This is a genomic window from Aequorivita marina, assembly GCF_031631895.2.
Classification (GTDB): domain Bacteria; phylum Bacteroidota; class Bacteroidia; order Flavobacteriales; family Flavobacteriaceae; genus Aequorivita; species Aequorivita marina.
In genome coordinates, this window is the sequence record NZ_JAVMBW020000001.1 from 403,189 (window position 1) to 460,859 (window position 57,671).

Sequence of the window (57,671 nt, forward strand, 5' to 3'; positions counted from 1 at the left end):
ACAGATATCAAAGAAGAGGACGCCAAACTTCTTCCCAGAACATCGTTACTGTTGGTAAGGCTGGCTCCCGTTTGCTCCACATCGCGACGGTTGCCGCCAAAAACCGTTAAACGCGACCTGCGGTCTAAAAGCCATTTTCCAGAGATTCCGTACTTAAAGCGATCGTCCTTAAAACCATAAGCCCCAAAACCTTCGATACGCCATGGATCGTTTTGGCCAAAATAAGTACGACCTCCCAAGCGAATGCGCATTCCTTCGGCCTCGTTAAAGCCGAAAATTGAAAATACGGGCCCAACATCAAAGTTATTTATCTCGTAATACCCGCTTGCTAGGGTTGCTCCCAGATTGTATAGCGCTTTAAACCTGCCCACGGTTTTTAAGGTATCAAGCATTTTATAGACGCCCTTTTCGTCTTTGCTCAATTGTTCCATCCGGTTTTTATCCCAGAAATCATCAGGCCGGTTATACACCTCATAATTATATGGATCTACTTGCTGGTTATAGAATTTTTTGCCCTTGGGACGGTCAAAAACATAGTTATTATATAAAGTGGTGCGCTTGCCATAAATTCCTTTTGCCGCTTCTTTTTTCCGAAAGCTAAAATCGCTCATAAAATAATCGCGGGTAATTAAAAAGATTGAATCGTTCAAGACATCAAATTCCTGTTCAATATATACGTCGCGAACCCAGTTAAGGTTAGCACTTTTTGAGGCTTGCAGGTTTATTTCTTTGATTGCCCACGTAGTATCGTTCACCCAAAAATCACCTTTAAAAGTGAGTTCGTTCTTACGGCGCGGATAGTAAACAATATTATAGCACCATTTATTATCCCGATACGCACTATCGCGAAGCACATAGTTATACACGTCTATCCCCGTACGCGACAAGGGACTTGTAAAAGCCTTGTCAAAAAACTTCAGGTAATTGTCATAGACATCGTACTCGTTATAAAGATCTTTTAGAAAAGCGATAAGGGTCTGGTTGTTATCAAAGCCAGAGTTTTTGTTACCCTGCAATATCTCTTTTTCTTTATTTAAGGAATTGTCTCCATATACTTTTGAAGCGGCTTCATTAATAAATATAGGCAAATAGGTGTTTCCGGTAACATTTGAGGTGTCTGTTTGGTCAAAAATAAACTCCATGCCCTCAAATACTCTATTTTTGATAAGCGCACTATCAATGGTGTTCAGGTCAAACTCCAGTTTTTCATATTTATCGTATTCGTATTGCCGAAACTTCTTGACCCCATTTTCGCGCCGATTTTCCCAAATTTTTCGAAGTATATCGATCGCTGGATTATTTTTTTTCGAAGTTTTTCCGGAGTAAACCACCACCTCATCCAAGGCATCGGCACTTTCTTCTAGAACCACTTCCATGTTATAAGTAGTACGGCCTTCGAGCTCAATTTCCTTGGTCTGAAATCCTAAAAAAGAAAAGATTAATGTTTTGTAGGTTTTATCGCTTTCCAGATAAAAGCGACCGTTTTCATCTGAAATAGTTCCTTCCTGCGAATCTTTAAAGAGTACATTGGCAAAAGCCACGGGGTAGCCCGTTTCATCTTTAATGAGTCCGCTTACCTTGGTCTGTGAAAATACCGAAACCCCAATTATTAAAAAGAATACGATTAAAAAATGCTTCATATAATTTAACTCTGGGAATATAATATTTTTATGCAAGGAGGATTAAAAATCAAATAACAAGCATCATCCCGATAGCAATTATTAATGAAGGACCGCAAATGATTTACCAAAACGGTCAACCCTATTTAGGGAAATACATTCATTGACTACTAGCTACTGACTACCGATAACTGACTACTGACTACTGATTACTGATTACTGATTACTGACTACTGACTACTGAAAACTAATCCTTATAGAGCACTTTTTTTACGGCCTTCACAACGTCTTCGTTATTTGGCAACCATTCTTTAAACAAAACGGGAGAATAGGGTGCGGGAGTATCTGCAGTATTAATTTTAACGATTGGCGCATCCAGATAGTCAAAAGCATTGTTTTGCACTTGATAGGTTATTTCAGTAGCAACGTTGCCAAAAGGCCAAGCTTCTTCTAAAATTACGAGGCGGTTTGTTTTCTTTACCGATTCATAAATGGTTTTATAATCTAACGGACGAACGGTTCGCAGGTCGATTACTTCACATTCAATACCGTCTTCAGCCAAGGTTTCTGCGGCTTTATAGGCTTCTTTGATGATTTTTCCGAAAGAGACAATCGTTACATCAGTTCCTTTCCGCTTAATATCGGCAACACCAAGAGGGATCAAATATTCGCCCTCAGGCACTTCGCCTTTATCGCCATACATTTGTTCACTTTCCATAAAAATAACAGGATCGTCATCGCGGATGGCAGCTTTTAGGAGTCCTTTAGCATCGGCCGGATTGCTTGGCACTACTACTTTTAAACCCGGGCAGTTGGCATACCAGCTTTCAAAAGCCTGGCTATGGGTTGCTGCAAGCTGACCTGCTGAGGCTGTTGGCCCACGAAAAACAATAGGAATATTAAATTGCCCGCCACTCATCTGGCGCATTTTTGCCGCGTTGTTTATAATTTGGTCAATGGCCACCAAAGAGAAGTTAAAAGTCATAAACTCAATAATGGGCCTGTTGCCGTTCATCGCAGAACCAACGCCAATTCCGGAAAATCCATTTTCTGAAATCGGAGTATCGATAATACGCTTGGCGCCAAACTCATCTAGCATACCTTTACTGGCTTTGTAGGCTCCGTTATACTCGGCTACTTCCTCACCCATTAAATATATTGTTTCGTCACGACGCATTTCTTCGCTCATCGCTTCGGCAATTGCCTCTCTAAATTGTAGTGTTTTCATACTTCTTATGTTGTTTATCCTGAGCCTTTCGAAGGGCTCGATAACCGATACGGATAATTTTGATTACTCTTTATTTTTAACTCCCTGTAATAACTTTAACAAAGTTTTAAAACTTTGTCAAAGTTATAATTTATCGCCAAGATCTATCAATTTAATTTTTGACGGGGAACAAAAATAAAACTAATTATTGAGTTGGACGAAGTTTTGTTGCAAAAGCATATTTAGCGCCATGTTAAGATTACAGAAACCTAAATAATTATAGTGGGCATACCTATTTCTGTATTACTATAAACCTTTTCTAACAACTAAAGTTCGGGAATGTAAATAAAGCTGATCATTTTTTTCATTGCCAAAAAAACCAACAACAGGACTATCTTCAAAAAGAAAATCAAAAAAGACCACGCACTCTGCATCAATTCAAAGTAAGCACCATTTCAAATTGATATTTTACACTTACCAACTGGGTGTTAATTTTTCCTGGTCTAAATGTTGGGAGCGACTTCAAAACCCTAATAAATTCTTTTTCAACTTGATTTGAGGAAGTGCCAATGTGTATGTTGCGAATAACGCCCTTGTCTGAAATAATGAATTTGATTATCACCTTATGCGCTCCTATAGCTAGGCCTTGACGACTTAAAGCTTGTTTATCTAAGTTTACATTTATAAAATTAATTATAGAATCGAACGTACAATTTGCCAAAAACCTTCCCGAAAGCCCTTCACAACCCAATGCCATTGGTGGCACATCTGCCATTTCGGGCCAATAAGCCTCCTCAATAGTTTCGTCAAGTTCGGAGTCTGTAATATTTTCAGGCGTTTCATTGCTATCTTCAACAGAATCGAGGCTTACTTCCTCAACGCGCTCTAATTCTTTTTCCTTCTTAATCAACAGTATTTCTTCTATCAATTTTTGTTCTGCCTCATCTTTTTCATCTCCTTCCACTACATTCCCATTAGCGTAAAAAATTCGGGCCTCAACTTTTCCGTTTTTGTTAAATAGCGTATGCTCGCCATATTCAGTACCATTTTTAAAATGCCCTGTATATTTTAAATTACCATTCTCGTGATATTCAATTTTTTTTCCATTTAAATAACCTTCAAGATATGTAGCTTCAAGTAAACACCTACAGGTATTCTTTGCGTTTGGCGCATCTTGATAGAGCGTTCCCGTTAATGGCCGTCCATTTTTATAAACCACATCACTAATAACATCAACCTCATCTGTTGTTGCATCAATCTGCGCTTTGGTTCCGTGAGACAAAAAGAAAAGCATGAAAAAAAGTAATACTCTCATTTTAATTTTTTTTAAGCACTCTATCAAATATGTTATTTTGCATATCGTCCATTACTATTCTAGTATTAGAATGCGATCTAACCTGCCATACAAACACGGGACCCTCAACCATTTTTATATTTAAAAAAAGTCCGGCTATAGTCCAATTAAACGCCTTGTTCTTTCCCCTACTATTTGTGTAATTACCTGTTCTATCAGATTTAAAAACGTAATTGGCATTTTCATTCTCTACGCTCCAAGCACCAAATAATAGGGGTTCAACAAACTCCTCTTCAGACAATTCCTTTTCATCAAGATCAGTATTGACTATTTCAGTTTCGAGCGATTTGGTGTTTTTTAATTCAGCCTTCTTTATGGGTGTTATTTTAATAGGATTCTCCTTTTTCTTTACTGAAACCCCAACCTCTCTTTCTTTATTCACACTATCAATTTTATTCTTTATACTAGTTCTAAGATCAGTTATGTAAGCAATCGAATCATAATCTGAGGACTTTATTAGACTATCTGCAATTTTATAATTTTTGTTCTTAAAGGTTTTTTTAGCTACATAGTATGTTCTTAAATTATTCATAGTTGCTTTTTCTAGCGGAAGAAATTTCCCCTCGCCCACAAGTGCGTTTTCACCTTCCAAAATCATAAATTCCATTTCAATACTGGGAAATTTTGTCAGTAAAGCTTCCAGCTTTCCCTCATCTCCGGGAGTATAATTTGTAAAACTTGAAGTAGTAAGATGTGGTTGTAGAATAGTTTTTATTCTTTCCTTTTCGAAGGAATCGCTTTTAAGTTGTATCTCGCGTAGCTTTGAATCAATGTCTCCCGTACGGGGTTCTATTTGTTGATAAAGCTGAAACCCTTTTTTATAATCACCTCTATTGTAGGCTTCCTCAGCAACTTTAACCCGAACATCTTCATTGTCATCTGCATTGAATGTTTCCTTATTTGTATTGAATATGTCATCTTTATTTAAAAAGAAATAGGTGCCGCCAGCTAGAAGCAAACCAACCAGTATTATAAGCATCCAGGTTGCCAAGCTACTGGAAGAAGATTTGTTTTTATTCGGTTTTTCTAAAACTTCCGTATCAGAATCTTCCATTTTTGTTGAAGGAATGGTCGGTTTTGCTCTTTGAACTATATTTTCATTTAAACACAATTCATTTTTAAACTCCAAACAACTTTTATAGCGCGCAACAGGAAGTTTAGCAGTAGCTGTATCTATAACATCCTGTGCCCGATTACAATTTGTTATTTTAAAATCTCTAAGCCTCGGCAAAGGCTGCTTAACAATCTTGTTATAGATTTCAAACTCCGTGGTGGTTTCTATATCATAAATTGGCTCCCCGGTTAACATTTCATGATACACAACTCCTAACGAATAAATATCGCTTCTTAAGTCCACTTCACCATTGGTAACCTGCTCTGGGCTCATATAAAGCGGGCTTCCCATTCGTGAACCGGTTTGGGTAATACTCATTGCATCATTAGCGAGGGTTGCAATACCAAAGTCCATTATTTTAATCTCCCCGTTCGGAGAAATCATGATGTTTGCAGCTTTTAAATCGCGGTGCACCACACCTTTATTATGAGCATAACCTACGGCTTCAAGAATTTTCGTCATGTAAAGGTTGGCCTCCTTTTCTGATAAGGCACCTTTTGTTTTAAAGAGATAATCGCTCAAAGTTTCGCCTTCAACATATTCCAAAATAATAAAAAGACCTTGATCGTTATTTACAAAGTCAATGACCTTAGTAATATTTGGGTGATTTAAAACCGCTTGTGTACGCGCTTCTTTTAAAATGTGTTTCTTGATATTTTCTTCTTTCACCAAATGAGGGTGTAACATTTTAATGGCCACCTTGGTGTTAATATTAATATTTTCGGCCAAATACACCGTACTCATACCACCAGCACCAATTTCCTTTAATACTTTATAATTGCCTATAATTTTGTTGGTCATTCTTACTGGTTATTTTATAAAAACACATTGAATTTCTAAATTCAACAAAGCCTTCCTCTTAAACGAATTAACTAAATCTTGAAAATTAACATTTTTTATACTTTTAACTGTAAAATCAAGTCATTTTTTGAAAATAAAAAGAGTAAAAATGAAAATATAGCCCATTTACCTGAAAATTCACATGCTTTTTTAACCAGAAAAATGTAATTGTTATCAATTCTTCTAAAAATTATCGGCTTTAAGCGTTCAACTTTAACCAATATTTATTATGCATGCATAGCAAATAAACGCCAAAATATTCTTAACTTCGCACCTAAGGATTCCGAAGCTTAAAAAGCTAAGGATTAAGCAAGCAAACCTTTCAGTATTACATTGATATAGTTTGCTATATTTTACAATCTAAAAAATAGTATAAAATGAAAATATTAGTCTGTATAAGTCACGTACCGGACACTACTTCAAAGATTAATTTTACGGATGACAACACCAAGTTTGACACAAACGGGGTGCAGTTTGTAATTAATCCTAACGATGAATTTGGTCTAACACGTGCCATGTGGTTTAAGGAAAAACAAGGTGCAACCGTGCATGTAATTAATGTTGGTGGTCCAGAAACCGAACCTACACTTAGAAAAGCCCTTGCCATTGGTGCCGATGAAGCCATAAGAATAAATACGCCAGCGACCGATGGTTTTTCAGTAGCCAAGCAACTTGCAAACGTTGCAAAAGAAGGAGGCTACGATTTAATTCTAGGAGGTCGCGAATCTATTGATTACAACGGCGGAATGGTTCCTGGCATGCTTGCAAAACTTATTGATGCAAACTTCGTAAACACCTGCATTAGTCTTGAGGTAGAAGGCGATAAAGCCACTGCAATCCGTGAGATTGACGGCGGAAAAGAAACTCTTAAAACCTCGCTTCCACTAGTTATTGGTGGTCAAAAAGGAATTGTAGAGGAAAGTGATCTTCGCATCCCAAATATGCGTGGTATTATGCAAGCGCGTAAAAAACCCTTGACCGTAAAAGAACCTGTTGACGCCAATGCGGAAACCAGTACGGTAGCATTTGAAAAACCAGCGCCAAAAGGCGATGTAAAATTGGTTGATAACGTTGACGAATTAATAGACTTACTTCATAATGAAGCGAAAGTCATATAAACCTTCCGTACCTTCTCCCCTCGGGGGAGATCCGCCTAAGCAGAGAGGGGACAATGAAGCAAAAGTAATCTAGATTTGTGATTAAAGACGTGAGATTTTGAGACAGATCCACGTTCTCTCAAACTAGTTTATCAACCGCAACGTCAAAAAATCTAATATCTAAAATCTAACATCTAATGTCTATAATAGTATATACAGAATCAGAAGAAGGAAAGTTTAAAAAAATAGCTTTGGAAGCCGTTTCGTATGCAAAAGGAATTGCAGACCAAATGGACACTACGGTTACCGCCGTTAGCATAAATGCCGATGACACCTCCGAATTGTCAAAATACGGCGCATCTAAGGTACTTGAAGTTTCCGACGATAAATTAAAGAAGTTTAACGGCGAAGCCTATGCCGATGTTATAGGTCAGGCAGCGAAAAGTGAAGATGCAAAAGTTATTGTGGTATCTTCAAGTGCCAACAGCAAGTTTTTAGCGCCTACCTTGGCAGCAAACCTTGAGGCTGGCTTTGTACCTAACGTTATTAGCCTTCCTGAAAGCACTTCTCCATTTAAAGTTAAGCACAGTGTGTTTACAAATAAGGCCTTCGCAATCACAGAAATCAATACCGATGTTAAAGTTATCGGGATTGGTAAAAACGCTTTTGGAGTAAAAGAAAATGAAACTTCTGCTACAACCGAAGCTTTTACACCAAATCTTGACGCTCATGATTTTGACATGGAAATAGTTTCAGTTGATAAAGCCACTGATAAAATAAACATTGCCGATGCCGAAATTGTAGTTTCTGGCGGACGCGGACTAAAAGGCCCTGAAAACTGGGGAATGATAGAAGACCTAGCCGGTACTTTGGGTGCGGCAACAGCCTGTTCTAAACCAGTTAGCGATATGGGCTGGCGTCCACATAGCGAACATGTGGGGCAGACTGGAAAACCAGTTGCTTCAAACCTGTATATTGCAATAGGAATTTCAGGAGCTATCCAACATTTGGCTGGAATTAATGCTTCCAAAGTAAAAGTTGTTATCAATAACGACCCAGAAGCACCTTTCTTTAAAGCCGCAGACTACGGCATTGTAGGCGATGCTTTTGAAGTAGTGCCGCAACTCACAGAAAAATTAAAGGAATTCAAGGCGCAGAACAGTTAATTTTTGTTTAATTTGTGCCTCGAAAAAGGCTGTTTAAATTCGGAAACACCCTAATTTAAACGGCTTTTTTTTATTTTTAATAGATTCGTTATTTTTAGCAGTTATTGTGAAAACGAACCCCAGCCCTCAAGGCAGCAATAACCACTCCCATTAGGGATTGGGGGTAAAGTTGACAGAGAAAATGAGTTTAGTAAAACTTACCATTAAAGGAATATCATACAGCCAAACGCAGAATGGAGCTTACGCCCTTATTTTGAATGAAGTTGATGGCGAACGAAAACTCCCCATTGTTATCGGTGCCTTTGAAGCACAATCAATCGCCATTGCATTGGAAAAGGAAATAACGCCGCCCCGACCATTGACGCACGATCTTTTTAAGAATTTTGCCGACAGATTTAAAATTGTGGTGAAACAAGTAATTATCCACAAATTGGTAGATGGCGTTTTTTACTCCAGCATTATTTGCGAACGCGACAATACCGAAGAAATAATAGATGCCAGAACCAGTGATGCCATTGCGCTTGCACTTCGCTTTAACGCACCAATTTTTACCTATAAAAACATTCTAGATAAAGCTGGAATATATTTAAAAACTACCACCTCAAAGAAATCGCTTTCAAAACAAGAAGAGGCAGTTATCGAAGACCTAATTTTAGGCGAAGACAAGGAGTCTGTAAAACCAGCAAAGGAAGATTATAGCAAGTTTAGTTTGAGCGATTTGAACAAAATGCTTGACGAAGCCGTAAAAAATGAAAACTATGAAAAAGCGGCCAGCGTACGGGATGAAATCTCAAAAAGAAAGTAGATGTCAGTTGGCAGCAATAAAAAGTAACAGTGTTCAGTTTTGAAATTTGGAATTTATCCCGATAGCTATCGGAATTGAGATTTATAATTTATGCATAAATTTATACTAGTAGCCATTGCGCTAATCTTCTTCGGAAATGGATTTAGCCAAAGCATTGAAAAAACATGGCAATTTTCAGCGGTTAAAGACCAAAACGGGCTCGCTATTCTCAATGTAAACCCTGAAAGCGATTATTTAAAGCTAGAAGAGGGTTCCTTTGAATATCAAATGGCTGCTAATGACAGCTTAAAATCGAGTGGAGATTATATTTTTCACAACAATCTTTTGGTTCTCTTCTTTAACCAACCCAACGACAGCATTAGAAGGTTTCGAGTTTCCAAAGTTACTGACAGCACACTTTCCCTTTCAGAAAACAATCTTCGTTTTCATTTAAAAACGCCCACCGCCCCAACTGCAAACGCCCTTCAACCCGTTGTAGACTCACCCCAAATAACGCCTAGCCAAGGCTTTTCATTAAACAGCCTTTGGCGCGGAATACTCGGTATGATTTCCTTAATTATTATTGCAGTTCTTTTTAGTTCCAACAGAAAGGCAATCAACTGGAAAACTGTTGGTCTTGGTCTAGCTTTTCAGCTGTTGATTGCAATTGGCGTACTTAAAGTAGGCTTTATAAAAGCTGGGTTTGAAGCCATAGGTCAAGTTTTTGTAAACGTACTGGAATACACCAAAGCAGGAAGCGAATTTTTATTTGGCGGCATGTTAGATATCAATTCCTTTGGGTTCATTTTCGCCTTTCAGGTATTACCTACCATAATCTTTTTCTCAGCCTTAACTTCGGTTCTTTTTTACTTCGGAATCATTCAAATTGTAGTAAAAGGAATGGGCTGGTTACTCACTAAAGTACTTCATATTTCGGGCGCTGAAAGTCTCAGTGTAGCCGGAAACATATTTTTAGGTCAGACCGAAGCGCCACTACTTATAAAGGCGTATTTGGAAAAAATGAACAAATCTGAAATCCTCTTGGTAATGATTGGCGGTATGGCCACCGTTGCCGGAGCGGTTCTTGCCGCATACATAGGCTTCTTGGGCGGCGATGATCCCGCGCTACGCCTTACCTTTGCAAAACACCTTTTGGCAGCATCGGTTATGGCCGCTCCTGGGGCAATCGTGATTTCAAAAATACTCTACCCTCAAACCGAGGCTATTGATAAAGACGTGCATGTTTCCTCAGAAAAAATCGGATCTAATTTTTTAGATGCCATTGCTAACGGAACCACTGAAGGATTAAAGCTAGCTGTAAACGTAGGCGCCATGCTTTTGGTTTTTGTAGCATTTATTGCCATGCTAAACGGCATCTTAGGATGGGTTGGGGAAGTTACTACACTTAATCAATGGGTGGCTACACATTCGGCATACGATAGCCTTTCACTAGAGGCAATTCTCGGGACTATTTTCGGACCGCTTATGTGGCTTATAGGAGTTGCAAAAGAAGATATGATGATGATGGGCCAGCTTTTGGGAATTAAATTGGCTGCGAGCGAATTTGTAGGCTATATTCAGTTGGCCGACCTTAAAAACGTCTCAAATGAGCTCCATCTCAATTACGAGAAAAGTATCATTATGGCAACCTATATGCTTTGTGGATTTGCAAATTTTGCTTCCATAGGCATTCAAATTGGCGGAATAGGATCCTTGGCGCCCGGACAACGTAAAACACTGTCTAAATTTGGAATGAAAGCCCTAATTGGCGGAACAATCGCCTCATTAATTTCCGCTACCATTGCGGGAATGATTATTGGCTAAAAAAATTCATGCGAAGCCAGGGGCCTTCAGGGTAATTGTTAGTAACTTTTTATATCCAACAAATTAGGTGCTAACAAACTAGCTACATTTTAATTATTTTCGTTTTTTATAAAATTTTTCTATAACATCAACACTTATAATTAATTAGGTGTAAAAAGAGATATCCGCGTTCGCGGGCATTACTATGAAACAATATCACGATTTACTTAAACACGTTCTAGAAAACGGCACAGAAAAGCAAGATAGAACCGGCACAGGTACTAAAAGCGTTTTTGGACATCAAATGCGTTTTGACCTCAGCGAAGGCTTCCCGATGGTTACCACCAAAAAATTGCATTTAAAATCGATAATCTATGAGCTGTTGTGGTTTTTAAATGGCGATACCAATATAAAATACCTTCAGGAAAACGGCGTTCGCATTTGGAATGAATGGGCAGATGAAAATGGCGACCTAGGCCCAGTTTATGGGCATCAATGGCGAAACTGGAACAGCGAAGAAATAGACCAGATTTCAGATATAATACACACCCTTAAAACCAATCCAGATAGCCGAAGAATGTTGGTAAGCGCTTGGAACCCCAGTGTAATGCCAAATACCGCTAAGCCTTTTTCAGAAAATGTTGCCAACGGAAAAGCGGCACTCCCACCTTGCCATGCGTTCTTTCAATTTTACGTAGCTGATGGAAAATTGTCTTGCCAACTCTATCAAAGAAGTGCAGATATTTTTCTTGGCGTTCCATTTAACATTGCCTCTTATGCCCTACTCACCATGATGGTTGCACAGGTTTGTGGGTATCAAGCAGGAGATTTTGTTCACACCTTTGGCGATGCCCATATTTACAGCAATCACCTAGAACAAGTTGAGCTTCAACTCTCCCGAGAACCAAGACCTTTACCAAAAATGTTGCTCAATCCAGACATTAAAGATATTTTTGGCTTCACTTTTGATGACTTTAGTCTAGTGGATTACAATCCACATCCGCATATTAAAGGCGCTGTTGCCGTTTAAATTAAAAAATTTATACATGAAAAACGTACTAATTATACTTTGCATCCTTGTTTCAACCACTGTTTTTTCCCAAGAGGAATGGGGCGATGTAAATAAAAACAAAGTAACCCTTAAAGAAATTGGCCCTGTGTGGCCCGGCTGCGAAAACGGCAGTGCTGCAGAGCGTGACAATTGCTTTAATCAAAAATTAGCTACACATATTTCAAAAAATTTTAAGTACCCGCCAGAAGCTTATAAAAATAACGTCGAAGGAAGGGTGATTGTCAACTTTATCATAAACGAAAAAGGCTTGGTTGAAGTGCAAAGTACTTCGGGCGGAACAAAAGCTTTACAAAAGGAAGCAAAACGAAACATTATGGCAATGCCAAAAATGGCCAAGCCGGGAATGATGGCAGGAAAGCCACGCGCTATTAAATTCACGGTTCCCTTCACATTTAAAACCGGCAAATAAATGCTTCAAAAAATATTCTTCTTCGTTGCTATAACCTGCCACCTTGTTTCTTTCGCACAAGAACCAGAGACCAAAAGAGCGGATGTGCCTTTTGCCGTGATAGAAAATGTACCGGTATATCCAGGCTGTACGGAAAATACCAATGAAGAGTTAAAGAATTGCATGTCTGATAAGATTTCAGCTTTTGTAGACCTTCATTTTAATATGAACAAGATAGCGGCTTTAAACTTACCTCCAAAAATTTATAGAACCGCGGTACAATTTAAGATTGACAAACAAGGTGAGGTTAGTGATATTAGTGTCCGTGCAGATCATCCTGAAATTGAAAAGGAAGCTATGCGTGTGGTGCGTAACCTACCCCAAATGATACCGGGAAAACACAGAGGCAAAAATGTAGGTGTACTGTATGCTCTTCCTATAATTTTTAAGATTGAACCGCCTACTAAAAAGAAGCAGAAAAAGAAGTATAAAAACAAGCGAAAAAGCTAAAAACACTGGTTTAACAAGTGTTTAACGAGCTTAGAATCGCCTTAAACAATTATAATAATTATATTTAAAGTGTTTTATAATTTACCGCATTTCCGGAAAAGCACTTTTATATGATTGCAACAGATACGCTAGCTAAGTTTTTTACCGAAACTCGCCAACATACCGAAGACATTTGCAAACCCTTAGAGATTGAAGACTATGTGGTCCAGCCCATTGTAGATGTTTCCCCTCCCAAATGGCACTTGGGCCATACTTCTTGGTTTTTTGAGGAGTTTATTTTAAAACCTCATAAAGCCAACTACAAACTATTTCACGAAGATTTCGCTTTTGTTTTTAACAGTTATTACGAAAACGTAGGTAAGCGCGTTATCCGCAACGACCGTGGAAACTTATCACGTCCTGGAGTGGCTAAGGTTTACGATTATCGGCATTACGTTACCAATGAGATGAAGGATTTTCTGTCTGATGATATTTCATCTGAAATAAAAGAAGTCCTTTTAATAGGAATCCATCACGAAAAACAACATCAAGAATTACTTACCACCGATATAAAGTACATTTTAGGAAACAATCCGCTACTGCCTAAATACAACGATTCATTTTTAGAAAACCCGCACCAAGAATTTAAGCAAGACTGGATTGATATGGAAGAAGGCGTCTATGAAATAGGGCATAACGATACCGAAGAATTCTGTTATGACAATGAATTAGAACCTCATAAAGTTTACCTACAAGCGTATAAAATATCAAACAAGCTCGTTACCAATTCGGAATATTTAGAGTTTATAAACGCAGGAGGCTATAAGGATTTTAACCTATGGCATGCTGAAGGTTTAGATTGGATCAAACAAAATGATATCTCAAAACCAATGTACTGGCATCATATTGATGGGGAATGGTATCAATACACCTTGCAAGGTTTGCAAAAGTTAGATGTTAAGGCTCCGCTTTCACATATTTCCTATTATGAAGCTTTTGCGTATGCGCAATGGAAGGGCTGCCGGCTACCCACAGAATTTGAATGGGAGGCCGCACAGGAATACTTTAAATGGGGCAGCCGTTGGGAATGGACCGCAAGTGCTTACCTACCCTACCCAGGATACACCAAGGCTCCCGGGGCCATTGGCGAGTATAACGGTAAATTTATGGTAAACCAAAAGGTGCTGCGTGGCGGTTCTGTAGCAACTTCTCCTCAACACACCAGGTACACCTATCGCAATTTTTTTCAAACGAATCTGCGGTGGCAATTTACAGGCTTAAGGCTAGCCAAATAAACCAGTTAAAAATTATGGACAGCAAAGTAGAATCTCATAGAAACAAGGCTTTTAAGGACGAGGTACTTAAAGGCCTTTCAAGTTTCCCAAAACAGCTCTCCTCAAAATACTTTTACGACAAAAAAGGCGATAAGCTCTTTCAGGATATTATGGCTATGCCCGAATACTACCTAACAGGCTGCGAATTTGAGATTATTAAAACAAACACCGAGGCCATTGGAGCGCTCTTTCGGGATAAGGAAAACGGTTTAGATTTAATTGAATTGGGAGCTGGCGACGGTAAAAAGACCAAAGTTCTTCTAAAGTATATGACTGAAAATAATTTCAATTTCACCTATAAACCCATTGACATTAGTGAAAATGCTGTTGAAATGCTTTCAAATAATCTCGCGCAAGAAATGCCTATATTAAATGTTGAGGCTGAAGTTGGTGAATATTTTGAAGTCTTGGAAAGGTTAAAAGGTTTTACCAAACGAAAAAAAGTAATTATGGTTTTAGGTAGTAATATTGGCAATCTAAAACACCCCAACGCAATCGATTTCCTTACAAAGCTTCAAGACGCCATGCTCCCTGACGATTTGCTGTTTATGGGGTTCGATCAAAAAAAGAACCCACAAACCATTTTAGACGCCTATAATGACGAGGCAGGAATAACCGAAGCTTTTAATAGAAATATTTTAACTCGGATAAACAGGGAGTTCGACGGTGATTTTCAAGTTGAAAAGTTTAAACATTGGGAAGCATACAATCCTGAAACAGGCACGGCAAAAAGCTTTTTAGTTGCTACCGAAGCTATGGAAGTACGGATTGAAAAACTCCAATTAAAAATAAATTTTGACCAATGGGAGTCTATCCATACCGAAATATCTCAGAAATACGACGATAAAATTGTGCAATGGCTCGCCCAAGAATCCGGACTTAAGATTGAAGCTTCCTTTACCGATGAAAAGCAATATTATAAAAATTATGCCTTCACAAAAGCTTGATGATGGCACAGTGGTTTGTGGGCCATTACCGTGTACTGGTTTACTGCTAACTGATTACCTAACCACAATCTATTTACTATAATTAGCAAGAAGTTTTTCCAGATCGGCTTCGGTGTTATAATAATGGAAACTTACCCTAATTCCGTCACCGCGAAGAGCACAAACAATCTTATTATCTCTAAGTTTTTTATAAAGTGTCTTATCACCTTTTAAGTTAAAAATAGAACTGTGTTTATCTCGCAACAAGGTATCTTGCTGAAGTAAGCCTTTTTCGGCAAAACGTTCTTTTGCTAGTGCAGAAAGCGATTCAATCTGCTTGTATAACTTCCCAAGGCCTAGACTCTGTTGAAATACTATTGCCTGCTCCAAACTTCCATAATTAAGTGTGTCTTGATGCCCAGGTTCAAAATGCTTCATAAACTTTGTATCGGCGGATAAACTCTCAAAACTTGCCGCAGAATTAAAGCCAATAGTTTTGGGGAAAATCCGTTCTCGAGCAGCTTCTTTCACCATGATAAAACCATTTCCGTATCCCGCTGCCAGCCATTTATAGGCGCTTGTTCCCAAGACATCAATCCCACTTTCGTTAAAGCTAAAACGCTCTGTTCCCAAATATTGCGTTCCGTCTGCAATAAGCAGTAAATTTGGGTGGTTGGCTTTCAATTGTTTTAAAAATTCAAAGTCAATTTTTATTCCGTTTAACCATTGCACAAGGCTAAAAATAAAGACATCTGGCTTCTGTTTTATAACAGCTTCTTCTATATTTTGCTCTAAATTTTCATCAATTTTGGCATAACACACGTTAAAATCACGAGTTTCTACCGGCCAATTTACCGATGGATAATCATTTTTAAGTAGCAGTATTTTTTGATCTTTTGGCAAGCCTTCCAATACCGTGTTCATTCCAAAAGATAAATTGGGAATAAGTGCCGTTTCTTCCGCAGAAGCGTCAAAAAAATCAGCAAGCCTGCTTTTAACCCGCTCAAGTAGTAAATTATGGGTATCTCGAAAAATATGGCCTTGGTTCAACAACTCAAAATCGTGTTCCCGCCGCCAATCAATTACTGGTTTAGCGACCAATCCGTTTGCAGCAGTATTTAGGTAGGTACAGGTGGGCAATACGGGAAAGTGTTTTATTAAATCTTCCATAAGTGAGGCTTCAAAACGGCTAAATTTAGGTATTTTTACATGACCAACTTGTTAACCTATTATCGTTAACGAAAATAACCAACTATGTTTTCAAAAGCTAAAAAATCTGAAAGAATCGATGCCGAGCAACGGGAGCAATATGAATATGCCCGTCAACGCATAAAGCAGAAAAAAAACCTAATGCGCCACTTTATTCTGTTTTTGGTTGGTTCGGTTTTACTCATTATTATCAACCCAGTGTTGGGCTATGGCAATGATATCCTTTTTAAAGATTGGTTTATTTGGGCTATTTTAATTTGGACGTTTATTTTTCTGGTACATCTTTTTAATGTTTTTGTTATGAATAAGTTCATGAGCAAGGAATGGGAAGATCGGCAATTGGAAAAACTCAAAGCCCGCCAAGCAGAACGAATTGCGGAGCTTCAGAAAAAAGTTGATTCGGAACTACAATTACCAAACTCACCCGAAGAAACTCCAAAAAAAAAGGAATTAAACAACCCTTTACCTCCAGACGTACAATGATTACAATGATTGCCGCAGCCGGCGAAAACAACGAACTGGGAAAAGACAACAATTTGCTATGGCATCTGTCTGATGACTTTAAGCGTTTTAAAAAGCTTACCACTGGGCATTATATTATTATGGGCAGAAAAACCTTTGAGTCTTTCAAGAAACCGCTTCCCAATAGAACGCATTTGGTAATTACCCGAAACAAGGATTACAAAAAAGAAGGCGCCATTACGGTCCACAGCATGGAAGAAGCCTTAAAGATTTCTGCCGAAGAACACGAGGTTTTTATAATTGGCGGGGGTGAAATTTACAAAATGGGGCTTCCGCTTGCCGATAAAATTGAACTTACGCGCGTACACGGCAGCTTTGATGATGCCGATACTTTTTTCCCAGAATTTTCAAAGGAGCATTGGAAGCTTTCTTCTCAAGTTGAACACGAAAAAGATGAAAAGCACAAGTATTCCTTTACCTATGAAACCTGGGTACGCAAATAATTTAAAAAAATCGGCTTGACCAATCTACGCTTGTAACAATAAACTCCACAGATCTCCAATACAACAGGCATGTCGCACTTACTTCAAAAAATAGCGGAACAAAATAAGTTCAGCTTGATTGACTTCAAACCGCTTTCGGGTGGCGACATCAATGAGGTATTTCTACTAAAATGCCGAGAAGGGCGTTTTGTGGCAAAACTTAATCAGGTATCTAAGTTTCCGGGTATGTTTGCTGCCGAGGCGCGAGGGCTTGAAAGATTACGCCAGACAGCAAGCTTTAAAATCCCAAGTATCCGTGCGAATGGTGAAATAGAAAACACATCGTATTTATTGATGGATTACATACCCAATGGTCATCCCGATTCAAATTTTTGGGAAGTTTTCGGAACCAATTTAGCAGCCTTGCACAAAACTACAAGCCAGAAATTTGGCTTGGACCACAACAATTACATTGGTAGCCTCCCTCAATACAATGATTTTCGAGAAACTGCTTCGGAGTTTTACATCAGTCAACGATTAGCGCCACAATTGGAACTGGCTTCAGCAAATGGATTTCAGTTTAAAGGCTTGAGTAAATTTTACACAAGCATTTCCGAAGAAATCCCCAAAGAGCAGCCATCACTGATTCACGGCGATTTGTGGAGCGGCAATTATATGGTTTCTGAAAAAGGGCAGCCAGTTTTAATAGATCCTGCAATAGGCTTTGCACCTCGCGAAATGGATTTGGCGATGATGAAGTTGTTCGGCGGTTTTCCAGATAAAGTTTTCACTACTTATAATTCATCTTTTCCACTAGAGCCCAGTTGGAAAGATAGAGTTCCGTTGTGGCAGTTGTATTATCTATTGGTGCATCTTAATTTATTTGGAGCAGGGTATTTATCACGTGTAAAGTCCATTATAACTAAATATACTTAACATTCTCTTCGGCATTCTTTAGTAATTCTTTGGCCACCAATTGGGTGCATATTGCTTAACTTGAATAAAAACAATTGAGTTATGAGCAAGGAAAATTTATCAGAAGTAGAAGCAAAACAAAAGTTTAGAGAAATGGTGGATTCCATAAAAATTGCTATGTTCGCCACAAACCTGAGTAAGAAGCCGTTGAGTGTTGCTCCCATGTACACCAAACGTGTAGATGAGGCGGGCAATTTATGGTTTTTAAGCAGTGCAAACAGCAACCATAATGAAGATATATTGCGCGATGCCGATTGTCAATTACTCTATAGTGATGGCAGTTCAGATTTTCTGAGTGTTTATGGGGTTTCTGAAATAATAAATGATCGAGACACTATTGATTCACTTTATAATAAGACGGACAACGCATATTTTAATGGGGCAGACGATCCACAAATACGAGCGATAAAATTTATACCTGAGGAAGCCGCGTATTGGAGCGCAGACGGCGGTAAACTGGTAAGTCTTTTTAAAATGGGAGTAGCAGCAGTAACAGGAAAAGATCAAGATGTAGGAACTTCTGGAAAGATGGATTTATAAGAAAATTCATCCTAAAAACGGATGATACCCTTTACTAAAGTAACAAAGGGATTTTTTTTCTATTTTTACAGCCACTTAAAAACATGACAACAATATGAAAGCATATATATTTCCCGGACAGGGCGCACAATTTACCGGAATGGGTAAAGATCTTTTCGAGAATTCTTCAAAAGCGAAAGATCTATTTCAACAAGCAAACGAAGTTTTAGGCTTTGACATTACCAAAATAATGTTTGAAGGCACTGCGGAAGAATTAAAAGAGACCAAGGTAACCCAACCGGCCATTTTTCTACACTCAACCATTTTGGCCGAGGTAATGGGCGATAATTTTAAACCCGAGATGGTTGCCGGACATTCTTTAGGTGAAATTTCGGCTTTGGTAGCCAACAAGACGCTCGCTTTTAAAGATGGGTTACAATTAGTTTATAAGCGCGCTATGGCCATGCAAAAAGCCTGTGAAGCGACGCCATCAACCATGGCTGCTGTTTTAGGCCTAGAAGACCATATAGTTGAAGAAATCTGTGCAAATACGCCCGGAACCGTAGTTGCGGCAAACTATAATTGTCCCGGTCAGCTTGTTATCTCAGGCGACGTAGATGCAGTGGAAAAAGCCTGCGAAAACCTAAAGGAAGCTGGAGCAAGACGCGCATTGATTTTACCAGTTGGCGGTGCTTTCCACAGCCCGCTAATGGAACCTGCACGCGAGGAATTGGCTGCTGCCATTGAAGCAACAGAATTTAAAACACCCGCCTGCCCTATTTACCAAAACGTTTCTACTTTTGCGGTTACCAAACCTTCAGAGATAAAAGAAAACTTGATTTTCCAACTCACTGCTCCGGTAAAATGGACGCAGAGCATTCAGAATATGATTAATGACGGCGCCACCGAGTTTATTGAAGTTGGCCCTGGAAAAGTGTTGCAAGGACTGGTTAAAAAAATTGATCGATCTGCTGCAACAGCAAAAGCAACAGTGTAACTTAATATTTACACTTCTAGATTCAATCTTGAAAAAAGCGTCGAAATTTATTTTTTCGACGCTTTTTAGTTTAATTTTCATTAGTGTCCGATTAAAAGAGTGAGAAAATTTGTTGAGCCAAAAAATAATAGGCAATTAGAATATTTTTATTTAATGACAGCATGCTATTATACTTAGCATCAGAATTTATCAATTAAAAAGTATGTTTAATCAATTTTATCTAGTTTTCAATCAATTAAAAAGCAAGTCTTACGTCTTATGTCTTTCAGCGCAGCGGTCTTATATCTTAGTCGGACACGACTATTTAATTTTCAGAAAATTGAACTACGGGGTGCTATTTTATGCCTGAAATTATTCCGAGGCGATAAGAGTGCTACCTCTTTCATAAAATTCCTTTCTTTCTGAGTCGGGTACTAAGTCGCCGCCAGTAGCCCAAGCAATATGGGTAGCTTTTTCCATATTAATGTTGTGTTTTGCCGCATAATCAGTTGTGGCAATCATTTGTGGCCCAATTAACCCCGCCGTGGCCGAAGGTTCCAAAAACACTTTTTCGGTATCCATTAATTGTGACAGTAAGTTAAAGAGATGAGCATCGGCAATGGTATAAGCGCCGCTGATAATATGGTTGCTAATATTTGTTGCAAAATTGGAAGGGCGTCCCACTGCCAGGCCATCGGCTTCGGTTTTATTATCTATACCAATGTCATGAACACTAATATTACTCATTTCGCCCGTAACCAGACCAGTCAAGACCGCTGGCGAATGTGTGGGCTCCACATAAAAACAGTGTACATTATCGCCATAAATCTTTTTAAGTCCAAAAGCTGTTCCTCCAGGAGACCCGCCAACACCACAAGGAGAATAGACAAATAACGGATGTTCGGCATCAACTTTTATATTGGCCTCTTCCAGTTGTTTTGCTAAACGTAGGGCACCTACCGTATAGCCTAAAAATAATTCGTGGGAGTTTTCATCATCCACAAAATAGCCCATTGGGTCGGCGTTTGTTTTTTGTCTTCCCGCAAGTATGGCTTTACTAAAATCGCCCTCAAACTCAATGACCTCAACGCCATGAGAGCGCAACAGATCTTTTTTCCATTTTTTGGCATCACCAGATACGTACACCTTTACTTGAAACCCAACTTTTGCACTAATAATCCCGATGCTCAACCCTAGATTGCCGGTGGAGCCAACGCCTATTTTATAGGAACTGAAAAACTTTCTAAATTTCTCACTAGCAAAAACGCTATAATCGTCTTCGGGATTTAGGATTTTTGCATTTAACGCAAGCTCTTCGGCATAATGTAAGACTTCAAAAAATCCGCCTCTTGCCTTTATAGATCCTGCGATGGGAAGGGCATTGTCGCATTTTAAAAAGAAACGTCCTTGCACCTTAGGACTTTCTTGATTTAAAAGCGCCTTCATGTTTGTAATTTCCTTTAGCGGTGACTCGAGAATACCATTTTTTCTTGCTGTTTCAGGAAAAGCTTTTTCAAAAAACGGTGCAAAACGCTCCCATAGTTTTTCAGCAGCATAGATATCCTCCTTTTTAATGGGGAAGGAAGGCATTTCAGACTTTTTCTTTTTGTTGGGGTTAAGCCATGTTACTGGCTTTAAGTCTATAATTTCCTTTAAAATGGGTGTTTCTTTTATAAATGAATCTATCTTATCTTTTGAATACATTTTCTGTGATTTTTAAGCATTTATGGCCTTATACCGAGTTAAGAATGTAATGACGCATTCAAACGCATTTAAAAGATTTTCGCTGTTCAAAAGGTTTTATCTTCCGTCATATATTCTTTCGCCGTTTGGTAAAACCATGCATTAGTTTCTACTATAAATAATCGCCTTATAGCAGTTTAGCATCCAAAGTTATGTTTAAGCTCAAAGCTTTACTTACCGGACAATTTTCCTTGGCGGCATTAGCACATTCCATAAATTTATCATCACTGATATCCGGAATGCGAGCCTTAAGTGTTATGTGAGAACCTGTTAGCTCAAGCTTATCAGCGTCCATAGTGACCTGCGAAGTTGCGTCTAAAGAGTCTGGCGTGTAGCCTTCTTTTCCTAAAATTAGGCTAAGCGCCATTGCAAAACATCCTGCATGGGCAGCGGCGAGCAGCTCATCAGGGTTAGTGGCCTTGCCATCGCTAAAACGTGAATTAAAGCAATATTCGTGATCGTTTAAAATTTTACTTTCGGTAGTTATTTTTCCAATTCCTTCTTTAAGAGTGCCGTTCCATACGGCATTTGCTGAACGTTTCATATAAATGTGTTTTTCTAATTGTTATTCTAAAGGGTTTTGAATTCGTTTTGAACTTAAACCCTATTTTATACTTTTTCTGCTATTATGGCAAATGCGGTCATTTGATCTTCATATTTTGTAAAGATTTTACGCATTTTTAAAATTCGTTTTTTAGCCTTTGGATGGGTAATTATATTGAAACCTATTTTTAAAGCCCTGAAAATTCCTTCATCGGCTATCATCCGTTGTGGTTTCAGAAGGTGCATGGGAGCCCCATGTATTTCCCTGATTTTAAAACCTTCTTTTTTCAAGAGATCGCACCATTCTTTTTTGGTCAATGGGCGTGCATTAACACGAATTACCTGCGCTAATTTTCTCTGAATGGTATTTTTAAACTCGGGAGCCAAATTATCTGGAGTTAAGCCCAGTTCATGAATTCCGTACAGGCCGCCTTTTTTCAGGACTCGATAGGCTTCTCTTATTATTTCAGACTTGCGCTTATCGGCCTGCATGGTTAACATTGCCTCTCCAAGGACTTTATCAGCACTGAATGCATCCAAACCTGTATGGGCTGCAGTTGTGTTGACGATTGAGGCGGATACCGAACCGTTCATTTTTGTGCGTAATCGTGCGGCGGCCTCTTCATTTAATTCAATACCAGTATATTGCTTGGGCTTTTTCTTCAATATTATTGAAGCGGTATAACCCATTCCCGGTGCAAACTCAACAAAGCTATCTTGGGACGAAACTTGTAAACCATTAACTAGTTTGCTTGTTAGTTCTCTTCCTCCGGGACGGAGCACCCGTTTGCCCATTTTAGCAAGAATCCAGTGCCCCTGTTCGGTATTTATGGTTTTGTTGCTCATCATTTTTGATTTACGACGCCCTCCACTCGTTTTGCGGAATCACCTTTGTTCAGGCTTAACCGTACCGTACTAGTTTCAAGTGCTTTTAAATCGTGAGGCACACCGCCTTCAAGACCAATTAAATCACCTTTTTTTAAGTTGTGTACTTCGCCATTTACGCCAAAATCGATGGCACCTTCAAATATTTCAACAACAATAGGGAAAGGAGTTTTGTGCTCTTTCATAACCTGCCCTTCCTTGAAAGCAATTCTAATTTCTTTTCCGGCATCGGTTTCCATTAAAACTTGGATGGTTGGCCTTTTTTCTGTGTAGGTGATGTCTTTTACAAGTGATGCTAATTTCATAGATTTATAGTATTAATTTTCTTATTTAGAATGATTCAAAATTACAAAATATTTTTTAACTCACCGTCCAATTTGCTATAATCTTTAGTAGGTTGATCCATCCATATAATAAACGATGGCACTTAATGGTTTTTAAAATGTAACTTTGAAGTATACAGTGAAGAAGGTTTTATTTTTTAATTATGAAACAACCCAAGGATAAGAATATTGCGCTAACACCAATTGTAGAAGAGCATGACGAAGTAATTCTTTTTTGTGAACGGATTAGGGAAGGTTTGCGAAACAAAACGGAAAACAATAGAATTAAGAAATATATTGATTGGTTTAAGGCCGAATACCTAGATCCTCATTTTGAAATAGAGAAAAAATATATTTTTCCAATCTTAGGGAGCAATAATGTACGTGTTAAAAGAGCTTTGGCAAACCACAGACGCCTTAAGCGTTTATTTGCAGAAACTGCCCAATTAAACACGGTATTTAATAAAATAGAAGAAGAATTGAGTACATACATCGGCTTTGAAGAACGCGTGTTGTACAACGAAATTAAAAGCGTAGCCACACCGCCGCAGTGGGAGCAGGTGGAGAAAAGCCATCAACAATTAAAATTTAACCATGATGCCTGGAAAGACTGCTTTTGGGAGGAAGAACAAAAACAATCATAGCGTTTAAACCTTTCGCTATATAAAAACGCCGAGTGGAAATCCACTCGGCGTTTTTATTCTATATGTATAATTTTTATGCCGTAATACTACAGTCCACGCAATCTTTTACCTTTCCGTAATAGGTTTCGCGGTATTTGTGAACGGTTTTAAAAGGAACGTTTAAAAATCTCTTTTTAATATACACCACACTCGTGGTGAACATCCCCATTTTTTCTGTAAATCGTTTTTCTCTTTTTGTTTGTCGTTTCACTGAAACTAACTTCATCATTTTGTTTTTGACCCCCTTAAACCCTCAAAATCATTATCTTGAAAGAAAAAGCCCAGAGTGCTATTCGGGTACAAAGGAACGAAGAATTGAAGCAAGTACCAAAAAATAAGCGTTAAACATAAACTAAACCTAGATGTAGTTACTGTCTAAGCTCGACAAATCATAATGAAAAATCGAAATTCAAACTCTACTTATTCGGTACTGGATACGCAATACACCAGCACTATATATCACGCACTTTCTGCTCCCATTTCCAAGCGGATTCCAGCGCATTTTCCATTGTTTTTTCTGCCTTCCAGCCTAGAACATCATTTGCTTTTTTGGTGTCTGCGTAAACTGAAATTACATCTCCCGGACGACGGTCAACAATTTTATAATTCAGTTTTTCTCCGGTTGTTTTTTCAAAAGAGTTTACTACCTCCAATACGGAGCTTCCTCTACCTGTTCCCAGGTTAAAAACTTCAAACTGGGTTTCGTTTTTCCTTGTGAGCAAGCGCTCCATGGCAATAACATGGGCTTTTGCCAAATCTACTACGTGAATGTAATCGCGAATGCAGCTTCCATCCTCCGTAGGATAATCATCGCCAAAGACTGAAAGTTGTTCCCGAACACCGGCAGCGGTCTGGGTAATAAACGGAACCAAATTTTGCGGTACACCTGCAGGTAGCTCACCGATAATAGCAGTTTCATGAGCGCCAATTGGGTTAAAATATCTAAGGGCGATGGATTTTAAGGAAGAAACCGTGCAAGTATCCTTTAAAATCTCTTCACTTATCTGCTTTGTGTTTCCGTAAGGAGAAGTTGCCGCTTTCACGGGTGCGTCTTCTGTAATTGGCAATGAATCTGGTTCGCCGTAAACGGTACAGGACGAACTAAAAATAAAGTTGTCAATCCCGTAGGCATTACATTCCTGTAACAAATAAATAAGGGTATTCAAATTGTTTTCGTAATAAAGCAATGGCTTTTCAACACTCTCACCAACGGCTTTACTCGCTGCAAAATGAATGATACCGGCAATATCTTGATGCTCCTTAAAAAACTCTGAAACATCCGCTTTATGGCGAAGATCCAGTCTTTCAAAAGTTGGTGGTGTCTTTGTGATATCGGTTATTCCCTCTAATACGTCTAGAGAAGAATTGGATAGATTATCAACAATCACTACCTGATAACCTGATTTTTGAAGTTCAACAACGGTGTGGCTTCCAATATAGCCTAAACCTCCTGTAACTAGTATTTTTTTCATATTTATGTTCGCAAAAGCGAATAGCTCTTTAAATTATCATTTCTCAATAAAATCAATCACTGTCTTTGTGATAAAATCAATTTGTTCCTTATCCAATTCGGTATGCATGGGGAGCGAAATAACCTCGTTTATCAATTGATTGGTCACCGCAAAATCTTCTTCTTTATACCGTTCATCTTGATAGGCCTTTTGAAGATGCAACGGAATTGGGTAGTAAACTCCGCACGGAATTCCACTCTCATTCAAATGTTTGACCAAGGCATCTCGATCAGTATTTACCACTTTTAAGGTGTATTGGTGAAAAACATGGCAATTACAGGTTGTATAATTTGTTTCGGAACATTTATCACAACCCGAAGGCGTAATTATGTTTTTATGCGCTTTAAAAGCATCGGTGTATTGCTGGGCAGCTTCTTTCCGCGCGTTATTATAAGCATCTAAATTGGGCAGTTTTGCACGAAGCACTGCGGCCTGAATAGCATCTAACCTACTGTTTACACCAACAACATCATGGTGGTAACGCTCGTACATTCCATGATTTACAATTCCGCGAATACGATGTGCAAGCGAGTCATCATCGGTGAAAATTGCTCCCCCATCGCCATAGCAACCTAAGTTTTTGGAAGGAAAGAAAGACGTTGAGCCCACATGGCCAAGTGTTCCGGTTTTCTTTTTAGTTCCGTCTTTTGAAATGTAATCTGCCCCAATTCCTTGGGCGTTATCTTCAATTACAAATAGATTATGCTCCTTCGCAATTTTCATAATGGCATCCATATTGGCGGCCAAACCAAAAAGATGAACGGGTACAATGGCTTTTGTTTTGGGCGTAATTGCTTTTTTAATTGCTTCCACATCAATATTAAAGTTGATAGGATCCACATCTACCAAGACAGGGGTTAACTGTAAAAGCGCAATAACCTCTACCGTTGCTGCAAAGGTGAAATCGGCAGTGATAACCTCATCGCCGGGTTTCAGCCCCAGGCCCATCATGGCAACCTGAAGTGCGTCTGTTCCGTTGGCACACGGGATTACGTGTTTTACATCTAAATATTCCTCAAGTTCCTTTTGAAATTCGTGGACTTCAGGACCGTTAACAAAGGCAGTAGTTTCAATTACGTTCATAATGGAACTGTCCACGCGCTCCTTTATACTTTGATATTGACCTTTCAGATCAACCATTTGAATTTTCTTCATAAAATGCTATAGTGTTGTTTTACAAAATTACGAAAATCATATTTGATATTTAGACTTCCACACATATTGAATGACCGTACGAAGATAAATGCGCTAAAAACCTAAACATTCTTTCGTTTCTGTGTTTCATACCTCAATGATTTCCCTTGAGAACAATAGATGGTTTTAAAATTCCTAAGCATGAAAGTTCATAAAAATTCAGCTGTTAGAATCTTGATTCTACAAATTGAACTTTCGTACTTTTTATTTGGTATTTTTGTCCAGCATGCATACCATCTACAATTTATTGATTTATATAGCTTCCTTCGGACTGAAGATTGTAGCACTCTTTAGTAAGAAAATGCAACTTTTTGTTAGCGGAAGAAAAGATGTTTTTAAAACGCTTCGGCAAGAGATTTCAGAAACCGATAAAACTATTTGGTTCCATTGCGCTTCCTTGGGCGAGTTTGAGCAGGGCGTTCCTATTATGGAAGCCATTAAAAAGCAAAAGCCCAATCATAAAGTTGTTATTAGTTTTTTCTCTCCCTCGGGTTACGAAATTAAAAAAAACACGCCCTTAGCAAATGTGGTTGTGTACCTGCCCATGGATACACCTGCCAACGCACGCAATTTTATAGCTGCAGTAAGACCAAGGCTTGTGCTTTTTGTGAAATATGAATTCTGGCCAAACTATCTTTTTGAACTTCAGAAAAATGAGATTCCAATACTATTGATTTCTGGAGTTTTTAGAGCAGATCAAATATTTTTCAAGCCGTACGGCGGTTTTATGCGAAAAGCTCTTAGCACTTTTGAACACTTTTTTGTTCAAGATGACAGCTCGGAATCATTGTTGAAAAGTATTGGGTTTACAAACACCAGCCTTAGTGGAGATACTCGTTTTGATAGGGTGTCGCATCAAATTGAAATGGACAACACCCTTAAATTTGCTGAAGAATTTAAAGGAAACTCCTTGTGTATTGTCTGCGGAAGTACATGGCCAGAAGATGAAGCCGTACTCTTAGACTATATAAATAATGCCCCAGAAAATGTAAAGTTTGTTATAGCACCTCATAAAATTGAAGCGGCTAAAATTGAATCCTTTAGGAAGAAAATTAATAAAAAAACGCTGCTTCACTCTAGTTTAGATAACGCTAACAGTAGCGATTATAACGTGTTGATAATTGATTGCATTGGTTTGTTGGGGAAACTCTACAGCTACGCCGATATTGCATATGTAGGCGGAGCAATGGGAAAAACAGGACTCCATAATATACTAGAACCGGCAACTTTTGGCCTACCTATTCTTATAGGAAAGAACTACGCCGAATTCCCCGAAGCAATTCGATTGCGATCTCTGGCTGGGTTATTTAGCGTGTCAAACCCTACCGAATGCAGTGAAATATTACATAAACTTGTTGAAAATGATGATTTCAGAAGAAAAACTGGAATGATTTCTGGCTATTTTGTCAATAGCAATACGGGGGCTACAAAATTAATTATGGAATACGTTGCTGCACATCATGTTTAATTTGTAGTTAATAACAGCCTAATGCACTACTGCTTGTTGCTGTTTGCCCCGTAAACGAATAAAGTAAGTAATTCCTTATAGGTATGTTTCTAGGTGGTTTTTCTTAAGCCATTAATTTGGCCCTTTAGCTCGTCCATTGATTGTTGCAGCTGTCTTAGAAGGTTGCTTTCAGAAGGTTCATCTACACCAAAGCTCAGTTTACTGTTTACTTTCCATAACTCCTGAATATCTTTAGTTTTTACATCTATGGGTAAATATTGGTCGTTTAGGGAAATAAGCCGTGCCGCGTGCGGATTGCCAGGAACTTTTTGAAGCTTTTTTACCAAAACTGAATCCCGGAGGACTACAATGTAAATCTTACTATCAGCGGCTTCATTAATATTAGGTACAGCCCGGCCCAAAACCCATTCATTCGGTTTAATATTCGGCAACATACTATCGCCTTCCACTTGAAAGCCACGGTAAGATGCATTTCGATATTCTGGCAATGGAATATTAAAAGCGGGCAAGGTTTGATACCAACCCGTGTCGTGGATGTTGTCTGGATATCCTGCAGCAGCTTTTTGGTTTACCAATAAAATACTATCCTCACCATTGGCATCTAGTGTAATAACCTTAGGGCTTACATCGCCTCGGGATGAATCAATATGTTTTTCAAAACTCTTTCCATAAAGCCACAAGGGGTTTATATTATATTGAGCCATTAGCTCCATTACAACCTTACCGGTAATTTTTGTTTTCCCGCGCTCAATATCAGCCGTAGTAGCGCCAATATCTAGCAATTCTGCAAATGACTGCTGGGTATGCCGTTGCTCTTCACGAATTTTTTTAAAGCGTTGTGCTTCAATGTTTAATTTTGAATCCATACACAAATATAACTTATTTTGGAAAAAATCCAAATTATTGTTACACTGAAGCTATATTTGTTGGAATATTTCCTTTTATGTTTAAAATTTATCAATAAAGTAGAGCAAGAGCAGGATTTAAACAGTTTTGAAAGAATAGCATAGTAAAAACCTGAAATTGCAAATTATATCCATCGCCTTCCAAATTGAAAGACGTGAGAAGGCAAGCTTAAATCACATGCTTTTAAGGCCTTTCGTAATAGTGAATTCTGAACTGCTGAGAGGTGACTGGAACCCTATAAATTAGTGATTTGTAATAAGCAAAAAAAACGAAATATCAAGATATCGGGTAAATATTTAACATAAGAAAATTGTGGTTTCAATTTTTTAACTACTTTTGCACTCTATTAATCACTAATCTATTATCACTATGAAAAAAGTATTTTTATCACTAGCCGCTCTTGCATTGGTTGCTTCTGTATCCTCTTGCAGAGACACTAAAGAAAAAATGGAAGAGTCTGCAGATTCTATGCAAACTAAAACAGAAAATGCAATGGACGATGCTGGCGACGCACTAGATGACGCTGCTGATGCAACTGGCGATGCAGTTAATGATGCTGCTGATGCAACTGGAGAAGCAGTTGATGACGCAGTTGACGCAACTGGGGATGCAATTGACGATGCCGGTGACGCTGTCAAAGATGCTGCTGATGACACTAAAAAAGCAGTAGAAGACGCAACAGACGGTGAATAAACCGTTTTTGCCGTAAAGTATAAAGCTCTTTCAAATTTGAAAGAGCTTTTTTTATACCTTATAATTTTATCAATATAACTCACGGGTTACTCAGAACAACCACAATTGGGTTTGCACTGGTTTTGACGCGTGGGAATCCTCGTCCATTTCTTAGAGGAGTCAAACTTGCTTTCTTTTTTGTGCTGTGCTTCCGAAGCGTCTATCTTTTTACGATTTTGTTTCTTTTGATGCGAAATAAAAAACCTAGAGGTTAACTTATTCGTATAGCGCATATAGTGAAGAAAAACATCGTACGGCTTTGTGGGCTTCCATTGATCCTCAGCAATGGCGATGAGTAAAAACGTTACATCAGGGTTTTCTTCGTCCGTATTTGGCCTAAAACGATTTAAGTTTTCAATGTATTTCCGGTAGTAATCCGCAAAAAACACATAGTTAAAATTAAAGTTATTGATGGTATTATAAAACGCATCAATGTCAGCTCGCGTTAATCCACCTTCTTCTCTTTTGGCCAGCTTTTCTCTAAATTCAGTAATTGTTCTATGGAATTTCATCTTTACTTGCTCGTTTGGCTTTATCCAACAGGTTTTTGTGTCGTACAACACCGCTACAGGAATCAGCTTTTTACTTGTGTGCAAATTTAAGCAATCAGATAGAATTGTTTTAATAATTCCATCTTTATAGATTGACAACAATTTTCGCATAATCTTAAAATGTAAACTGTAGCCATAACTATAAAACAAAAAAAAATCCCCAATGTCCAAAAACAAAGGGGATTATGTACTGATGACGGGTCCCGATAGCTATCGGGATGAACCCGCATCATACCTAGTAACCAAACCTATAACTAACTCTGGATACTTTTTTAGGTTCTCGATATAATTCCTACTTTTCATGGACTTGATATGACTTTCAATCTTTCGCGCTTGTCCATATTCCAAAGCATCTATACGAAGGTAAAGCTGCCAATCGGATGCTCTACCCGTATGAGCATTCGCATAGGTATTATTCAAGTGCTCCTCTAAGCGAACGGTCAAATCCAAACAACTGCCCGTATAATAACCATCGATGGAAGTAGAATACAAAATGTAAACTGTAGCCATAACTATAAAACACAAAAAAATCCCCAATGTCCAAAAACAAAGGGGATTATGTACTGATGGCGGGACTTGAACCCGCACGCCCGAGATGGGCACAGGATTTTAAGTCCGGCGTGTCTACCAATTCCACCACATCAGCATTAAAGGTGTGTCTACCATCCCGATAATTATCGGGACCGACACATCAGCATTAAAGTGTTGTTATTCCTAATAAAGATTGGAATAACCCACGTTAATTAAACTAGGTTGTCTATTACAACCTGGACTTAATAAAAAATGCCGACTGCATCGGCATCTTATTTTTGCAAAAAACGGCTCCAATCTCGACGCTTCGAGACGGAGAAACTCGTAACCTCAATAAAGAAGTTTCGCATTGTGAGCGAAAAACGGGATTCGAACCCGCGACCTCCACCTTGGCAAGGTGGCGCTCTACCAGCTGAGCTATTTTCGCATTATATTTCAAAAAAACGAAATGTCGCTCTATCATCCCGATAAATATCTGGAGAGCTACTTTCGCAATTCTTATGTTTAAAGAACGTCGCTCATACTGTAAGCGGCAGCAAATTTAAAAAATTTACTTCAATTAAAAAGTATTTTTGAAAGTATTTTTTTCTTAAAATTTTGTTTTCAATCTCCTTTCAATAAAAAAGTGAGGCCATGTTACTTTTTTAGGTTAACAGAGGCATTTCGTTGTAGCATTCGGCGTATCTCATTCAACTTCATTAAAGCTTCTACCGGGGTAAGCGTATCTATATCTATATCAAGTATTTCCTCTCGCAACTCTTCTAAAAGCGGATCGTCTAATTTAAAGAAACTCAGTTGCATTTCTTCTTTAGAAACGGCCTTCATTTTCTCGGTCAATTCTTCTGAAGCATGACTCTTCTCTAGCCGCTTCAATACCTTATTTGCCCGCTGAAGCACTACCTGTGGCATTCCGGCCATTTTTGCAACATGGATTCCAAAGCTGTGATGACTGCCTCCTGGCACCAGTTTCCGCAGAAAAAGTACATTGTCCTTCAATTCTTTTACCGAAACGTTGTAATTCTTAATCCTAACAAAAGTTTCGGTCATTTCGTTTAACTCGTGGTAATGGGTGGCAAAAAGTGTTTTTCCACGAGAAGGATGTTCATGCAAATATTCACTTATTGCCCACGCAATTGAAATCCCATCGTACGTACTAGTACCGCGACCAATTTCATCTAAAAGGATTAAGCTTCGCTCAGAGAGGTTGTTCAAAATACTGGCTGTCTCGTTCATTTCAACCATAAACGTAGACTCTCCCATCGAGATGTTATCGCTGGCTCCTACCCTAGTAAAAATTTTATCTACACAGCCCATTCGCACTTCAGAAGCGGGAACAAAGCTACCCATCTGCGCCAAAAGAACAATCAAGGCTGTTTGCCGAAGAATGGCAGATTTACCACTCATATTGGGTCCCGTAATCATTATAATTTGTTGATCATCGCGATTCAGAAAAACATCGTTGGCAATATAAGGCGCATCTGGCGGCAACTGTTTTTCAATTACCGGATGACGTCCATCTTTTATATCAAGATCAAACGAGTCATCTAAAAGTGGCCGCGTATAATTGGCTTCTTTTGCTTGGGTTGCAAATGAACACAGGCAATCTAACTGTGCAATAAGGCTTGCATTTTGCTGAACAGCACCAATATACTGAAGCATCCACGCAACTAATTTTGAATAAAACTCCTGCTCTAAAGCCAGTATCTTTTCTTCGGCACCAAGTATTTTGGCTTCATACTCCTTAAGCTCCTCGGTAATGTAGCGTTCAGCATTTACAAGAGTCTGCTTCCTAATCCAGTCCTCGGGAACTTTGTCTTTATGGGTATTTCGGACTTCAATATAGTAGCCAAAAACGTTGTTTGAAGCAATCTTGAGCGACGAAATCCCCGTATTTTCGGTTTCACGAGCCAGCATTTCGTCTAAATACTCCTTGCTATTGGCCGAAACATTACGAAGCTCATCTAATTTTTCTGAAAAGCCTTTGGCAATGGTATTTCCCTTTAACACATTAACAGGAGCTTCCTCAAACAAGGTTTCCTTTATTTTGTTCCGAAGTAATTCGCAGTCGTTTAACTGTTCGCCAATAATTTTTAACGATTCGTTTTTAGCATTTAAAGCCAAAGCTTTTATTGGCACAACCGCTTCTAATGAATTTTTAAGATGAATGACTTCCCTAGGATTCACTTTGCCCGTTGCCACCTTAGAAATCAATCGTTCTAGATCGCCAATTTGTTTGGTATAATTTTGAATTTTTCCTAAAACCTTAGGGTTATCAAGCAAGAAACTAACTACCTCGTGCCGCCTATTGATTTTTTCAGCATTTTTTAATGGGAGGGCCATCCAACGCTTTAAAAGCCTTCCACCCATAGGCGAAATAGTCTTGTCTATAACATCTAAAAGCGTAACTGCATTTTGCTGCGTAGACTGGTAAAGCTCTAGATTGCGTATTGTAAAGCGGTCCATCCACACGTATTCATCTTCGGCAATTCGCGACAAGCGGGAGATATGTTGTAGTTTGGTATGTCGGGTTTCGCTTAGATAATGAAGTGCTCCACCTGCGGCAATAATTCCGTCTTCCAGATGCGCTACGCCAAAACCTTTAAGGTTTTTTGTGTCGAAATGCTTCGTAAGGGTTTCAAAAGAATAATCACTTTGAAAAATCCAGTCTTCAAGGTGAAAAACATGATATTCTTCACCAAAGGTTTCAGCAAAGAGTTTTCTTTTCTGTTTTGAAAAAAGCACTTCGGAAGGACTGAAATTCTGAAGCAATTTGTCGATATATTCTGCGGGACCTTCCGAAACTAAAAACTCACCTGTTGAAACATCCAAAAATGAAACCCCGATGGTAGTTGAACTTCCCCGCCCTTTGGAAGTTCCAAAGTGAACCGCTGCCAAAAAGTTATTCGACTTCGATTTTAAAATATCATCGTTAAAGGCAACACCTGGAGTCACCAGTTCGGTAACCCCTCGTTTTACAATGGTTTTGGTCTTTTTAGGATCTTCCAACTGGTCGCAAATAGCAACCCGGCAACCTGCCATAACCAGTTTTGGCAAATAAGTATTTAGTGAATGATGCGGAAAGCCAGCAAGCTCCATCTTGTCGCCTCCGTTGTTTCGGGCGGTAAGGGTTATGTTTAAAATTCCAGCGGCGCGAATCGCATCTTCGCCAAAGGTTTCATAAAAGTCACCCACGCGAAACAACAACAGGGCATCTGGATATTTAGCCTTGACGCTATTATATTGCTTCATTAATGGGGTTGTCTTTTTTGCCATAATCTATACCCCGAAAGGGAGTGTCTTTTTTATTTTAATAACTAACCGATAAAAGTACGGATTATGTAGTTTTTTTAAAAATGTACCCCTTATGAATTGTTGAGGTTTATCAACAATTGGCGGCTTTCGCTATAGCAACCTTCCAAAAGTGGAAATAAATTCCATTTCCATCAAAAAGCTTGGTCTGTTTTGTGAATTTATAAAAAAAAGAGCTCATAAGCCGCAAAGATATCCAGAGCTTTTCCAATCAATTTTTAAAAATTAACTTTGTAACCTATGAAAAATCGAAAACTTAAAAACAGCGAGCTTGATCGTATTAATGCGGAAGAGTATAAGAAGGCCGAAAAAACACCGCTCATCATTATTCTGGACAATGTTAGAAGCTTGAACAACATCGGCTCAGTTTTTCGTACGGCCGATGCATTTTTGATAAAGAAAATTTATCTCTGCGGAATCACGGCACAGCCACCACACAAAGACATTCAAAAAACCGCTTTGGGCGCAACGGAAAGTGTAGCTTGGGAATATGCTGAAAACACAATGGATGTAGTTGAAAAACTGACCAAAGAGGGTGTTTTTGTCGCATCAATTGAGCAAGCAGAACTCGCCGTAAACCTCAACGATTTTTCGGTACAGCAAGATCTTACGTATGCCGTTATTTTTGGGAATGAAGTGAAGGGCGTGCAGCAAAAAGTAGTCTCTGCCAGCGATGCGGTTATTGAAATTCCGCAGTTTGGAACCAAACATTCGCTTAACATCTCAGTAAGTGTTGGCGTTGTGACCTGGGATTTTTTCGTGAAGTTGAAAACAGTTGGTAGTGGGTTGTAAAAAAACGAATTAAAAACATTGTAGAAACTGCACTTTTTTCTTTCTTCTACCTTCAGTTTTCTTTTTAAAAAAACTTATCCAGCAATAGTTCCACGTGAATTAAGACGATACTGAAAACCCCAAGGACAATGGCAAACTTCAGGATATTATGAAGCACCATATAGTGTATCTTGTTTTTGGAGTACCACAGAACCGAAAGGAAAACAACTAAACCGGCAATACTTATGTAAAAATAATACTCCATATAACCTATTTCAGCCTTAAATTTCGTGATTAGCAAAACGATTGGCGCCAAGGTCAATACACTTAACACTGTCAGCATTCGCTTTGAAGTTTGTTCGCCGTAGGTTACTGGAATAGTTTGATAGCCGTGTACAATATCGCCTTTTAGGTTTTCGAGATCTTTTACCAGTTCGCGCATAGCAATCAGTAGAAAAAGAAAAGTGGCGTGGACAAAAATAACGATGTCGAAATTGCGATAATGAATGAAAATTGCAAAAAACGGAATCACTGCTAGCACAGCGGCAGTTATATTCCCTATAAACGGATATTTTTTTAGTTTATGGGAATAAAACCAAAGGAAGAAAATATAAACGGAGAAGAAAAGCACTGCTCTAAACGAAACATAGCTGGCAAAGACAACCGAAAGGAAGTTCAGTACAAAATATCCTGAAAGCTTGGTGCGTTGACTCACAAGCCTATCCAGCATTGTCTTTCGCGGGCGGTTTATCAGGTCTTTTTCACTGTCGTAAAAGCTGTTAATAATATAACCAGCGGCAATTGCAGAAGAGGATGCAAGCACCAACATCAATAAACTAACATCAAATAAAACCTCACGTACGGGCAAATCTGGAGCGAGAATATAGATACTCGTCAAGTATTGCGCAATTACAATTATTAGAATATTATACCCCCGAACGACTGAAAACAGACTAAAAAACTTAAGTAGAAATAGTTTTTGCTTTCGGGTTAGCATGATATGTAAAATTGAATACTTCTAAAGCGGTTTTAGAAAAGCCAAATCTAGAAATTATAAACCACTTCCAGCTTATAATCTTTTAGGGCCTCTTTTGCCTTAGCTATATCTTCAGTAAAACCTAGCATATATCCACCTCCACCAGAGCCGCAAAGTTTAAGGTAATACGAATTTGTATCAATTCCCTTTTTCCACAGTTTATGAAACTGTGCAGGAATCATAGGCTTAAAATTATCGAGCACTACTTTTGAAAGCTCCTTGATATTCCCGAAAAGCGTTTTTACATCACCTTGAAGGAAGTTATCCACGCAGGCATCGGTATGTTTTACAAATTGGTCTTTAAGCATGTTCCGGAAACCTTCTTGCTTCATGTTTTCCATAAAAATCTGAACCATCGGCGCCGTTTCACCAGTACTTCCACTGTCTAACAAAAACACTGCTCCTCTACCATTTTCGGTCTGAGAAGGAATTCCTGCAGGCTCAATATTATCAATGGAATTGATAAGAATTGGTAAGCTCAAATAACTGTTTAAAGGATCTAATCCAGAAGATTTTCCATGAAAAAACGATTCCATTTCAGAAAAAATAGCCTTTAGCGTAAGCAACTTTTCACGTGTAAGATTTTCAAGAACCGTGATTTTATCTTTTGCATATTTATCATAAATAGCAGCCACCAAAGCTCCGCTACTGCCTACACCATAGCCTTGCGGAATACTACTATCAAAGTACAGCCCTTTCTCCACATCGGCATTTAGCGCTTCCATATCAAAAGCAACCAACTCGGGCTTCGTGGTTTGAAGCTCCTCTAAATATGTAGCAAAACGCCCTAGTCCTGCATTAGATTTATGAGTAGCAATGGTATGATGTTTATCAATTTTTAGCGCTCCATTATAAAAGTTATAGGGAATGGAGAGTCCTTTGGAATCTTTTATAATTCCATATTCACCGAAAAGAAGGATTTTTGAATAAAAAAGTGGACCGTGCATAAGCTGTTATTTGTAATTATAAAAATACAGGTATTTCGCTTTAAACCTGATATTTAATGCAAAGATAACTATTTTAACAAATATAATTGGATAAAGATTTCGGAATTCGTTTTACGATGAAAAAATTAAAATATTATACGCTCATCCAATACCAGATCTCCTAAAATTTTAGCAATGAGGCACTTCAAAAATTAAAAACTCAAGCTATTGCAAAATAATTTGTACCTTTCTTAGCACTATCCCCCTCACAATTTGTCTATTTAAAATTCTTTCTGGTAATGATATGCAAGTATCAAAGCGTATGTTTTTTCTTTTGCGCACTATTCTTTTTCGGGGTAGTTAATGGTTTTTCACAAGAACCAAATTCAACAATAGAAAAGATCCAAACCCTTATTGATCAGGATTCTTTAGCAGAAGCCCGAGCAATCGTGCAACAACATATTTCTTCTTATAAAACTGAAAAAAAATTCGACAGTCTTTATAAATATATTCAATTTGAAGGTAGCTTTAAATTAAACAATGGCGATAATGCAAAAGCAATTAAAAAGGCTGAAACGCTCACGCAAGAAATAAAGACCAAAGCCAGCCCACATTTTATTGTGGAGGCTATTATTGAAATGGGTCGGGTTTACTCAGACGCCGGCCAATACCAAGCAGCTTACAACCTCTTAAAATCTACCACCTCATTTTCAAAAACCAATAAAGACCCTAAAAATACAGATTTGGCTTCTCTTCAATATAGCTTAGGGTATTACGCCTCCAAACTTGGAGATTATCCGTTATCAAAAAAGCATTATCTGAATGCATTGCGTTTCCTCACAAAAAGCAGGGCTGAAGATTTTGCGTTTTACCAACAGCTTTACAATGCCCTTGGGGGAGCAATGTGGCGGGAGGCCAAAATGGACAGTGCGAGGTTTTATTTTGAAGAAGCCGTGGCGGTGCTAAAAAAAACAGACCAGGACGATATTATGAACCAATATTACAGACCCGCATTGCTAAAAATGAACCTCGCGGTAATCTGGAATGCCTTGGGCAAAAACTACGAAGCAATCAAAGCATCGCAAGAAGCCATTACAGGTTTTCAGGAATATATAAACCAATCTAAAGACGAAGGGAGAATATTCAAGACCAAGGAGCATTTATTGGCAACCATTGATAATATGGCCGCATTTTACAATACCCTTGGAGAATTTTCCCGTTCACAGGAGCTCATTGAATATTCCTATGCTCAAAAAAAGAAGATTTATAACGAAGCCAATATCCACCTCATTATTTCGCATATCATCCTAGCTCAGGCAAAAAGTGCAAGCCATGATTTTGAAGGTGCCGCCACCAATGCAGACAAAGCATTAAAGTTATTAAAAATAAGCGATGACGGAAATTCGTTTTGGGAAGCTGCGGCCTTATTAACAAGAGCCGCTATTTACAAACAGTCGGGAAACATTGAAAAAGCTGCAATTTTCTATGAAAAAGGAGAGGCTATTTACAGAAATACCATGCAAGGAAACCATACTAAGGATTTTTTAGACATCCTTATGGAAGAATCACTTTTTTATGCAAAAAACAACAAACGTGAAAAGGCGCTGACACTTGCCGAAGAAACTTATACGTTTACCCATACCGGCGATTTTAAAAACACACTTCAAGAGTTTCACCACACTATTAATTTAGCACGTGTACACTATGAACTCAAAGATTATAACGACGCAATACTATACAGCAATAAAGCGCTGAAGTTTAATATTCTTCGGCAAAACCAAAAAGCAAAGGCCTCAGATTCAATTTTAATCCAGTACCGAAAACCCCAGGCATTATATATTAATGCGGCCTCAAAATATTACCAACAAGAAAATAAAAGCGCTGCTTTTTTAAAAGAACTTTTAGACCAGATAAATGAAGGTATTTCCATATTAGAACAACGCAAAAAATTAATAAACAATAGCGAGGATCTAAGTCTGCTCATTACCGAAAACGAGGAAGTATTCCGTTTTGCTAAAAAAGTTGCAATGGAACTTTACCAAACAACAAAAGACGAAACCTACCTAAATAAAGTAATCACCTTACATGAATCAAGTATATATAACCGGATAAGGTCTAGGTTAAACCTGCGTGAAAACGTTGCCTTCCAAAACGTTCCCAACAAAGTTATTGCTAGGGAAGCGCATTTAAAGAATGGTATCATTTCGGCCTTAAACAACTCAGAAAACGAAAACATACAAGTCTATTTTGAAGCTTCAAGAAATTGGGACGTTTTTTTAGATTCCCTAAAACATAGGTTTCCTAAGTATTACAAAATGCGCTATGCCATCTTAGAGGAGTCTATCACAGACCTTCAACAAAGGATTCCTAAAAACACAAGCGTGGTGCGTTATCTCTTTATTGGCGAGAACCTATACGCCTTTGCGGTTTCTTCTAAAACAAAGAAAATGTTTAAGTTAGATTTTGAAAGCGTAAAAGATCATATTTCAAACCTAAGCAACTTTCAAAATTCAGTAGAAAAAATAAGTCCGTTACTTTTTGAACTTTACCAAAGCTTGTGGCTGCCATTGGAAAATGACGTGCAAACCCAAAAGGTTGTAATAATACCAGATAGCGATCTTTTTAATCTAAGTTTTGAAATGCTAACGCCGGCACCTATTGCTAGTTTTAAGGAAATGGCAAACAATAGCCTCTTGGCCAAGCACGATATCTCGTACAACTTTAGTCTTTTGTTATATAGAGGCCGAGGTAAAGCAACGAGATACTCTTCAAATTATATTGGCTTTGCACCTGGGTTTAACAAAAAGATGAAGGCTGAATATCAATTTTCCATTAACGATTCGGTGAAAATAGATAAAACTTACCTGGGTCTCCTCCCCCAACCTTTTAGTGAAGATTTGGCGAAACAATATGCAAAAACCTTTGATGGAACATTTTTTATTAATGAGGATGCCAGCAAAGATTTGTTTGTCAATCGCGCCAAGGAGCATAAAATTATACACATTGGTACTCATGCCGAAAGCAATAACATAAGCCCAGAGTTAAGCCGATTAATTTTCGCAAAACAAACCGATAACAGCAAAGGTTATGGTTCAAACTCACTGTACTCCTATGAAATTTACAATATAGATCTCGCTTCTAATCTTGCCATTCTCACGGCATGCGAAACCGGGAAACCCACCTATCAAGCCGGGGAAGGTATGACGTCTTTAGCCCATGCGTTCAATTATGCCGGTAGCGAAAGCATCTTGACCAGTCTCTGGAAAATAGATGAAGAATCTAGCGCAAAAATTGTGAGATTATTCTATAATAGTCTTTCAGAAGGGATGACCAAAGACGAAGCTTTGCGGAATGCAAAACTCAATTATCTAAAAACAAGTCAAGGCAGAACTGCCGCTCCTCAATATTGGGCCGGATTAGTACTAATTGGCAATACCGCACCCATCGATTTAAACAATAATCTAGCTTGGTGGTGGTATGCTCTGGCAGGAGCTATTGCCTTGATTTTACTGCTTTTGGTTTTAAAAAAGGAAAGGTAGTGTTGTTTAAAGAATGGATAAGGTTAAATGGAAAGGCATTGACCTCTTCCTATTTTTTAACGAAAAAGCTAAAAAACCACCTTCCTCTAAAAAAGGGAACGAACAGGTAAAGAACCTCTATATTAATCCTGTATTTCTTGAGCTCCCAACCCAACTTCATCTGTTATAAACTCACCGTTTTTGCAGTATTGGGAAAGATCACTTTTTATAAATTTGAAAACTGCCTCCGTTTCGCTTTGCGGATATAGTACGTGTACATTTGCTCCAGCATCTAAGGTAAAACAGACATTGCTCCCAGTTTCTTGCCTAAATTTCCAAATACGGTTTATGATTTCCAAAGTGTTTGGTTTCATTAATATGAAATACGGCATAGAGGTCATCATCATGGCATGTAACGATAAAGCTTCACTTTCTACAATTTTTATGAATTCGGAAAGATTTCCATTTTCAAGAACAGGAACCATTTTTGAAAGATTATCCTTTGCCTGTCGAAATCGTTGTTCAGCAAACGGATGGTCCAGCATCAAATCGTGACCAAGGGTACTGCTCACCTGTTTTTCGCCTTTATCGACTAAAAGAATGGTGTCTCGGTAGTTTTCAAAATTTTGATGAACCTTAAATGGATATTTTGTTCCGAAGAGATTGCTGCTTCCGTCAATTTGCGAATGTTCACCCCAAACAATAAGCGGACCTTCAATACTTCGGCATGCACTACCCGAACCTAAACGCGCCAAAAAAGAGGCTTTTTCGTTAAAATACGCCCCCGAAACAGCGGGTTGCATCTGTTTTTCCATATCTACTAAGCAAAGTGCCAAAGCGCTCATTCCACTTGCCGATGAAGCGATGCCACTGCTATGTGGGAAGCTGTTTGTAGTTTCAATTTTAAATTTAAAATCTTTTAAAAACGGCAAATAGACTTCCACCCTTTCAAAAAATCTCTGGATCTTGGGTTCAAAAGAAGCTTCTCTATTTCCGTCCAGATATACCTCAAAATCAAAACCTCCGCTACTTTTACTCTCAAAGGAAAGCGAAGTTCTAGTATTACAGTTCTTCAAGGTAAAACTTATAGAAGGATTCATAGGCAATTGCTCACCATATTTTCCCCAATACTTCAGCAAGGCAATGTTACTGGGCGATTGCCATGAAACAGTGCCAGAATTTAAGGTTTCGGAATAATTTGAAATTATAAATCGATGTTCTGCCATAGTTCTAAGGAATAATAAGACAAATGTAAAATTCTTTTTGAACATCAGCTCGGCTTTTTAAAATCCTTAGCAGAAAAGAAGCAAAGAATTATTTCAATCAGTTTTAAATGGCTCAAAAAGCTTCCAGCATACTTTTTTTGAAAAATAAATTGATCACATTATAAGTTTCCTTGCGATGGTAATAAAGAAGTTAGTAGAAACTATTCCAAATAGATTGTTTGGAATGCATTAAACGGAATAATGTAAGCAACAGAAAGTCGTTTTTTGTAGAAAGGCTTAGCTCGAAGATAATTCAACCGAATAATTTTCAATAAAAAAACAGTAGTGTCCGATTAAAATAATTAAAAAACCACTTGTTTCAACAATAGTAAGCTTTTAGAATATCATTAAAATATAACACCTTGCTATTGCGATTCCAATAAAGAATAAACATTTTAAAAATATGTATAACGGAATTAACCTAATTATCAAGACTTTACAATTCTAGTCGTATGTCGTTAGTCATTTAGCGAAGCGGTCGTACATCTTTGTCGGACACTAATGATAAAAAAACATGTTTTGATAAAAACTGAATAAAGCAGAAAACACAAGCGTAGCGCACATTTATTGTGAGGGTAAATGCCGCTGTGGGATGATCGAGCATTTAAGGATTATAATAACAATAGATCTCCCCATAGTTTGTGCGGTTGGCAACAACCGGAATGCCCCTGAAATATGGGGCATTTTTTATTATATATAGCTGTTTTAGAACCAACAAGGCTAATGACGAGGCTCATCCTTTAACCACTGCCAAAGGAGACAATTCTACTTCTACATTTATAAGGTCTGTTTGTAGCTTCATAACCTCATTAATATCTTTATAGGAACCAGGTGCTTCATCTAAATCTTTTTTATGCCGAAGCGCATGAAGTACGCCCATCTTTTTTAGCTGGCTTACTTCTTTTTTAAGGCTCAGGGTTTTTCGAGCTTGGCTGCGGCTCATCACGCGACCGGCACCATGAGAACAGGAGTTGAATGCCTTTGCATTGCCTTTTCCCTTAACCAAAAAAGAGCTTGCGCCTTGTGATCCTGGAATCATGCCCCATTCATCTTTCTCGGCACGTGTGGCTCCTTTTCTATGGACCATTACCTTTTCGCCAAAATGATTTTCCCACGCTGCAAAATTGTGGGGCTTGTTAATAAAGTTTGAAAACTCCACTTCTGGAACGAATTCCGCAAAAGCATCTTTAACGCGTTGCATCATCAACTTTCGGTTTTGTAAAGCAAAGGCGATACAATAATTCATTTCCTTGAAATAATTATCATAGTCTTCCGTGTTTCGCAAAAAATATGATAAATCTTTTGGAACAGTATCGCCCCGTTTTTTAGTTGCTTCAACTGCTTTTTTATGGTAGTGATTGGCTACGGTATAGCCTATATTTCGCGAGCCTGAGTGAACCATAAGCCAAATATAGCCATCTGAACCTTTTTGAATTTCGATAAAATGGTTTCCTCCGCCTAAAGTTCCTACTTGGTAACGTCCACGCTCGTATTCTTGTGAAACTATTGGCAAATCTCCATCTAAAGCAGGCATCCATTCTGCATCCTGTTTAGCGTCGTGGTGCTTAAAGCCAACAGGAACAGTTTCCCGAATCTGCCTCAATATATTTTTTAAATCATCGGTTTCAAGCTCTTGTAAATCGGTTTTTAAGGAACACATTCCGCAACCAATATCAACGCCAACCGCATTAGGGATAATAGCATCTTTGGTGGCCAATATTCCACCAATGGGCATACCGTAGCCTTGGTGGGAGTCTGGCATAATGGCAATATGTTTATAAGCAATATCCAGATTTGCCAAATCCTTGGCTTGTTCTAAAGCTCCTTCTTCAATGTCTTTTAGCCACAATTTAATAGGAACTTTCTCTGTTTCAATTTTCCGTATCATAAAATAGAAGGTACGGAATATTTAAGTTGAAAGCAAAGGCCTAGATAAGCAATCAGAATACGGAACATGCTTATCGTATCACCAAGAGTGGCATGTTTCTGTTTCTAATCAATAAATCGTTTGTAATACTCCCCACGAACAAAGATGTTATGTTGTTTCCGCCCCTTGCAGAAATAACAATTATATCGAAACTGCCCTTTTCAGCATGGGCTTCAATTGCTTCAACTACAGATTGGTCTTCCCTATCGGTATATCTAAAGGGCAACTGTTCTGAAAGCTTATTCTTTTTACGGAACTGCTTTACTTTTTCTCTTAAATGGCGTTCCGTTTTATCAATTGCTTTTTCCGTATTGATATAAGGGAAGAAAAACGAAGGAATGCTATAAACATGTAAGGCTTCAATTTTTCCGCCGGAGCGTTCCACCAAGCTATTTGCAACTTCAAAACAGCTTGCCGAGGCCGCACTAAAATCGGTAGGGACCAAAACATTTTCCATTCTATGCTTTGCTTCCTCTGGCACCAACAACACATTGGCATCTAGCATCCGCACCAATTTTTGGTTTAACGCACCGGTTCCCTGCAACTCGTCTTTATTACCCACCAGCATAATGTCTATTTTATATTCTTCGGCCAGATGGCTTAGAATACTTTCGGTATAATCGTCTGAAGTAATAAGTACCGTATGCGGAACCGTAGCTGTATAGTGCTTATCAATAGTTTTTTGCAATCCACGATCTACAATGTCTTCTACAGTAATCCCTTCTTCAAGAAACTCATCATAGAGATCGTATAATTTATACTGTTTTATATTATGGGTAAAATACAAGTGTTTAACATTCCACACTTTACAAAGAAAGCTTACATAGCCCAACAAAATGGAATCCATTTCGGTAAGATCTAGAGCCACCATTAATTGTAATTCGTTTTCTAACTTAATTTTCTTTGTCATCTTTTTAACTAACTGTTTTAGGTTAACTTACGGATTGTTTATAAATCGGTTGTCGTAGATTTTTTCTTTAAATTAGCTTCTGGTTCAATCTTTTTAAGATTTTTCTCTTCTCGTTCTTCATTCACCAATTGAAGTATATTTTTCCGATAGGATTCTCGTTCCAGAAGTTTTTCCTTCCGCTCTGCTTTTTGATAATCTTCTTTTAAGCCTCTATACAGCGAAAAACACATCATTACCAAGAGAATGGCAAAGGGCAAACCAGAAATAGTAACAACGGTTTGCAGCGCATCCAAGCCACCACCATACATTAAAACAGAAGCAATAACACCGGTAGCAACTGCCCATATAACACGTTGGTAGCGCGGTGTTTTCAACTTTCCACCAGAGGTAATACTATCTACCACCAAAGCTCCTGAATCTGCCGAAGTAATAATAAAGCTACAGATAAGAATCACACCCAATACTTTTAGCAACATTGCCAACGGAAACTTATCGAAAAATACGTAAAGTGCAGTAGAGATATTATCATTTACCGCCGCTATCATGGCTGTGTCGCCAAGAAGAATATCGCGCATGGTAGTACCTCCAAAGGCACTAAACCAAAAGAAGGTTACCAATGCTGGCAATATCAGAACGCATAGAATAAATTCTTTTATTGTTCTTCCCTTTGAAATTCGAGCGATAAATGTTCCAACAAATGGAGACCAAGATATCCACCAACCCCAATACATAATAGTTCGCATTTTTTGCCAATCGGTACCGCGTAAAGATTCTGTCCAGGTTGACATATCTACAAAATGCACCAAATAACTTCCAAGATTTTGAATATACGATTTAAAGATAAAGGTTGTAGGCCCTAACAGTAGCACCAATAGAAAGATGGCTGATGCCACTCTAACGTTCAGTTTACTCAACATCTGCACACCTCTATTCACTCCACTGAATGCCGAAATAGTAGCTGCGAGGGTCACGCACACAATAATAAGCACTTGATAAAACAAGGTGCTTGGCACTCCAAATACATGAGTTAACCCTGAATTAATCTGCCCTACACCAAAGCCAATTGTTGTAGCCAGTCCAAAAAGGGTAGTAATTACCGCCATGATATCAATCACGTCACCCATCCAGCCATAGATCCTATTACCCAATAGCGGATAGAAAGCAGAGCGCAATGTAAGCGGCATTTTTCTATTAAAGGTAAAGTAAGCTAGGGAAAGCCCAACAACTGAGTATATTGCCCAACCGTGAATTCCGTGGTGCAGAAACGAAAAATTAATGGCTTCCTGTGCAATTAAAGCGGGGTCTTCGCCAGCCAAACGCGGTGGGTTTAAAAAATCACGAACCGGATCTGCAATACTAAACAATACCAATCCGTTACCAATTCCTGCACTAAAAAGCATTGCAAACCATGCCCATATACTGAACTCTGGCTTGGCTTTTCGACCGCCAATACGGATAGCGCCAAATTTGCTAAAGGCCATATAGAGGCAAAACACGATAAATAAATTTACGGCAAGGGTATAAATCCAACCGCCATGCGCAGAAACATAGGTTTGCGCCATACCAAAATAATATTCGGCTTCCTCTTCAAAGATAAGTGTAAACCCTACACTAAAAATGATGACCGCAATTGCGGAAAAAAACACGGTTTTATTTACAACCAGACCGAGAAACTTTGAAGTTGGATCTTTTCTAGTAACTTTAATTGACATATAAAAATTGGTTTTATTAGAAATGAATTAGAGCGATGTTTGCTCTTAGCAGAAAAAACAGAAACGCAGCATCAGTGATAACTACCACGTTTAATTAGCAGTTGGAATTGCAAATTATGAAAAATAGTAGAGACTTTTTTGACTTCAGAAATACTGTGCTTTGGGGTTGTCATAATAGCTTCTATATAATTTATGGACGCCTATTATACCATTAATAAATTGGATTTACAAATATATTTACAAACCCAAAATAAAAAGCGGCTATTAATTAACACCTTGTGCAATGCAGTAGTTTCCGCTCCGCTGAATGCAATTGGCGGGGACATCTCGCTCATATTCCTCAACATACTTGGTGATTTACCACGCCGTAACAACCTTTTTTACCTGTCAGAAAAATGAGTACTTTTATGCCAACCCGCATTGGCGCAGGCGTCTCACCCACGTTCTTCGGGTTGCTCTCCTAAAAACAAAGCTAAATGATATTAAAGTTCAACCTAAAAAACCATTTTGAAGCTGCGCTATCAATTCTTTTATTGTCTCTTGGTTATTTTATATTGATTGCCCTTTTTAAATTCGACATAGGAATAATAATGATTGTTTCTATTGCGTTTTCACTTTTTGTGCTTCCAGGCATCTACTTACACATAGAATATTGGCTAATAAACAAGAATGAAAAGTATATTATTGAACAAGATTCAGTAACTCAGATTAAAAATGACATTAAGGAAGCATACTATTTAAATGATATAAAAAAAGTAGTTGTTTATGGTTCCGCAACGCTGTTTAAACCCTGGCCCCATCTTTCTGCCATGGAGCAGTATCATTTTGCCCGGGTTTTTTTAAAAAACGGAGAAGCCTTGACTATAACTTGTTTGTTGACACCAAGAGTGGATAAGTCTTTGGAAATACTGAAAGGTGTAGCGTTTAAGAAAAAGAAAGGGCTTTTTAACTCTGCACTTTTATTTAATCAGAAGGTCTAACCTCGATGACGCGGGCATCTCCCCTTTTTATTCGGCGTGTTTGAACTAAAGAGAACATGATGCGCCCAAAGTTTTAGAAGCATCCCGTGTGCTGCTATCTTTTTATCAGAATCTTTTTTGTTATTGAATCTTGACTATCTTCATCCGTTATATGCAGAAAATAAACTCCTTCAGAAAGGTTGTCAACGGCAATAGTATTCATAGTATTAGACAGAGAGCCGGCATTAATGCGCTGGCCCATTACGTTTAAAAACACATAAGACAAGTTCGGGTATCGGTTGTTCATAACGGTTATAACAGTACTAGCAGGATTGGGGTAGATTTTAAGCTCACCAACTGTTTCAAAATCAGGTATATTCAATAGGTTTTGCAGTGTTTCAATATTGGTAATTCCTGTATTTTCAGGGTCTAACCAATCCATTAATCGGGCTTCGGGCAGGTCGCTTGCATTCCAAGACACGCCAAAACGCCCATAAATATCGTATTCGTGATTGGTTTCCATACCTATACAGGCAGATTGACCGGCATATAACTGCCCTATAATTTTTCCGTTTTCATTAAAAAGTGGTGATCCCGACGAGCCACTTTCGGTTGTGCCAATCTCCCAGCCATTTCCAGAACCATGCGCGCCGCCACCAATAAGCCAAACCTTAGTGCCGTTAGCGTCAATTTTCTCGGCTCCAGAGTCATCTCTGCACACTTTCATAATATCTCCGTTTGGATGATGTATGCCCACCTCAAAGAGTGGGTTAGCATCAGAATTATCCCAACCTGCAAAGGCTACATCCCAAGAATCTGGAATAGGATCAAAAAGTTCTACCAATGCAAAATCACTCAACTCGTTATTCGCCTTTAACTCGGCACCGCTAATGGTGAAGTTTGTCTGCAAATCGCCACTGGATTCTCCCGTACCACAAGCGGGAGTTGGACTCACCCAATTAAAACGGACAGACCACAGGGCGGGGTCACTATTATCTAAACAATGGTTAGCCGTTAAAAGGTATGGGGTTTTATCGTTTAAAGCATTATTGATAAGCGCAGCGGAACACAAATGACCATTACCTAAGTTCAGCAAGGCTACCGCTTTTTTTACCAAGTTTTTCTTTTCATCAAAATCATTTCCAACGGGGCAGTTTACATCATAATTACATTCCCCAGAGCCATTAAAGCCACGGTCGCCATGAATTAGCGTATTTACCCTTCCCATTCTATAACCGTGAATAACACTGGTTATATGAAGTCTTGGAGTAGCATATATTCGCGGTGGTTGGTAGTATTCTATCCAAATAACATCGCCTTCTACAAACCACGTACCCAATTGTTGCTCATCTCTGTTATGGGTATTGGTATAGGTTGAAGTAATATCTGTACGGTCATTGTTAAAAAGTTGCAGTCGTGAGCCGGCTGGCAAAAAGAAATCGTCAAAATTTACACTTAAGTTTAGTGCATCTTTTGACTGGATTCTTGCCTGCCAAATTTTTCCGCCATTGGGCAAATCTGTCCAAAGGCCATCGTTTTCCATATCTAGATCTAGCACGCGTTCAACGCCGTACCGCCAAGGCATGGTTTTATCTAAATCATTAATGCTATCCTCATGTTTTATTGCTTCAAAATTTAAAGGAGGAAGGCTTACAAGACTTGGCACAGCCTCTAGATTCAAACCCCAGCTTTCTGGCATATCACCATCGCCTCCTTGCGAAAAGGCGGTGATAGAGATAAAAAAACTCATGAAGAAAAGTATTGTTTTTTTCATTCAAATAGCTGATTCAACTTAAATTAAGCGCTGTCTAAGGTAATTTTTTATTTTGACATTTAAAAACCAAAGGACTATAAAGTTTATTGCGAGCTTACTATGAACCTTACGCCTTGCATAGCATTGAGTTCTTTAGGCCGCGTTGCCTCTATAAAACTAGTGCTCTAAAAACCAAACATCTGCTAAACGATTGGTTTACCGAACCGCTATAAATCAAAAAAATCCCGATGGGCATCGGGATTTTTTCTTAAACGTTAACTGTTCTGTGCTTAGATGATCAACATTGCATCACCGTAGCTATAGAATTTGTATTTTTCCTTAATTGCTTCCGCATAGGCCTCCTTAACAAATTCGTGTCCTGCAAAAGCCGAAACCATCATTAGAAGCGTAGATTTTGGAAGGTGGAAATTTGTAACCATCGCATTGGCAATGCTGAAATCATACGGAGGAAAAATAAATTTATTGGTCCATCCGGAGTAAGCATTTAAGGTATGGTTTGTAGAAACTGCGCTTTCCAATGCACGCATTGCCGTTGTTCCTACCGCACACACTCGTTTATTACGCGCAATACCTGTATTAATAATGTCTACGGCTTCCTTTTCAATATTCATTTCCTCGGAGTCCATTTTGTGTTTTGAAAGGTCTTCAACCTCAACAGGGCTAAAGGTTCCCAATCCAACATGGAGTGTCACCTCGGCTCTGTTTATTCCTTTAATTTCAAGGCGTTTTAAAAGATGCTTAGAAAAGTGCAGCCCCGCAGTTGGTGCGGCTACAGCTCCTTCTTCCTTGGCAAAAATAGTTTGGTAACGCTCGGCATCTTCTGGCTCTACGTCTCTTTTTATATATTTTGGAAGTGGCGTTTCTCCCAATTCTGTCAATTTACTGCGAAACTCCTCATACGAACCGTCAAATAGAAATCGTAAAGTCCTTCCACGCGAGGTTGTATTGTCAATAACCTCTGCAACTAAACTCTCATCCTCTCCAAAATACAATTTATTCCCGATTCTTATTTTTCGTGCAGGATCAACCAAAACATCCCATAAACGAGTTTCCGGATTTAATTCCCTTAACAAGAAAACTTCAATTCGAGCTCCCGTTTTTTCCTTGTTTCCGAATAAACGCGCAGGAAAAACCTTTGTATTGTTGGTTACCAAAACATCGTCCTCTTCAAAATAATCAATCAAGTCTTTGAACATTTTATGCTCAATAGTTTTGGTTTTTCGGTTTAACACCATCAAACGAGCTTCATCACGGTTTTCGGCCGGATATTCTGCCAATAATTCCTCTGGAAGTTCAAAATTGTAATGCGAGAGTTTCATTCCCATAATTCGTCGTGCTTTAGATTTTATTAAAGGCGCACCTTTGCCAAGCGCTTCGGCGTACGCGGCTGCAAATATACAACTTGCAGATAGGCGTTGTCAAGTAAATGAAGATTTATTATTTTGAAATGTTCCGCGTGCCGCAAGAACACAAGGGACACCAAGATGCTACCATATAGAAATTATGTAAAATCCAAAAGAATGGGCCTTAAGTATAATAGTAATCTTTAGCTTTTTCCCTTAACCCGAAAGAACGAGACAATTTTTTTTCAGAGTGATTTATATTTCTCGATATGGTTTGTTAAGTCCACAATTAGCCTCCACATTACCAATAAAAACCGTACCAGTTACGAATCTATAAACTCAACGCCGATTCCAGTTGCCTGAAGATCTTTCCAAATTTTGGGGTATGATTTTGAAACAACCTCAGCATCGTTTATTATCAAATCGGTTTTTAAGGCCAAAGGCGCAAAAGCCATCGCCATTCTATGGTCTTGGTAGGTTTCAATAACTTGGTCCGGCTTTAAATCACTCGATATTTCCAATTGCAACGAGTCGGCATCAATATGAACTACCCCATTCAGCTTCTCCAATTCATTTTTTAAAGCTACCAGCCGGTCGGTTTCTTTAATTTTTAAAGTGTGTAATCCGGTGAGCTTGCACCCTATTCCCAGTCCGAAGCAAGTTGCCGCAATTGTTTGGGCTAGATCTGGCGTGTTTGCTAAGTTTAACATCAGCGAATCTGGCAACTGTATTGGTTTTTTTGAAAGTAAAACAGTATTGTTGGCGGTGTTAAATTCAGTTTTTACCCCTAGGGCATCGTAAATTTGTACCAAAGCGGAATCGCCTTGCACACTGGCTTCCGAAAAACTGCCAAGACTTAATTTACAATCATCAGAAAGTGCAACCAAACTATAAAAATAGGAAGCAGAGCTCCAATCTGACTCTACAACTACCTTAGTGTCTTTCAGTTTATTTACTGAAGCAATACATATTTCATTTTTGCTGAAATCGCCATAGACACCTACTTTCTGGAGCAGGGCGAGGGTCATTTTAATATAAGGCACCGAGGTTGTTTTCCCTACCAATGAAATCTGCAAGCCCTTGGGAAGCATAGGTGCAATAAGCATTAATGCCGAAATATATTGGCTGCTAACATTTGCCGCTATTGATACTTTTTTATTGCGAAGTGATTTCCCCTTTATCTTTAAAGGCGGGAAACCTTCATTTTCTAAGTATTCAATGTCGGCTCCCATACTTTGCAGGGCATTTACCAATATACCAATAGGCCGTTCCTGCATGCGTTTGCTACCAGTTAGCAAAACTGCAACTCCTTCTTTTGCCGAAAAGTAAGCTGTTAAAAAGCGCATCGCAGTTCCTGCGTGGCCTACGTCAACTGTTCCCTTGGTTATTTTCAATCCTTCTTGAAGCACCTTGGTGTCATCACTCTCTGAAAGATTTTCAATTTCAATATTCGGAAACTGCGCCTGAAGAATCAGCAATCGGTTAGACTCGCTTTTAGAACCACTAATACGAAGGACTAAATTTTCTTTCGGAAAAACCTCCCGTTTCAAACAAACTTGCATTATCTGGACTCTTTTTCCTTAATTTTCGCTCTAAATTTCCCGAAGCTTACAAAAAAGCCATATACAAAACCGGCTCCCAAAAGGGTAAGCAGAAAGATTATTGGGTTTCTTTCGGTAAAATACGCTAGATCAAAACCTTCAATTGCCCATTTTATCAATGCAAAAAGAAGAGCAAATGACAAGGCCAATGAAATTACTGATTTCCAAAACCCTTTCGTCTGTATTACTTTTTTGAACATTTACTTTAATTTTTCGTTGTTATGGTGCCTATCGTGGTCGCGCTTGGTTTTAAGATCCAGTTTTTTCTCAAAGGCTTCTTCAAGATCAATCCCGGTCTGGTTTGCCAAACAAAGCACCACAAAAATAACATCTGCAAGCTCCTCGCCCAAATCTTTATTTTTATCGCTCTCCTTTTCACTTTGTTCGCCATAACGGCGGGCAATTATTCTGGCTACTTCCCCAACTTCCTCGGTGAGTTGCGCCATATTGGTAAGTTCATTAAAATACCGGACTCCGTGTTGCTTTATCCAAGCGTCAACTGCTTTTTGTGCGTTTTGTATATCCATTATGCTTTTGAAAGTACAACTTTTTCTTGCTCTTTCGCAATTAAAAGTTCATAGAATTTTTTAAGATTTATATATTCCGTCGCACCAATAAGCGACTGGTTGATTGCAAACTCCACTGAAAGTTGAAGCTTATTGCCCACTTGCGAAATAAGATAACGATAGCTCCCCGTATTTTCACCCAAAGTAAAGGCGGCATTTTCAGGTATGGATTCTACCTGATAACCCGCTGGCAATTCTATACTCACAATATAGCGGTTTTTAATAGGATATCCGTAATCTATAGGATATTCACGGGTTTCCGACTTAAACGGCGTTTCTTTGGTTGCCAAATAAACCATAGGCGAAAAATAGAGCTTGCCCGCTACATCTTCAACTTCATCAAAAGATTCAAAATCGTATGCTAAAGACACAGGCGATCCGGGAGCATTCAAGTTTTCAAACTGCAAGTTAGAAAGTTCGGCTTGATTTGTATTTTTCTCAATTTTCTTGCGTTGTGCATCTGCATTTAAGCTTTTGTATTCTGTTCGGTATTGAAACGCATAATTGCCAGTAAATCTATTTTTTGCTTCACCGGAAACCGTCATATCTGGAGCAATCTTAACGTTGACCATCGCACTTTTTACAGCAGGCACCAGTGACCTTAGCGAAACCCAGCCCGAAGCACCGTTCTTTTTTATAACCCGGCCCTTCCAGTTTAAAATATTGGTTTTTAAAACCCCTATTTCCGCATCTTTGTTGGTGGCGTCTAGCAATAGGACGCCCTGTGGCAAATTAACGGCGGCAATTACATAATTAAAACCATTTCGAGTAGGGAATAATGGTATTCCGTGCGCCTTTGTACTAACCAATACCGGATCTGCATCTAATCTAGCATAGCGCAACATGGCTACCAGCATGAGGTTTATATCGGCTACATTTCCAGAGCCCTTTTTATATGCAGTTTTAACCCCTTCATTAGTATAAAAACCGTTGTAGCCATTCCAGTTCATCTTGTTTAAAACATACGAGAATATTTTACCTATCTTTTCTTCAGGCTTAGAGACGCCGCTCAAAAGATTATCGATATCTTTTTGAAAGTAATTTTTGCGTTGTAGCTCATTACCAAATTCACTTATCTTAAAGATACTTTTTGAAACGTCTTCCCAAGTTGTTGCATACGTTTTTATAGGTGATCCCGGAAAATCTATATAGCTCATTTCAAACTGCAAGGCAGTAGTATAATTATTCAAATTACCTACAAAGGCTTCTTCCTGAAGTGCGGGTACATTTTCTAATTCAACCGTGTAGGTATCTTCCATAAACTTCACCTCCCTAGTTTCTACCTTCGGAACGGCCTTTCCAAAAGTTCTCGTATCCATGCGTTCCGTCTGTCTAAAACTCATTCTTCGCTCCCTACTTTCTGTATTCACTTTAAAAGGAACCCAGCCTCTCTGGTGCGTTTTATACTTAAAATACTCTGGCGTTTTAAATTGCGCTAAAACCTTATCAACCGGAATAGTCTCCTGAAACCTAAACTCGTCTATATTAAAAATAAAAGGCGACTTTATGGTGTATTTATACTCAATAACACAAGCCTCACGAACATCGGGCATGGTAACTTTTGTTTGCGTGAGGTACTTTGTAGTTTCCTCTTCAAAAATTCCGTCATTCCTAAGCTTTACTTTCTGGGTTTTACCGTTAGAATCAATATAATACGTATATCCCTTTAACCCCATGAGCTTATCTTCACCGTCACCTTCGTAAAGATTAATGCTAACATTTGCCTTTTCAAAACCCTCTTTGTTATAAATTTTTACGCGTTCAAAGAAATTCGTTATCATAAACCACCCCGAATCTTCCGTGTATTGAAACTCCGTTTTGGTTTCGCGATACAGAACTGCCGCATTTGCCGATTTATCTGTTGGGTGTTCCTTCTGAAGCAATTCTTCTTTGGAAACTTTTCCGAATTTATACTTTTGTGCAACTGAAGTATTGAGAAAACACAAGAGTGCAACTGCTGTAAGTACGCCTATTTTCATTGGTTTGGTTGTTTAGTTTGTATTTTGTTTTAATAGAATTTTCGTTTTGTCAAGACGTGCAATTGATCGTAAAAATGCACGGTAGCTCTCATATTCCGCAGGAGGATATTCCCCTTTTTCTATGCGAAGTTTTCTGCTGTACAGTAAATTATTTTCTGAAGTTTTGCTGAAATCTATTTCGTATTTACCAAATTTAGTTTCCAAAACACTTGATTCAGGAAGGACATCTATTATAAAGTTAGCAGGTATTTCAACCTCAACCGTATCAATGTCCAGATAGCCGTAACCGATATAAAGATTCTGGTTTCTGGTTTCTATACGCGGGGGAATATAACTGTTCTGACTAAAAATATTAGCACAGAAAAGGTAATCACCGCCCACAGGGTTCGCATAATTAGGAATAGTTAAGGTCACGTTTTCAGTAAAAGCAATTTGCTCCCGATCGTCCTTAAACTCAAACCCATCAATTGAAAATCCGTTGATATGACCCCAACGATTTTTATAATATGCATCAATTTCGTCTGTTTTTTTCTTCGGAAGCAGGAATTTATCTTCATATTGAAGCCCTTCGGAAGTACTTTCAAAATTCGCCAAAACACTTCCATCGGCATTCACTTTTACTTTAGCTGAAGTATTTTGCAAGCTTTCCTCGGTTTCGTAGATTTTGGTATGCATTATTTTTCCACCTTCAGGAGTGATAACCAAAGCATCCCGATCATCCGTAAAACTTCCGATGTAACCATAAGGAGTATCTTGGCTTGTACACTCCAACCAAGTAATTTCCTCCCCATCGGGAATACCCAAAATGACATGGTTACCTTGTAACGAAGTAAAATCTGCCGTGATATCTCTTTCATCGGTATCACCGTATATAACCGTGTAATAAGACGGCACGCCAACGGCGTCTAAAAGTGTTTTTGTGTAATAAGTAAGCGCCTTACAATCACCGTAGCTCAATTTGTCCACTTCTAGAGCAGGCATGGGTTTCCATCCGCCAATTCCTATTTGAATACTGATATACCGAACTTTATCCTGAACATATTGGTATATTTTTCTCGCCTTGCCTTCATTTGTATTTTCGTTTGCCACTAAACTTTTAACACGCGCCAAAGTGCCATCTGGCAGTTCGTCTATGCCAGAAAGTAAGCTAGTGCTCATCCATTTTCCGAAATCCTGCCAATTGGTTCCTATACCCAAAGTTCCCTTTAATTTAAAAGCGTCTAATCCTAAACGTACATTCGGAAAAAAATTAATTTTAGAAGGACTGTGCTCCTCATAACGGAAAGCTTTAATATTTGTGGCGGTAAAGGTAAGCTCGTCTTGGGTTTCGGTGATTGTTATATCGTGGCCATCAAGGTTGTTCGCCATGTATTTAAGCGGATTGGCCGGATTAAACTTCAATTTCAAAACACTTTTTTGGGTGCTTTCGGCATAGCCGTCTAAGGGAAACCAAGAGTCAATAAAGGCTGAATCACCCGTTTCCGTTTCACTCTCAAAAACCACAATATACGGGTATGCCGTTGGTGTATAATTTTTATAAAGCACTCTAAAATCCATATACATTGCATTGCCCGTTCGGCTTACATCAATAAAGTCTTTCTTTTTGTATCGCGCAATTTGCTTTCCGAGAGCATCATAAATTCTAACGTTTATCCGCTTTACTTTAGAGTTGTCGTTATAATATTCAAAAAGTTTGGCATCTCCATTGCCCATTTTATTCAGCACGGCAACAACACGGCGAGTTTTGGTGGTTACTTTATCAAGGTTTGTAACATCAACTTCCACCAATTCGTCAATTAAAACACTGTTGGCATATTCGGTAAGACCTAGATTTATAGAAGCTAAAGAATAGTCGTTTTGAGCAAATACATGAGCTGAACACAGCAGAAATAACAAGCAATATATCTTCTCCATAAAAAGTAGGTATTGCTTGGCAAGATATGAATTTTAATAAAGGTTAAAAAAAAGTTAAAGGAATTATTCTTTATTCTTTGAATCCATCCAAATTGTTACCGGTCCGTCATTGATGAGCGCCACATCCATCATTGCGCCAAAACTACCGGTTTGAACCTTACTTTTTGATTCTCTTTCAAGCTGAAGTATAAACTTTTCGTACAACGGAATGGCAATATCAGGTTTTGCGGCATGGATAAAAGAAGGACGATTGCCTTTTTTAGTACTGGCATGAAGTGTAAATTGGCTTACCACTAAACACGAGCCCCCAACATCCTGCACCGAAAGATTCATAACATCGTTTTCATCTGAAAAAATCCGTAAACGGGCTACTTTCCGCGCTAACCAGTCAATATCCTCTTGGGTGTCTGCTGCTTCTATTCCCAAGAAAATGAGTAAGCCCTGCCCTATTTCGGAATGAACTTTTCCCTCAATTTCTACCGATGCTTTTTTTACTCTTTGAATTAATACGCGCATATTGAGTTATTTATTACTTATCCACTTGATTGTCACGAAAACAGCTTAATATATTGTTATCCGTAAACAACAAAAAACGAAGATGCAATTGGTTTGTTATTTGCCGTTTTGGCTATCATTTCTCATATATATCCTTCCTAAAATGGTTTTCCTCTCCGGCTAAAATTTGTAAATAACTTTTGTATCGGGACCAGGCTATTTCCTCGTTTTCTAGGGCCTTCTTAACTGCACATTTTGGTTCTTCCAAATGCAAACAGTTATTAAATTTGCAATTCTCCTTTAACTCAAAAAATTCTGGAAAATAATCTCCAAGTTCTTCCTTATCTATTTCAACAACTCCAAAACCCTTTATCCCTGGGGTATCAATAATCTGCCCTCCAAAGGAAAGATCAAACATTTCGGCAAAAGTTGTAGTGTGCTGCCCTTGCAAATGTTGTTCGGAAATTTCAGAAGTTTTTAAATCTAGACCGGGCTCAATTGAATTTATTAAGGTAGATTTTCCCACACCGCTATGTCCTGAAAACATGGTTACTTTACCCTGCATCAAGGCCTTCACTTTGTCTATGTTTTTTCCGGTAACTGCCGAAATTCCAATACATTCATAACCAATCTTGCGATAAAGGGCTGCCAAAAATTTTATTTCCAGCAATTCATCTTCCGTATAGGTATCAACCTTATTAAAAAGAAGGACCGCTTTTATGTGGTATGCCTCTGCGGTAACCAAAAACCTGTCGATAAAAGCCGTGAAGGTTGGTGGGT

General features: G+C 38.6%; 51 protein-coding genes and 2 tRNA genes (2 of these 53 only partly in view). 20 read left to right on the top strand and 33 right to left on the bottom strand.

All coding sequences use genetic code 11. The features are described from left to right. From QPK98_RS01850 to QPK98_RS01865, 4 genes are all read right to left on the bottom strand, one after another. Positions 1 to 1,640, bottom strand: the 5' portion of a protein-coding gene (locus QPK98_RS01850) for a DUF5686 and carboxypeptidase-like regulatory domain-containing protein (protein WP_310991302.1). The gene continues 853 nt to the left of window position 1, outside the view; the window shows 1,640 of its 2,493 coding nt (coding positions 1-1,640); the start codon lies at positions 1,638 to 1,640; its stop codon lies off the left edge, out of view. 226 nt (positions 1,641 to 1,866) lie between these two features. Next, entirely contained in the window at positions 1,867 to 2,856 is a 990-nt protein-coding gene (locus QPK98_RS01855) for a pyruvate dehydrogenase complex E1 component subunit beta (RefSeq protein ID WP_310991731.1), read from the bottom strand. Positions 2,857 to 3,259: 403 nt separating this feature from the next. Next, complete coding sequence (locus QPK98_RS01860; RefSeq protein WP_310991303.1) at positions 3,260 to 4,141, bottom strand: hypothetical protein; 882 nt, start codon at positions 4,139 to 4,141, stop codon at positions 3,260 to 3,262. A gap of 1 nt (position 4,142) precedes the next feature. Next, positions 4,143 to 6,095 (bottom strand): serine/threonine-protein kinase, encoded by a 1,953-nt coding sequence (locus QPK98_RS01865; RefSeq protein WP_310991304.1) that lies wholly within the window; start codon positions 6,093 to 6,095, stop codon positions 4,143 to 4,145. 416 nt (positions 6,096 to 6,511) lie between these two features. Between QPK98_RS01865 and QPK98_RS01870 the strand changes: the two genes are divergently transcribed. From QPK98_RS01870 to QPK98_RS01910, 9 genes are all read left to right on the top strand, one after another. Continuing rightward, positions 6,512 to 7,252 carry an electron transfer flavoprotein subunit beta/FixA family protein gene (locus QPK98_RS01870; RefSeq protein WP_310991305.1) on the top strand — a complete coding sequence of 247 codons (741 nt, stop codon included), beginning with the start codon at positions 6,512 to 6,514 and terminating at the stop codon, positions 7,250 to 7,252. Between the two features lie 176 nt (positions 7,253 to 7,428). After that, positions 7,429 to 8,397, top strand: coding sequence for an electron transfer flavoprotein subunit alpha/FixB family protein (locus QPK98_RS01875; RefSeq protein ID WP_310991306.1), 969 nt, complete (start codon positions 7,429 to 7,431; stop codon positions 8,395 to 8,397). A gap of 181 nt (positions 8,398 to 8,578) precedes the next feature. After that, positions 8,579 to 9,202 (top strand): bifunctional nuclease family protein, encoded by a 624-nt coding sequence (locus QPK98_RS01880; RefSeq protein WP_310991307.1) that lies wholly within the window; start codon positions 8,579 to 8,581, stop codon positions 9,200 to 9,202. A gap of 90 nt (positions 9,203 to 9,292) precedes the next feature. Next, positions 9,293 to 11,005: a NupC/NupG family nucleoside CNT transporter gene (locus QPK98_RS01885; protein WP_310991308.1), complete on the top strand. Its 1,713-nt coding sequence runs from the start codon at positions 9,293 to 9,295 to the stop codon at positions 11,003 to 11,005. Between the two features lie 184 nt (positions 11,006 to 11,189). After that, a complete protein-coding gene (locus QPK98_RS01890) occupies positions 11,190 to 12,014 on the top strand; it encodes a thymidylate synthase (protein ID WP_310991309.1) in 825 nt (274 codons plus the stop codon). Positions 12,015 to 12,030: 16 nt separating this feature from the next. After that, complete coding sequence (locus QPK98_RS01895; protein ID WP_310991310.1) at positions 12,031 to 12,465, top strand: energy transducer TonB; 435 nt, start codon at positions 12,031 to 12,033, stop codon at positions 12,463 to 12,465. Next, the gene (locus tag QPK98_RS01900) at positions 12,466 to 12,954 is read left to right on the top strand and encodes an energy transducer TonB (protein ID WP_310991311.1); all 489 of its coding nucleotides are present in this window, start codon (positions 12,466 to 12,468) and stop codon (positions 12,952 to 12,954) included. A 110-nt stretch (positions 12,955 to 13,064) separates the two neighbouring features. After that, positions 13,065 to 14,228 carry an ergothioneine biosynthesis protein EgtB gene (egtB, locus tag QPK98_RS01905; protein ID WP_310991312.1) on the top strand — a complete coding sequence of 388 codons (1,164 nt, stop codon included), beginning with the start codon at positions 13,065 to 13,067 and terminating at the stop codon, positions 14,226 to 14,228. Between the two features lie 14 nt (positions 14,229 to 14,242). Then, positions 14,243 to 15,214, top strand: coding sequence for an L-histidine N(alpha)-methyltransferase (locus tag QPK98_RS01910; RefSeq protein WP_310991313.1), 972 nt, complete (start codon positions 14,243 to 14,245; stop codon positions 15,212 to 15,214). A 69-nt stretch (positions 15,215 to 15,283) separates the two neighbouring features. Here the strand turns inward: QPK98_RS01910 and QPK98_RS01915 are convergent, their stop codons facing one another. Continuing rightward, positions 15,284 to 16,363: an aminotransferase class V-fold PLP-dependent enzyme gene (locus tag QPK98_RS01915; RefSeq protein WP_310991314.1), complete on the bottom strand. Its 1,080-nt coding sequence runs from the start codon at positions 16,361 to 16,363 to the stop codon at positions 15,284 to 15,286. Positions 16,364 to 16,447: 84 nt separating this feature from the next. Here QPK98_RS01915 and QPK98_RS01920 point away from each other — a divergent pair, with 84 nt between their 5' ends. From QPK98_RS01920 to fabD, 5 genes are all read left to right on the top strand, one after another. Beyond that, a complete protein-coding gene (locus QPK98_RS01920) occupies positions 16,448 to 16,885 on the top strand; it encodes a 2TM domain-containing protein (protein WP_310991315.1) in 438 nt (145 codons plus the stop codon). After that, positions 16,882 to 17,367 carry a dihydrofolate reductase gene (locus QPK98_RS01925; RefSeq protein WP_310991316.1) on the top strand — a complete coding sequence of 162 codons (486 nt, stop codon included), beginning with the start codon at positions 16,882 to 16,884 and terminating at the stop codon, positions 17,365 to 17,367. The genes QPK98_RS01920 and QPK98_RS01925 overlap by 4 nt, the downstream gene beginning before the upstream one ends. Positions 17,368 to 17,436: 69 nt before the next feature. Continuing rightward, entirely contained in the window at positions 17,437 to 18,282 is an 846-nt protein-coding gene (locus tag QPK98_RS01930; RefSeq protein ID WP_310991317.1) for a fructosamine kinase family protein, read from the top strand. 81 nt (positions 18,283 to 18,363) lie between these two features. Then, a complete protein-coding gene (locus QPK98_RS01935; RefSeq protein ID WP_310991318.1) occupies positions 18,364 to 18,861 on the top strand; it encodes a pyridoxamine 5'-phosphate oxidase family protein in 498 nt (165 codons plus the stop codon). Positions 18,862 to 18,955: 94 nt separating this feature from the next. Then, positions 18,956 to 19,837, top strand: coding sequence for an ACP S-malonyltransferase (gene fabD, locus QPK98_RS01940; RefSeq protein ID WP_310991319.1), 882 nt, complete (start codon positions 18,956 to 18,958; stop codon positions 19,835 to 19,837). A gap of 351 nt (positions 19,838 to 20,188) precedes the next feature. On the opposite strand, the gene dsdA is transcribed toward fabD, so the two are convergent. The 4 genes from dsdA to QPK98_RS01960 all read right to left on the bottom strand — a co-directional run bounded on the left by dsdA (position 20,189) and on the right by QPK98_RS01960 (position 23,292). Next, positions 20,189 to 21,520 (bottom strand): D-serine ammonia-lyase, encoded by a 1,332-nt coding sequence (dsdA, locus tag QPK98_RS01945; protein ID WP_310991320.1) that lies wholly within the window; start codon positions 21,518 to 21,520, stop codon positions 20,189 to 20,191. Between the two features lie 166 nt (positions 21,521 to 21,686). Beyond that, positions 21,687 to 22,103 (bottom strand): OsmC family protein, encoded by a 417-nt coding sequence (locus tag QPK98_RS01950; RefSeq protein ID WP_310991321.1) that lies wholly within the window; start codon positions 22,101 to 22,103, stop codon positions 21,687 to 21,689. A gap of 65 nt (positions 22,104 to 22,168) precedes the next feature. Further along, positions 22,169 to 22,951 (bottom strand): class I SAM-dependent methyltransferase, encoded by a 783-nt coding sequence (locus QPK98_RS01955; RefSeq protein ID WP_310991322.1) that lies wholly within the window; start codon positions 22,949 to 22,951, stop codon positions 22,169 to 22,171. Further along, positions 22,948 to 23,292 (bottom strand): cupin domain-containing protein, encoded by a 345-nt coding sequence (locus QPK98_RS01960; protein WP_310991323.1) that lies wholly within the window; start codon positions 23,290 to 23,292, stop codon positions 22,948 to 22,950. Before QPK98_RS01960 ends, QPK98_RS01955 begins: the two co-directional genes overlap by 4 nt. Positions 23,293 to 23,474: 182 nt before the next feature. Between QPK98_RS01960 and QPK98_RS01965 the strand changes: the two genes are divergently transcribed. Continuing rightward, positions 23,475 to 23,954 carry a hemerythrin domain-containing protein gene (locus QPK98_RS01965; RefSeq protein ID WP_310991324.1) on the top strand — a complete coding sequence of 160 codons (480 nt, stop codon included), beginning with the start codon at positions 23,475 to 23,477 and terminating at the stop codon, positions 23,952 to 23,954. 73 nt (positions 23,955 to 24,027) lie between these two features. On the opposite strand, the gene QPK98_RS01970 is transcribed toward QPK98_RS01965, so the two are convergent. The 3 genes from QPK98_RS01970 to QPK98_RS01980 all read right to left on the bottom strand — a co-directional run bounded on the left by QPK98_RS01970 (position 24,028) and on the right by QPK98_RS01980 (position 26,659). Beyond that, the gene (locus tag QPK98_RS01970) at positions 24,028 to 24,219 is read right to left on the bottom strand and encodes a hypothetical protein (protein ID WP_310991732.1); all 192 of its coding nucleotides are present in this window, start codon (positions 24,217 to 24,219) and stop codon (positions 24,028 to 24,030) included. A 226-nt stretch (positions 24,220 to 24,445) separates the two neighbouring features. Then, positions 24,446 to 25,465, bottom strand: coding sequence for a UDP-glucose 4-epimerase GalE (gene galE, locus QPK98_RS01975; RefSeq protein ID WP_310991325.1), 1,020 nt, complete (start codon positions 25,463 to 25,465; stop codon positions 24,446 to 24,448). Positions 25,466 to 25,501: 36 nt separating this feature from the next. Continuing rightward, positions 25,502 to 26,659 carry a DegT/DnrJ/EryC1/StrS family aminotransferase gene (locus QPK98_RS01980; RefSeq protein WP_310991326.1) on the bottom strand — a complete coding sequence of 386 codons (1,158 nt, stop codon included), beginning with the start codon at positions 26,657 to 26,659 and terminating at the stop codon, positions 25,502 to 25,504. 265 nt (positions 26,660 to 26,924) lie between these two features. On the opposite strand from QPK98_RS01980, the gene QPK98_RS01985 reads away from it, so the two are divergent. Continuing rightward, a complete protein-coding gene (locus QPK98_RS01985) occupies positions 26,925 to 28,166 on the top strand; it encodes a 3-deoxy-D-manno-octulosonic acid transferase (RefSeq protein WP_310991327.1) in 1,242 nt (413 codons plus the stop codon). An 89-nt stretch (positions 28,167 to 28,255) separates the two neighbouring features. Here the strand turns inward: QPK98_RS01985 and QPK98_RS01990 are convergent, their stop codons facing one another. Continuing rightward, positions 28,256 to 29,032 (bottom strand): LexA family transcriptional regulator, encoded by a 777-nt coding sequence (locus tag QPK98_RS01990; protein ID WP_310991328.1) that lies wholly within the window; start codon positions 29,030 to 29,032, stop codon positions 28,256 to 28,258. A 487-nt stretch (positions 29,033 to 29,519) separates the two neighbouring features. Between QPK98_RS01990 and QPK98_RS01995 the strand changes: the two genes are divergently transcribed. After that, positions 29,520 to 29,765, top strand: a complete 246-nt coding sequence (locus QPK98_RS01995) for a hypothetical protein (protein ID WP_310991329.1) — start codon at positions 29,520 to 29,522, stop codon at positions 29,763 to 29,765. 86 nt (positions 29,766 to 29,851) lie between these two features. On the opposite strand, the gene QPK98_RS02000 is transcribed toward QPK98_RS01995, so the two are convergent. The 5 genes from QPK98_RS02000 to mutS form a co-directional block, all read right to left on the bottom strand. Continuing rightward, positions 29,852 to 30,466: a hypothetical protein gene (locus QPK98_RS02000; protein ID WP_310991330.1), complete on the bottom strand. Its 615-nt coding sequence runs from the start codon at positions 30,464 to 30,466 to the stop codon at positions 29,852 to 29,854. A gap of 99 nt (positions 30,467 to 30,565) precedes the next feature. Next, the gene (locus tag QPK98_RS02005) at positions 30,566 to 30,865 is read right to left on the bottom strand and encodes a GIY-YIG nuclease family protein (RefSeq protein WP_310991331.1); all 300 of its coding nucleotides are present in this window, start codon (positions 30,863 to 30,865) and stop codon (positions 30,566 to 30,568) included. Between the two features lie 51 nt (positions 30,866 to 30,916). Next, positions 30,917 to 31,001, bottom strand: a tRNA-Leu gene (locus QPK98_RS02010). Between the two features lie 239 nt (positions 31,002 to 31,240). Next, a tRNA-Gly gene (locus tag QPK98_RS02015) sits at positions 31,241 to 31,313 on the bottom strand. A 209-nt stretch (positions 31,314 to 31,522) separates the two neighbouring features. Continuing rightward, complete coding sequence (mutS, locus tag QPK98_RS02020; RefSeq protein ID WP_310991332.1) at positions 31,523 to 34,159, bottom strand: DNA mismatch repair protein MutS; 2,637 nt, start codon at positions 34,157 to 34,159, stop codon at positions 31,523 to 31,525. 276 nt (positions 34,160 to 34,435) lie between these two features. Between mutS and QPK98_RS02025 the strand changes: the two genes are divergently transcribed. Then, positions 34,436 to 34,987, top strand: coding sequence for a TrmH family RNA methyltransferase (locus tag QPK98_RS02025; protein WP_310991333.1), 552 nt, complete (start codon positions 34,436 to 34,438; stop codon positions 34,985 to 34,987). 64 nt (positions 34,988 to 35,051) lie between these two features. Here the strand turns inward: QPK98_RS02025 and QPK98_RS02030 are convergent, their stop codons facing one another. Then, a complete protein-coding gene (locus QPK98_RS02030; protein ID WP_310991334.1) occupies positions 35,052 to 35,963 on the bottom strand; it encodes a geranylgeranylglycerol-phosphate geranylgeranyltransferase in 912 nt (303 codons plus the stop codon). A gap of 47 nt (positions 35,964 to 36,010) precedes the next feature. Then, positions 36,011 to 36,949 carry a mevalonate kinase family protein gene (locus QPK98_RS02035; protein WP_310991335.1) on the bottom strand — a complete coding sequence of 313 codons (939 nt, stop codon included), beginning with the start codon at positions 36,947 to 36,949 and terminating at the stop codon, positions 36,011 to 36,013. Between the two features lie 278 nt (positions 36,950 to 37,227). Between QPK98_RS02035 and QPK98_RS02040 the strand changes: the two genes are divergently transcribed. Further along, on the top strand, positions 37,228 to 40,467 hold the full coding sequence (locus QPK98_RS02040; protein WP_310991336.1) for a CHAT domain-containing protein: 3,240 nt from the start codon (positions 37,228 to 37,230) through the stop codon (positions 40,465 to 40,467). Between the two features lie 122 nt (positions 40,468 to 40,589). Here QPK98_RS02040 and QPK98_RS02045 read toward each other — a convergent pair whose 3' ends face one another. From QPK98_RS02045 to QPK98_RS02060, 4 genes are all read right to left on the bottom strand, one after another. Beyond that, positions 40,590 to 41,672, bottom strand: a complete 1,083-nt coding sequence (locus tag QPK98_RS02045; protein WP_310991337.1) for a diphosphomevalonate decarboxylase — start codon at positions 41,670 to 41,672, stop codon at positions 40,590 to 40,592. A 772-nt stretch (positions 41,673 to 42,444) separates the two neighbouring features. Further along, positions 42,445 to 43,599, bottom strand: coding sequence for an RtcB family protein (locus QPK98_RS02050; RefSeq protein WP_310991338.1), 1,155 nt, complete (start codon positions 43,597 to 43,599; stop codon positions 42,445 to 42,447). Between the two features lie 70 nt (positions 43,600 to 43,669). Continuing rightward, positions 43,670 to 44,548, bottom strand: a complete 879-nt coding sequence (locus QPK98_RS02055; protein ID WP_310991339.1) for a universal stress protein — start codon at positions 44,546 to 44,548, stop codon at positions 43,670 to 43,672. 38 nt (positions 44,549 to 44,586) lie between these two features. Further along, a complete protein-coding gene (locus QPK98_RS02060) occupies positions 44,587 to 46,260 on the bottom strand; it encodes a BCCT family transporter (RefSeq protein WP_310991340.1) in 1,674 nt (557 codons plus the stop codon). Positions 46,261 to 46,736: 476 nt separating this feature from the next. On the opposite strand from QPK98_RS02060, the gene QPK98_RS02065 reads away from it, so the two are divergent. After that, positions 46,737 to 47,240, top strand: coding sequence for a PH domain-containing protein (locus QPK98_RS02065; protein ID WP_310991341.1), 504 nt, complete (start codon positions 46,737 to 46,739; stop codon positions 47,238 to 47,240). 94 nt (positions 47,241 to 47,334) lie between these two features. Here the strand turns inward: QPK98_RS02065 and QPK98_RS02070 are convergent, their stop codons facing one another. The 9 genes from QPK98_RS02070 to rsgA all read right to left on the bottom strand — a co-directional run. Next, positions 47,335 to 48,969, bottom strand: a complete 1,635-nt coding sequence (locus QPK98_RS02070; RefSeq protein WP_310991342.1) for a T9SS type A sorting domain-containing protein — start codon at positions 48,967 to 48,969, stop codon at positions 47,335 to 47,337. A gap of 293 nt (positions 48,970 to 49,262) precedes the next feature. Continuing rightward, positions 49,263 to 50,312: a tRNA preQ1(34) S-adenosylmethionine ribosyltransferase-isomerase QueA gene (gene queA / locus QPK98_RS02075; RefSeq protein WP_310991733.1), complete on the bottom strand. Its 1,050-nt coding sequence runs from the start codon at positions 50,310 to 50,312 to the stop codon at positions 49,263 to 49,265. 347 nt (positions 50,313 to 50,659) lie between these two features. Then, positions 50,660 to 51,898, bottom strand: coding sequence for a 3-phosphoshikimate 1-carboxyvinyltransferase (locus QPK98_RS02080; RefSeq protein WP_310991343.1), 1,239 nt, complete (start codon positions 51,896 to 51,898; stop codon positions 50,660 to 50,662). Beyond that, positions 51,898 to 52,137 carry a hypothetical protein gene (locus tag QPK98_RS02085; RefSeq protein WP_310991344.1) on the bottom strand — a complete coding sequence of 80 codons (240 nt, stop codon included), beginning with the start codon at positions 52,135 to 52,137 and terminating at the stop codon, positions 51,898 to 51,900. Before QPK98_RS02085 ends, QPK98_RS02080 begins: the two co-directional genes overlap by 1 nt. Continuing rightward, the gene (locus QPK98_RS02090) at positions 52,138 to 52,464 is read right to left on the bottom strand and encodes a nucleotide pyrophosphohydrolase (RefSeq protein ID WP_310991345.1); all 327 of its coding nucleotides are present in this window, start codon (positions 52,462 to 52,464) and stop codon (positions 52,138 to 52,140) included. Next, positions 52,464 to 54,482 (bottom strand): DUF3858 domain-containing protein, encoded by a 2,019-nt coding sequence (locus QPK98_RS02095; RefSeq protein WP_310991346.1) that lies wholly within the window; start codon positions 54,480 to 54,482, stop codon positions 52,464 to 52,466. Before QPK98_RS02095 ends, QPK98_RS02090 begins: the two co-directional genes overlap by 1 nt. Before the next feature lie 12 nt (positions 54,483 to 54,494). After that, entirely contained in the window at positions 54,495 to 56,396 is a 1,902-nt protein-coding gene (locus QPK98_RS02100; protein ID WP_310991347.1) for a DUF3858 domain-containing protein, read from the bottom strand. 63 nt (positions 56,397 to 56,459) lie between these two features. Then, a complete protein-coding gene (gene dtd / locus QPK98_RS02105; protein ID WP_310991348.1) occupies positions 56,460 to 56,912 on the bottom strand; it encodes a D-aminoacyl-tRNA deacylase in 453 nt (150 codons plus the stop codon). A 115-nt stretch (positions 56,913 to 57,027) separates the two neighbouring features. Next, on the bottom strand, positions 57,028 to 57,671 hold the 3' portion of the coding sequence (gene rsgA, locus QPK98_RS02110) for a ribosome small subunit-dependent GTPase A (protein ID WP_310991349.1). The gene runs 304 nt beyond the window's last position; 644 of the gene's 948 nt are visible here — the last part of the coding sequence; its start codon lies off the right edge, out of view; it ends in the stop codon at positions 57,028 to 57,030.

What these genes read in the sequence shown, in the direction of transcription:
- galE (WP_310991325.1), bottom strand. Translation starts at nt 25,465, where the DNA reads ATGAAAAAAATACTAGTTACAGGAGGTTTAGGCTATATTGGAAGCCAC.
- QPK98_RS01990 (WP_310991328.1), bottom strand. Translation starts at nt 29,032, where the DNA reads ATGGATTCAAAATTAAACATTGAAGCACAACGCTTTAAAAAAATTCGT.
- QPK98_RS01950 (WP_310991321.1), bottom strand. Translation starts at nt 22,103, where the DNA reads ATGAAACGTTCAGCAAATGCCGTATGGAACGGCACTCTTAAAGAAGGA.
- QPK98_RS01935 (WP_310991318.1), top strand. Translation starts at nt 18,364, where the DNA reads ATGAGCAAGGAAAATTTATCAGAAGTAGAAGCAAAACAAAAGTTTAGA.
- QPK98_RS02040 (WP_310991336.1), top strand. Translation starts at nt 37,228, where the DNA reads ATGATATGCAAGTATCAAAGCGTATGTTTTTTCTTTTGCGCACTATTC.
- QPK98_RS01995 (WP_310991329.1), top strand. Translation starts at nt 29,520, where the DNA reads ATGGAAGAGTCTGCAGATTCTATGCAAACTAAAACAGAAAATGCAATG.
- QPK98_RS02050 (WP_310991338.1), bottom strand. Translation starts at nt 43,599, where the DNA reads ATGATACGGAAAATTGAAACAGAGAAAGTTCCTATTAAATTGTGGCTA.
- fabD (WP_310991319.1), top strand. Translation starts at nt 18,956, where the DNA reads ATGAAAGCATATATATTTCCCGGACAGGGCGCACAATTTACCGGAATG.
- QPK98_RS01860 (WP_310991303.1), bottom strand. Translation starts at nt 4,141, where the DNA reads ATGAGAGTATTACTTTTTTTCATGCTTTTCTTTTTGTCTCACGGAACC.
- QPK98_RS02085 (WP_310991344.1), bottom strand. Translation starts at nt 52,137, where the DNA reads ATGTTCAAAAAAGTAATACAGACGAAAGGGTTTTGGAAATCAGTAATT.
- QPK98_RS01980 (WP_310991326.1), bottom strand. Translation starts at nt 26,659, where the DNA reads ATGAAGAAAATTCAAATGGTTGATCTGAAAGGTCAATATCAAAGTATA.
- QPK98_RS02000 (WP_310991330.1), bottom strand. Translation starts at nt 30,466, where the DNA reads ATGCGAAAATTGTTGTCAATCTATAAAGATGGAATTATTAAAACAATT.
- egtB (WP_310991312.1), top strand. Translation starts at nt 13,065, where the DNA reads ATGATTGCAACAGATACGCTAGCTAAGTTTTTTACCGAAACTCGCCAA.
- QPK98_RS02045 (WP_310991337.1), bottom strand. Translation starts at nt 41,672, where the DNA reads ATGGCAGAACATCGATTTATAATTTCAAATTATTCCGAAACCTTAAAT.
- QPK98_RS02055 (WP_310991339.1), bottom strand. Translation starts at nt 44,548, where the DNA reads ATGACAAAGAAAATTAAGTTAGAAAACGAATTACAATTAATGGTGGCT.
- QPK98_RS01920 (WP_310991315.1), top strand. Translation starts at nt 16,448, where the DNA reads ATGTTTTCAAAAGCTAAAAAATCTGAAAGAATCGATGCCGAGCAACGG.
- QPK98_RS01865 (WP_310991304.1), bottom strand. Translation starts at nt 6,095, where the DNA reads ATGACCAACAAAATTATAGGCAATTATAAAGTATTAAAGGAAATTGGT.
- QPK98_RS01870 (WP_310991305.1), top strand. Translation starts at nt 6,512, where the DNA reads ATGAAAATATTAGTCTGTATAAGTCACGTACCGGACACTACTTCAAAG.
- QPK98_RS01960 (WP_310991323.1), bottom strand. Translation starts at nt 23,292, where the DNA reads ATGAAATTAGCATCACTTGTAAAAGACATCACCTACACAGAAAAAAGG.
- QPK98_RS01890 (WP_310991309.1), top strand. Translation starts at nt 11,190, where the DNA reads ATGAAACAATATCACGATTTACTTAAACACGTTCTAGAAAACGGCACA.
- QPK98_RS01875 (WP_310991306.1), top strand. Translation starts at nt 7,429, where the DNA reads ATGTCTATAATAGTATATACAGAATCAGAAGAAGGAAAGTTTAAAAAA.
- QPK98_RS02090 (WP_310991345.1), bottom strand. Translation starts at nt 52,464, where the DNA reads ATGGATATACAAAACGCACAAAAAGCAGTTGACGCTTGGATAAAGCAA.
- QPK98_RS01955 (WP_310991322.1), bottom strand. Translation starts at nt 22,951, where the DNA reads ATGATGAGCAACAAAACCATAAATACCGAACAGGGGCACTGGATTCTT.
- QPK98_RS02005 (WP_310991331.1), bottom strand. Translation starts at nt 30,865, where the DNA reads ATGGCTACAGTTTACATTTTGTATTCTACTTCCATCGATGGTTATTAT.
- QPK98_RS01915 (WP_310991314.1), bottom strand. Translation starts at nt 16,363, where the DNA reads ATGGAAGATTTAATAAAACACTTTCCCGTATTGCCCACCTGTACCTAC.
- QPK98_RS02080 (WP_310991343.1), bottom strand. Translation starts at nt 51,898, where the DNA reads ATGCAAGTTTGTTTGAAACGGGAGGTTTTTCCGAAAGAAAATTTAGTC.
- QPK98_RS01970 (WP_310991732.1), bottom strand. Translation starts at nt 24,219, where the DNA reads ATGAAGTTAGTTTCAGTGAAACGACAAACAAAAAGAGAAAAACGATTT.
- QPK98_RS01885 (WP_310991308.1), top strand. Translation starts at nt 9,293, where the DNA reads ATGCATAAATTTATACTAGTAGCCATTGCGCTAATCTTCTTCGGAAAT.
- QPK98_RS01985 (WP_310991327.1), top strand. Translation starts at nt 26,925, where the DNA reads ATGCATACCATCTACAATTTATTGATTTATATAGCTTCCTTCGGACTG.
- QPK98_RS02060 (WP_310991340.1), bottom strand. Translation starts at nt 46,260, where the DNA reads ATGTCAATTAAAGTTACTAGAAAAGATCCAACTTCAAAGTTTCTCGGT.
- QPK98_RS01925 (WP_310991316.1), top strand. Translation starts at nt 16,882, where the DNA reads ATGATTACAATGATTGCCGCAGCCGGCGAAAACAACGAACTGGGAAAA.
- QPK98_RS02095 (WP_310991346.1), bottom strand. Translation starts at nt 54,482, where the DNA reads ATGAAAATAGGCGTACTTACAGCAGTTGCACTCTTGTGTTTTCTCAAT.
- QPK98_RS02025 (WP_310991333.1), top strand. Translation starts at nt 34,436, where the DNA reads ATGAAAAATCGAAAACTTAAAAACAGCGAGCTTGATCGTATTAATGCG.
- QPK98_RS01895 (WP_310991310.1), top strand. Translation starts at nt 12,031, where the DNA reads ATGAAAAACGTACTAATTATACTTTGCATCCTTGTTTCAACCACTGTT.
- QPK98_RS01880 (WP_310991307.1), top strand. Translation starts at nt 8,579, where the DNA reads ATGAGTTTAGTAAAACTTACCATTAAAGGAATATCATACAGCCAAACG.
- QPK98_RS02035 (WP_310991335.1), bottom strand. Translation starts at nt 36,949, where the DNA reads ATGCACGGTCCACTTTTTTATTCAAAAATCCTTCTTTTCGGTGAATAT.
- QPK98_RS02065 (WP_310991341.1), top strand. Translation starts at nt 46,737, where the DNA reads ATGATATTAAAGTTCAACCTAAAAAACCATTTTGAAGCTGCGCTATCA.
- QPK98_RS01900 (WP_310991311.1), top strand. Translation starts at nt 12,466, where the DNA reads ATGCTTCAAAAAATATTCTTCTTCGTTGCTATAACCTGCCACCTTGTT.
- dtd (WP_310991348.1), bottom strand. Translation starts at nt 56,912, where the DNA reads ATGCGCGTATTAATTCAAAGAGTAAAAAAAGCATCGGTAGAAATTGAG.
- dsdA (WP_310991320.1), bottom strand. Translation starts at nt 21,520, where the DNA reads ATGTATTCAAAAGATAAGATAGATTCATTTATAAAAGAAACACCCATT.
- queA (WP_310991733.1), bottom strand. Translation starts at nt 50,312, where the DNA reads ATGAAACTCTCGCATTACAATTTTGAACTTCCAGAGGAATTATTGGCA.
- QPK98_RS01930 (WP_310991317.1), top strand. Translation starts at nt 17,437, where the DNA reads ATGTCGCACTTACTTCAAAAAATAGCGGAACAAAATAAGTTCAGCTTG.
- QPK98_RS01965 (WP_310991324.1), top strand. Translation starts at nt 23,475, where the DNA reads ATGAAACAACCCAAGGATAAGAATATTGCGCTAACACCAATTGTAGAA.
- mutS (WP_310991332.1), bottom strand. Translation starts at nt 34,159, where the DNA reads ATGGCAAAAAAGACAACCCCATTAATGAAGCAATATAATAGCGTCAAG.
- QPK98_RS02030 (WP_310991334.1), bottom strand. Translation starts at nt 35,963, where the DNA reads ATGCTAACCCGAAAGCAAAAACTATTTCTACTTAAGTTTTTTAGTCTG.
- QPK98_RS01910 (WP_310991313.1), top strand. Translation starts at nt 14,243, where the DNA reads ATGGACAGCAAAGTAGAATCTCATAGAAACAAGGCTTTTAAGGACGAG.
- QPK98_RS02100 (WP_310991347.1), bottom strand. Translation starts at nt 56,396, where the DNA reads ATGGAGAAGATATATTGCTTGTTATTTCTGCTGTGTTCAGCTCATGTA.
- QPK98_RS02070 (WP_310991342.1), bottom strand. Translation starts at nt 48,969, where the DNA reads ATGAGTTTTTTTATCTCTATCACCGCCTTTTCGCAAGGAGGCGATGGT.